The organism is Gordonia sp. NPDC003425, from assembly GCF_053588635.1.
Genome location: NZ_JBSFQI010000008.1, coordinates 1 through 57671, shown reverse-complemented (window position 1 = coordinate 57671; position 57671 = coordinate 1). Strand labels below are relative to the sequence as shown.

General features: G+C 67.1%; 50 protein-coding genes, 3 tRNA genes and 1 pseudogene (1 of these 54 running past the window's edge). 29 read left to right on the top strand and 25 right to left on the bottom strand.

Going from position 1 to position 57671, the window contains the following annotated elements:
* Positions 1-1003: the 5' portion of a UDP-N-acetylmuramoyl-tripeptide--D-alanyl-D-alanine ligase gene (locus ACWDTD_RS11810; protein WP_449747293.1), read on the bottom strand. The gene continues 314 nt to the left of window position 1, outside the view; only the first 1003 of its 1317 coding nucleotides appear in the window; it begins with the start codon at positions 1001-1003; its stop codon lies beyond the left edge, outside the window.
* A 77-nt stretch (positions 1004-1080) separates the two neighbouring features.
* On the opposite strand from ACWDTD_RS11810, the gene ACWDTD_RS11805 reads away from it, so the two are divergent.
* Positions 1081-2157, top strand: coding sequence for a D-alanine--D-alanine ligase family protein (locus ACWDTD_RS11805; protein WP_449747292.1), 1077 nt, complete (start codon positions 1081-1083; stop codon positions 2155-2157).
* A gap of 77 nt (positions 2158-2234) precedes the next feature.
* Here the strand turns inward: ACWDTD_RS11805 and ACWDTD_RS11800 are convergent.
* The 4 genes from ACWDTD_RS11800 to ACWDTD_RS11785 all read right to left on the bottom strand — a co-directional run bounded on the left by ACWDTD_RS11800 (position 2235) and on the right by ACWDTD_RS11785 (position 3661).
* Positions 2235-2322: transfer RNA gene (locus ACWDTD_RS11800), tRNA-Ser, on the bottom strand.
* Positions 2323-2391: 69 nt separating this feature from the next.
* The gene (locus ACWDTD_RS11795) at positions 2392-2601 is read right to left on the bottom strand and encodes a CsbD family protein (RefSeq protein WP_449747291.1); all 210 of its coding nucleotides are present in this window, start codon (positions 2599-2601) and stop codon (positions 2392-2394) included.
* A gap of 120 nt (positions 2602-2721) precedes the next feature.
* The gene (locus ACWDTD_RS11790) at positions 2722-2931 is read right to left on the bottom strand and encodes a hypothetical protein (protein WP_449747290.1); all 210 of its coding nucleotides are present in this window, start codon (positions 2929-2931) and stop codon (positions 2722-2724) included.
* A 103-nt stretch (positions 2932-3034) separates the two neighbouring features.
* Entirely contained in the window at positions 3035-3661 is a 627-nt protein-coding gene (locus ACWDTD_RS11785) for a TetR/AcrR family transcriptional regulator C-terminal domain-containing protein (protein ID WP_449747289.1), read from the bottom strand.
* A 68-nt stretch (positions 3662-3729) separates the two neighbouring features.
* Between ACWDTD_RS11785 and ACWDTD_RS11780 the strand changes: the two genes are divergently transcribed.
* A complete protein-coding gene (locus ACWDTD_RS11780; protein WP_449747288.1) occupies positions 3730-4677 on the top strand; it encodes a zinc-binding dehydrogenase in 948 nt (315 codons plus the stop codon).
* A 23-nt stretch (positions 4678-4700) separates the two neighbouring features.
* On the opposite strand, the gene ACWDTD_RS11775 is transcribed toward ACWDTD_RS11780, so the two are convergent.
* From ACWDTD_RS11775 to ACWDTD_RS11765, 3 genes are all read right to left on the bottom strand, one after another.
* A complete protein-coding gene (locus ACWDTD_RS11775; protein WP_449747287.1) occupies positions 4701-4862 on the bottom strand; it encodes a hypothetical protein in 162 nt (53 codons plus the stop codon).
* Positions 4863-5364: 502 nt separating this feature from the next.
* Positions 5365-5817, bottom strand: a complete 453-nt coding sequence (locus tag ACWDTD_RS11770) for a nucleoside deaminase (RefSeq protein ID WP_449747402.1) — start codon at positions 5815-5817, stop codon at positions 5365-5367.
* Positions 5818-5873: 56 nt separating this feature from the next.
* A complete protein-coding gene (locus ACWDTD_RS11765; protein ID WP_449747286.1) occupies positions 5874-6416 on the bottom strand; it encodes a tRNA adenosine deaminase-associated protein in 543 nt (180 codons plus the stop codon).
* 110 nt (positions 6417-6526) lie between these two features.
* On the opposite strand from ACWDTD_RS11765, the gene ACWDTD_RS11760 reads away from it, so the two are divergent.
* Positions 6527-7498 carry a prephenate dehydrogenase gene (locus ACWDTD_RS11760; protein ID WP_449747285.1) on the top strand — a complete coding sequence of 324 codons (972 nt, stop codon included), beginning with the start codon at positions 6527-6529 and terminating at the stop codon, positions 7496-7498.
* Positions 7499-7510: 12 nt separating this feature from the next.
* On the opposite strand, the gene ACWDTD_RS11755 is transcribed toward ACWDTD_RS11760, so the two are convergent.
* The 4 genes from ACWDTD_RS11755 to aqpZ form a co-directional block, all read right to left on the bottom strand.
* Complete coding sequence (locus ACWDTD_RS11755) at positions 7511-8059, bottom strand: putative glycolipid-binding domain-containing protein (RefSeq protein WP_449747401.1); 549 nt, start codon at positions 8057-8059, stop codon at positions 7511-7513.
* Between the two features lie 183 nt (positions 8060-8242).
* The gene (locus ACWDTD_RS11750; RefSeq protein WP_449747284.1) at positions 8243-8755 is read right to left on the bottom strand and encodes a hypothetical protein; all 513 of its coding nucleotides are present in this window, start codon (positions 8753-8755) and stop codon (positions 8243-8245) included.
* Between the two features lie 444 nt (positions 8756-9199).
* Positions 9200-10900 (bottom strand): cation:proton antiporter, encoded by a 1701-nt coding sequence (locus ACWDTD_RS11745; RefSeq protein WP_449747283.1) that lies wholly within the window; start codon positions 10898-10900, stop codon positions 9200-9202.
* A gap of 107 nt (positions 10901-11007) precedes the next feature.
* Positions 11008-11769, bottom strand: coding sequence for an aquaporin Z (aqpZ, locus tag ACWDTD_RS11740; protein WP_449747282.1), 762 nt, complete (start codon positions 11767-11769; stop codon positions 11008-11010).
* 268 nt (positions 11770-12037) lie between these two features.
* Between aqpZ and ACWDTD_RS11735 the strand changes: the two genes are divergently transcribed.
* From ACWDTD_RS11735 to nuoN, 14 genes and pseudogenes are all read left to right on the top strand, one after another.
* Positions 12038-12451: a hypothetical protein gene (locus ACWDTD_RS11735; protein WP_449747281.1), complete on the top strand. Its 414-nt coding sequence runs from the start codon at positions 12038-12040 to the stop codon at positions 12449-12451.
* A 144-nt stretch (positions 12452-12595) separates the two neighbouring features.
* Positions 12596-13006: an NADH-quinone oxidoreductase subunit A gene (locus ACWDTD_RS11730; protein WP_449747280.1), complete on the top strand. Its 411-nt coding sequence runs from the start codon at positions 12596-12598 to the stop codon at positions 13004-13006.
* A gap of 54 nt (positions 13007-13060) precedes the next feature.
* The gene (locus ACWDTD_RS11725; protein ID WP_449747279.1) at positions 13061-13615 is read left to right on the top strand and encodes a NuoB/complex I 20 kDa subunit family protein; all 555 of its coding nucleotides are present in this window, start codon (positions 13061-13063) and stop codon (positions 13613-13615) included.
* Positions 13612-14301, top strand: a complete 690-nt coding sequence (locus ACWDTD_RS11720) for an NADH-quinone oxidoreductase subunit C (RefSeq protein WP_449747278.1) — start codon at positions 13612-13614, stop codon at positions 14299-14301. Before ACWDTD_RS11725 ends, ACWDTD_RS11720 begins: the two co-directional genes overlap by 4 nt.
* Positions 14301-15665, top strand: a complete 1365-nt coding sequence (gene nuoD / locus ACWDTD_RS11715) for an NADH dehydrogenase (quinone) subunit D (RefSeq protein WP_449747277.1) — start codon at positions 14301-14303, stop codon at positions 15663-15665. Before ACWDTD_RS11720 ends, nuoD begins: the two co-directional genes overlap by 1 nt.
* Positions 15662-17703: pseudogene (gene nuoF / locus ACWDTD_RS11710) on the top strand (NADH-quinone oxidoreductase subunit NuoF). Before nuoD ends, nuoF begins: the two are co-directional and overlap by 4 nt.
* Positions 17700-20123: an NADH-quinone oxidoreductase subunit G gene (locus ACWDTD_RS11705; RefSeq protein ID WP_449747276.1), complete on the top strand. Its 2424-nt coding sequence runs from the start codon at positions 17700-17702 to the stop codon at positions 20121-20123. Before nuoF ends, ACWDTD_RS11705 begins: the two are co-directional and overlap by 4 nt.
* Positions 20120-21451, top strand: a complete 1332-nt coding sequence (gene nuoH / locus ACWDTD_RS11700; protein ID WP_449747275.1) for an NADH-quinone oxidoreductase subunit NuoH — start codon at positions 20120-20122, stop codon at positions 21449-21451. The genes ACWDTD_RS11705 and nuoH overlap by 4 nt, the downstream gene beginning before the upstream one ends.
* Positions 21444-22022, top strand: coding sequence for an NADH-quinone oxidoreductase subunit NuoI (gene nuoI, locus ACWDTD_RS11695; protein WP_449747274.1), 579 nt, complete (start codon positions 21444-21446; stop codon positions 22020-22022). Before nuoH ends, nuoI begins: the two co-directional genes overlap by 8 nt.
* Entirely contained in the window at positions 22019-22771 is a 753-nt protein-coding gene (locus ACWDTD_RS11690) for an NADH-quinone oxidoreductase subunit J (protein ID WP_449747273.1), read from the top strand. Before nuoI ends, ACWDTD_RS11690 begins: the two co-directional genes overlap by 4 nt.
* Positions 22768-23067, top strand: a complete 300-nt coding sequence (gene nuoK, locus ACWDTD_RS11685; RefSeq protein ID WP_449747272.1) for an NADH-quinone oxidoreductase subunit NuoK — start codon at positions 22768-22770, stop codon at positions 23065-23067. The genes ACWDTD_RS11690 and nuoK overlap by 4 nt, the downstream gene beginning before the upstream one ends.
* Before the next feature lie 31 nt (positions 23068-23098).
* Entirely contained in the window at positions 23099-24997 is a 1899-nt protein-coding gene (gene nuoL, locus ACWDTD_RS11680) for an NADH-quinone oxidoreductase subunit L (protein ID WP_449747271.1), read from the top strand.
* Complete coding sequence (locus tag ACWDTD_RS11675; RefSeq protein ID WP_449747270.1) at positions 24994-26634, top strand: NADH-quinone oxidoreductase subunit M; 1641 nt, start codon at positions 24994-24996, stop codon at positions 26632-26634. The genes nuoL and ACWDTD_RS11675 overlap by 4 nt, the downstream gene beginning before the upstream one ends.
* Positions 26631-28310: an NADH-quinone oxidoreductase subunit NuoN gene (nuoN, locus tag ACWDTD_RS11670; protein WP_449747269.1), complete on the top strand. Its 1680-nt coding sequence runs from the start codon at positions 26631-26633 to the stop codon at positions 28308-28310. The genes ACWDTD_RS11675 and nuoN overlap by 4 nt, the downstream gene beginning before the upstream one ends.
* 264 nt (positions 28311-28574) lie before the next feature.
* Here the strand turns inward: nuoN and ACWDTD_RS11665 are convergent.
* Both ACWDTD_RS11665 and ACWDTD_RS11660 read right to left on the bottom strand, forming a co-directional pair.
* A tRNA-Arg gene (locus ACWDTD_RS11665) sits at positions 28575-28650 on the bottom strand.
* A 39-nt stretch (positions 28651-28689) separates the two neighbouring features.
* Positions 28690-28781: transfer RNA gene (locus ACWDTD_RS11660), tRNA-Ser, on the bottom strand.
* 162 nt (positions 28782-28943) lie between these two features.
* Here ACWDTD_RS11660 and hisC point away from each other — a divergent pair.
* Positions 28944-30008: a histidinol-phosphate transaminase gene (hisC, locus tag ACWDTD_RS11655; RefSeq protein WP_449747268.1), complete on the top strand. Its 1065-nt coding sequence runs from the start codon at positions 28944-28946 to the stop codon at positions 30006-30008.
* 494 nt (positions 30009-30502) lie between these two features.
* Here the strand turns inward: hisC and ACWDTD_RS11650 are convergent, their stop codons facing one another.
* Positions 30503-31492: an alpha/beta hydrolase gene (locus ACWDTD_RS11650; RefSeq protein WP_449747267.1), complete on the bottom strand. Its 990-nt coding sequence runs from the start codon at positions 31490-31492 to the stop codon at positions 30503-30505.
* Between the two features lie 165 nt (positions 31493-31657).
* On the opposite strand from ACWDTD_RS11650, the gene ACWDTD_RS11645 reads away from it, so the two are divergent.
* Complete coding sequence (locus ACWDTD_RS11645) at positions 31658-32104, top strand: acyl-CoA thioesterase (RefSeq protein WP_449747400.1); 447 nt, start codon at positions 31658-31660, stop codon at positions 32102-32104.
* A gap of 38 nt (positions 32105-32142) precedes the next feature.
* On the opposite strand, the gene ACWDTD_RS11640 is transcribed toward ACWDTD_RS11645, so the two are convergent.
* Together ACWDTD_RS11640 and ACWDTD_RS11635 are read right to left on the bottom strand one after the other, a co-directional pair.
* The gene (locus ACWDTD_RS11640) at positions 32143-33393 is read right to left on the bottom strand and encodes a hypothetical protein (RefSeq protein ID WP_449747399.1); all 1251 of its coding nucleotides are present in this window, start codon (positions 33391-33393) and stop codon (positions 32143-32145) included.
* 88 nt (positions 33394-33481) lie between these two features.
* Positions 33482-34603, bottom strand: coding sequence for an acyltransferase family protein (locus tag ACWDTD_RS11635; protein ID WP_449747266.1), 1122 nt, complete (start codon positions 34601-34603; stop codon positions 33482-33484).
* Between the two features lie 69 nt (positions 34604-34672).
* On the opposite strand from ACWDTD_RS11635, the gene ACWDTD_RS11630 reads away from it, so the two are divergent.
* The gene (locus ACWDTD_RS11630; protein ID WP_449747265.1) at positions 34673-35740 is read left to right on the top strand and encodes a magnesium transporter CorA family protein; all 1068 of its coding nucleotides are present in this window, start codon (positions 34673-34675) and stop codon (positions 35738-35740) included.
* A gap of 400 nt (positions 35741-36140) precedes the next feature.
* On the opposite strand, the gene ACWDTD_RS11625 is transcribed toward ACWDTD_RS11630, so the two are convergent.
* The 4 genes from ACWDTD_RS11625 to ACWDTD_RS11610 all read right to left on the bottom strand — a co-directional run bounded on the left by ACWDTD_RS11625 (position 36141) and on the right by ACWDTD_RS11610 (position 41413).
* Positions 36141-36806 carry a hypothetical protein gene (locus tag ACWDTD_RS11625; RefSeq protein WP_449747264.1) on the bottom strand — a complete coding sequence of 222 codons (666 nt, stop codon included), beginning with the start codon at positions 36804-36806 and terminating at the stop codon, positions 36141-36143.
* A gap of 110 nt (positions 36807-36916) precedes the next feature.
* Entirely contained in the window at positions 36917-39634 is a 2718-nt protein-coding gene (locus ACWDTD_RS11620; protein ID WP_449747263.1) for a beta-propeller fold lactonase family protein, read from the bottom strand.
* On the bottom strand, positions 39631-40644 hold the full coding sequence (locus tag ACWDTD_RS11615; RefSeq protein WP_449747262.1) for a hypothetical protein: 1014 nt from the start codon (positions 40642-40644) through the stop codon (positions 39631-39633). The genes ACWDTD_RS11620 and ACWDTD_RS11615 overlap by 4 nt, the downstream gene beginning before the upstream one ends.
* Before the next feature lie 121 nt (positions 40645-40765).
* Positions 40766-41413 carry a response regulator gene (locus ACWDTD_RS11610; RefSeq protein ID WP_449747261.1) on the bottom strand — a complete coding sequence of 216 codons (648 nt, stop codon included), beginning with the start codon at positions 41411-41413 and terminating at the stop codon, positions 40766-40768.
* Between the two features lie 170 nt (positions 41414-41583).
* On the opposite strand from ACWDTD_RS11610, the gene ACWDTD_RS11605 reads away from it, so the two are divergent.
* Positions 41584-43833: a sensor histidine kinase gene (locus tag ACWDTD_RS11605; RefSeq protein ID WP_449747260.1), complete on the top strand. Its 2250-nt coding sequence runs from the start codon at positions 41584-41586 to the stop codon at positions 43831-43833.
* A gap of 24 nt (positions 43834-43857) precedes the next feature.
* Here ACWDTD_RS11605 and ACWDTD_RS11600 read toward each other — a convergent pair whose 3' ends face one another.
* Entirely contained in the window at positions 43858-44259 is a 402-nt protein-coding gene (locus tag ACWDTD_RS11600; RefSeq protein ID WP_449747259.1) for a hypothetical protein, read from the bottom strand.
* A 213-nt stretch (positions 44260-44472) separates the two neighbouring features.
* Between ACWDTD_RS11600 and ACWDTD_RS11595 the strand changes: the two genes are divergently transcribed.
* The 4 genes from ACWDTD_RS11595 to ACWDTD_RS11580 all read left to right on the top strand — a co-directional run bounded on the left by ACWDTD_RS11595 (position 44473) and on the right by ACWDTD_RS11580 (position 50489).
* Positions 44473-48978 carry an HAD-IC family P-type ATPase gene (locus ACWDTD_RS11595; protein WP_449747258.1) on the top strand — a complete coding sequence of 1502 codons (4506 nt, stop codon included), beginning with the start codon at positions 44473-44475 and terminating at the stop codon, positions 48976-48978.
* The gene (locus ACWDTD_RS11590) at positions 48956-49612 is read left to right on the top strand and encodes a hypothetical protein (RefSeq protein ID WP_449747257.1); all 657 of its coding nucleotides are present in this window, start codon (positions 48956-48958) and stop codon (positions 49610-49612) included. The genes ACWDTD_RS11595 and ACWDTD_RS11590 overlap by 23 nt, the downstream gene beginning before the upstream one ends.
* Positions 49613-49678: 66 nt before the next feature.
* Positions 49679-49999 (top strand): ArsR/SmtB family transcription factor, encoded by a 321-nt coding sequence (locus ACWDTD_RS11585; RefSeq protein WP_449747398.1) that lies wholly within the window; start codon positions 49679-49681, stop codon positions 49997-49999.
* 4 nt (positions 50000-50003) lie between these two features.
* Entirely contained in the window at positions 50004-50489 is a 486-nt protein-coding gene (locus ACWDTD_RS11580) for an SRPBCC family protein (protein WP_449747256.1), read from the top strand.
* A gap of 59 nt (positions 50490-50548) precedes the next feature.
* Here the strand turns inward: ACWDTD_RS11580 and ACWDTD_RS11575 are convergent, their stop codons facing one another.
* Both ACWDTD_RS11575 and ACWDTD_RS11570 read right to left on the bottom strand, forming a co-directional pair.
* Positions 50549-50893: a hypothetical protein gene (locus ACWDTD_RS11575; protein ID WP_449747255.1), complete on the bottom strand. Its 345-nt coding sequence runs from the start codon at positions 50891-50893 to the stop codon at positions 50549-50551.
* A 71-nt stretch (positions 50894-50964) separates the two neighbouring features.
* A complete protein-coding gene (locus ACWDTD_RS11570) occupies positions 50965-51438 on the bottom strand; it encodes a MarR family winged helix-turn-helix transcriptional regulator (protein ID WP_449747254.1) in 474 nt (157 codons plus the stop codon).
* Positions 51439-51518: 80 nt separating this feature from the next.
* Here ACWDTD_RS11570 and ACWDTD_RS11565 point away from each other — a divergent pair, with 80 nt between their 5' ends.
* Positions 51519-53327 (top strand): ABC transporter ATP-binding protein, encoded by a 1809-nt coding sequence (locus ACWDTD_RS11565; RefSeq protein WP_449747253.1) that lies wholly within the window; start codon positions 51519-51521, stop codon positions 53325-53327.
* A 73-nt stretch (positions 53328-53400) separates the two neighbouring features.
* Here the strand turns inward: ACWDTD_RS11565 and ACWDTD_RS11560 are convergent, their stop codons facing one another.
* On the bottom strand, positions 53401-54165 hold the full coding sequence (locus ACWDTD_RS11560) for a LysR family substrate-binding domain-containing protein (protein ID WP_449747252.1): 765 nt from the start codon (positions 54163-54165) through the stop codon (positions 53401-53403).
* 49 nt (positions 54166-54214) lie between these two features.
* Here ACWDTD_RS11560 and ACWDTD_RS11555 point away from each other — a divergent pair, with 49 nt between their 5' ends.
* From ACWDTD_RS11555 to ACWDTD_RS11545, 3 genes are all read left to right on the top strand, one after another.
* Complete coding sequence (locus tag ACWDTD_RS11555) at positions 54215-54598, top strand: DUF5997 family protein (RefSeq protein ID WP_449747397.1); 384 nt, start codon at positions 54215-54217, stop codon at positions 54596-54598.
* Between the two features lie 357 nt (positions 54599-54955).
* Entirely contained in the window at positions 54956-55606 is a 651-nt protein-coding gene (locus ACWDTD_RS11550; RefSeq protein ID WP_449747396.1) for an Abi family protein, read from the top strand.
* 431 nt (positions 55607-56037) lie between these two features.
* Positions 56038-57516, top strand: a complete 1479-nt coding sequence (locus ACWDTD_RS11545; RefSeq protein WP_449747251.1) for a hypothetical protein — start codon at positions 56038-56040, stop codon at positions 57514-57516.
* The last annotated feature ends 155 nt before the right edge of the window (positions 57517-57671 follow it).

Genomic DNA, 57671 nt, shown 5'->3' with positions numbered 1-57671 from the left:
TGGCGTTGTACGCGTCGTTGAGGACGGTGACCCCGGACGCGGTGGTCGAGAGCTCCATGCGCAGGCCCGAGAGTGCCGCGCCCAGCAGACCCGCGGGCATCGACTCCACCGGCACGCCCAGGGCTCCGGCCGCCGCCGCTGCGGCGAGCGCGTTGGGCACCTGATGTTCGCCGCGGGCGGCGAGGCGGATGTCGGTCGATCCCCACGGGGTGTACAGCCGGAACGACGCGCGTAGTTCGTCGTCGAGCGTGATGTCAGCGGCCGAGACGTCGGCCGCGGGGGTCAGTCCGTAGGTGATCACCTGCGCCGAGGTGCGCTCAGCCATGGCTGCGACGAGCGGATGGTCGGCGTTGAGGACGGCAACGCCGTCGGCGGGCAGTGCCTCCACCAGTTCACCCTTCGCGCGCGCGACGGCGTCGATGCTGCCGAACAGTTCGAGATGAACCCCCTCGACGCGGGTGATGATGCCGACGGTCGGCCGCGCGATCGAGCACAGCAGTGCGATGTGGCCCACACCGCGCGCACCCATCTCCACCACGACGGCCTCGGTGTCGTCGGGAGCGTTGAACAGGGTCAGCGGCAGCCCCAGCTCGTTGTTGAACGATTTCTCGCTGGCCGCGGTGCGGTAGGTGGTGCTCAGCAGCCCTGCCAGCAGATCCTTGGTGGACGTCTTGCCCACCGAACCGGTCACGCCGACCACCCGCTCGGGGAGTCGGCGCCGCGCGAGTCGGCCGAGGTCGGCGAGCGCGACGGCGGTGTCGTCGACCACGACGGCGGCCGCGTCGACACTCTCGATCGGCGCTCGGGAGGTCAGGTATGCCGTGGCCCCGTCGGCGCAGGCCGTCTCGATGAAGTCGTGGCCGTCACGGGCCGCGACGATCGGCACGAACAGTTGCCCGGGCCGGATCGAGCGCGAGTCGATGCTCGCACCGTCGACCATGACATCGGCCCCCACCAGCTGTCCTCCGACCGCCTCGGCGATCTCGCTCACCTGAACACGCACGCCTCAACGCTAAAGGAGTCCCGAACCGTCGTGTGCGGGGGGAGAGCGGTAATCGTGTGGGACGTATCGTGGCACCCATGCCTTCTCCCCTGCTGCGCCTGGTGGTTCTCTACGGCGGAGTCTCCGCCGAGCACGATGTCTCGTGTGTCACCGCGGCGCATGTGCTGGCTGCGGCCGACCGCGCGAAGTACGAGCTGGTGCCGATCGGCATCGCCAAGGACGGCACCTGGTTGCGCAACGACAAGGCGATCGCCTCTCTCGCGGACGGCACGCCACTGCCCGATTCGCTGGAGACCGCGGGCACCGCGATCGATCCGCTGACCGAACTGCGCAACGGGTCGACCACCGCGATCACCGTGGTGCTGCCACTGCTGCATGGCCCGCACGGCGAGGACGGCACGATTCAGGGTCTGCTGGAACTGTTCGGCCTGCCCTATGTCGGCGCCGGCGTGCTGAGTTCGGCGGCGTGCATGGACAAGGGCATGGCCAAGACCATCGCCGCGCAGGCGGGCATCCCGCAGTGCCGCTGGATCGAGTTCCGCGACGGTGTCGACGACGCCCGGACCATCGCGTTCCGCGCCATCGAGGAACTCGGACTGCCGCTGTTCGTCAAACCCGCGAACCTGGGTTCGTCGGTCGGTATCACCAAGGCGCACAACGCTGCCGAACTCGACACCGCGATCAATGTGGCGCTGCGCTACGACGACGTGGTGGTGATCGAGGAGTTCGTCGACGGACGTGAGGTCGAGGTTGCGGTGCTGGGCAACACCCGGCCCGAGACGTCGGTGCCCGGCGAGATCCGGCCCGGCAGTGAGTTCTACGACTACGAGGACAAATACGTGACCGGCGCGGCCGAGCTGGTGATCCCGGCGCCGCTCACCGGCAAGGCCGCCAACGACGTGCGTGAGCTGGCCGCGCGCACCTTTGTCGCGATGCGCTGTGCGGGCATGGCGCGGGTGGACTTCTTCTACGAGGAATCCGGTCGCGGCTGGCTACTGAACGAGGTCAACACGATTCCCGGCTTCACACCCGGCTCGATGTACCCGAAGCTGTGGCAGGCCACCGGGATCTCCTACCCCGAGCTGATCGACCGGCTGGTGACGCTGGCGATCGAGGTGCATCGTCGTCGGACGGGGTTTTCGACCGAGCACTGACCTCGCTCACTGGTCGCAAGGCTCACTGATCGCACGAAAACGGCCCCTCACCTGTAAGGATGAGGGGCCGTTCGCTGCGGTGGCGGAGGGATTTGAACCCTCGGTACGGGGTTACCGCACACAGCATTTCGAGTGCTGCACCTTCGGCCGCTCGGACACGCCACCGCGGAAGACTGTACCGCAGAGCGCGTCCGGAGCTAAATTAGCTGGTCACCGGGGTGCAGCCCGGCGAAATCAGTTGCCGGTCAGCTTGTCCTTGAGGTCGTCGACCTTGCCCTTGACGGTGTCGGCGACCTCGTTGATCTTCTGCTTGCCCTGGGCCTGAGCCTGATCGCCCTTGCCCTCGGACTTCAGATCCTCGTTGTCGGTGATGTCGCCGGCAGCTTCTTTGCCGCGACCCTTGAGCTCTTCGGTCTTGTTCTTGGCGTCGTCGGTGATTCCCATGAGTCACTCCTCGCGTGTTGGTCGAGCGACCGCGGGTTTCTTCGCGGCCGCAATCCACCGTACACAGCGCCGAACGGCAAGGTTGCGGCATGCGCAGACTGCCGACTAGGAGAACCGAGGTCAGTGGCCGGTGAACTTGTCTTTGATCTCGGAGAACTTCTCCTTCGCGGTGCCGACGGCGTCGTGCACCTTCTCGTTGTCGGCGAGCTCGGTGAACTTCTCCTTCGCCGCATCCACGGCGCCGTGGACCTTCTCGCTGTCGGCGAACTCGGCGACCTTGCCCTTCACGGTCTCGAATGCGTCGTTGATCTTGTCGGTTGAATCGGACATCACTTACTCCTCGGTCTACCTGGGCCGGCGGCCCTGCCACGACCAATGTGCCACAGCCGACCGGTGGCGGCCGGATGAAACGGGAGCAGTGTTGGCTACCGCATCACCCGACGCCGGCGATGATTGCCGCGAGGTGTCTCTCGAAGCGTGCGTCGGGGTCGCCGAACAGGATTCGGCCGGCGGCAACGGCCAGCGGATGGTCAGCCCCTGTCCTCGAATCACGTTCTGCAAGTGAGTATCTGGAATCCTCGGACTGGCCGCGTTCTTGTTCTTCGATGACGAACCCCACCACGAAACACGTCACGAGTTCTGCGGCCGTGACGACGCTGTCGAGGCTGACGCCGGTTGATGTCACGGACGCGAGCCATGGCTCCTGCGCTCGGATCACCTCGGGATCGGTGAGCCTGGTGCCGCTGAAGGTGCGCGCACCGTCACGGTGGGCCAGATATTCCCGACGCAGCACCCGGCCGTAGGTGGCCAGCGACTCGGGCCAGGGCGCCGATGGAGCCGAGCCCAGCTCGCGCACAACCCGTCGTTGAATCTCGGTGCCCATCTCATCGAGAAGTGCCTGCTTGTTTTTCACGTGCCAGTACAGGGCGGGCGCCTTGACTCCGAGGCGACTCGCCACCGCACGCACGGTCACCGCGTCGACCCCTTGCTCATCGAGCAGGTCGAGGGCGGCAGCGACGATCTCTTCGACACTCAGCCCCTTGGCACGTCCGGCAGGCACCTTGACAGCTTAACAAAGTTAAGGGAACCTTGCGGCAAGGTTATTTAACTTAGTTAAGGAGAGTCGTCATGAAGGCAGCAGTCATCCAGGGCCCCGATCGGGTCCCGACATACGGCGACTTCGCCGAGCCGCAATGCGTCGACGGGACCGAGGTGTTCGATCTTGTCGGCGCCGGGGTTCATCGCGTAGTCCGGTCGTTGGCGTCGGGCACTCACTACGGCAGCAGCGGGGTCTACCCACATGTGGTGGGTATCGACGCGGTGGCCCGGGGCGCCGACGGGGGTCTGGTGTACACGGGCCGGATCACACCGCCGTGGGGCACGATGGCCGAGCGTATGGCAGCGGCCGGCGGTTTTCCGGTCCCCGACGATGCCGACCCGCTGGCCGTCGCCGCAGGTGTCAACCCGGCGGGCTCGAGCTGGTTACCGCTGCATCGTCACCGCGACCAGCGGGGTGCGGTGGGGTCCGTGCTGGTCCTGGGTGCAACGGGAATGTCGGGACAACTCGCGGTGCAGGCCGCACAGCTTCTGGGGGCGTCGTCGATCGTGGCCGTCGGGCGCAACCGGGCGGTGCTCGACGACCTCGCGAGCCGAGGCGCGACCGCGGTTTCTCTCACCGTGGACGACCCGGTGTCGGCGCTCACCGACGCAATTGCGGACTCCCCGCCCAACCTGGTGCTCGACTACCTCTGGGGCCCCGTTGCCGAGGCCGCGTTCGCCGCGCTTGCCCGACATGGATTAGACGAGGACGACACCGAGATCTCGTATGTGCAGATCGGCGCACTCGCCGGCCTCACGTCATCGGTTCCCGCAGCACTACTGCGTTCGCGCAACATCACCGTGTCCGGCAGCGGGGCCGGATCGGTGTCGGCAGCACAGTCGATGGCGTCGATCCCCGCGGTGATCGAGCAGATTGCCAACGGCGGCTTGCGGGTTCCCTATCGCGCCTACCGCCTCGCCGAGATCGAGAGCGCCTGGACGCACGACGGACCGGCCCGGGCGGTGGTCACGCCCTGACGGCCGGTCCGGTGAAGGGGCAATCAGTGATTGCCGAGGAACTTGTCCTTGAGGTCGCCGATCTTCTCCTTGGCGTCCTCGACGACGTCGTGCACCTTCGCATTGTCGGCGAGATCGCCGAGCTTGTCCTTGACGCTGTCGACCGCGTCGCTGACGGTCTCCGAGATCTTGTCGGCCTCAGACATCTTCCACTCCTTGGGTTTTGATCGTTTGACCTTTCGATTCTCGCCCCCTGGAGACCGACCGGAACCAAGATCCGGACGTGCCGTCGCGAATGGTCGGGATGCTGGCGCGGGGTGCGGTGCTCGGGCTCGCCCCCAGCCCCCGCCCCCGCTGGTTGAGCTTCCCCCGCTGGTTGAGCTTGTCGAAACCACCCCCGCTGGTTGAGCTTCCCCACCGCTGGTTGAGCTTGTCGAAACCACCCCGCTGGTTGAGCTTCCCCCGCTGGTTGAGCTTCCCCCGCTGGTTGAGCTTCCCCCGCTGGTTGAGCTTCCCCCGCTGGTTGAGCTTGTCGAAACCGCCCCGCTGGTTGAGCTTCCCGCCGCTGGTTGAGCTTCCCCGCTGGTTGAGCTTGTCGAAACCACCCCGCGGGCACGCTCGACGCGGATGCGGGCACGCTCGACGCGGATGCGGGCACGCTCGACGCGGATGCGGGCACGCTCGACGCGGATCCGGGCACGCTCGACGTCAGGGGGCGGGGTCGGGGCGGCGGCCGGCGAAGAAGTCGACCATCAGCTCCCGGCAACGCTCCTCGAGCACCCCGCCGCGCACCTGCGGCCGGTGGGCGAGCCGGGTGTCACGGACGACGTCCCACAGCGATCCGACCGCACCGGTCTTGGGTTCCCAGGCACCGAACACCAGACGGTCCACCCGCGACAACGTGATCGCACCCGCACACATCGTGCAGGGCTCGACGGTCACCGCGATGGTGCATCCGGGCAACCGCCACCCGTCACCGAAGGCCGCCGCCGCGGCACGCAGCGCGAGCACCTCGGCGTGTGCGGTGGGATCACCGTCGGCCTCCCGACGGTTGCCCGCGCGGGCGAGTTCGATTCCCGACGGGTCGAAGACCACCGCACCGATCGGCACGTCATCGGGGCCCGAGAATCCCACCGCGGCGTCCAGCGCGGCGTCGACCATCGACTCCCACACCGCAGGTCCCCAGCCGGGCTCTTCGGTCCGCGGCGGGTGGTCGGTCAATGCCCCAGCGAGTCGAGAACCTTCGACAACTCGTCGGCAAAACCGAGTCGCGCCGCGATCATCCCGATCTGCTCGTCGGCGTAGAGGTCCGTATCCCCGACGATCACACCCATCACCGCGTCGGGCAGCCCGAGGTCGGAGAGCACCCCGAGGTCGCCCTCTTCCCAGGGGTCCACGTCGTCGAGGTCGTCGGGGTCGATGTCGGGCACATCGACGTTGATGGCGTCGAGCACGTCGACGGCGATGTCGTAGTCGATCGCCGCGGTCGCATCCGAGATCAGTAACCGCGCCCCGCCGGGAGCGGGCCGGACCACGATGAAGAACTCGTCGTCCACGTCGAGCAGACCGAACACCGCGCCAGCCGCGCGCAGTTCCCGGAGTTGACGTTCGGCGGCGGCCAGATCGATCAGGGCGGCCGGATCGAGCGCCTTGACCTGCCACGCGCCGTCCTCGCGGATCACCGCCACCGCAAATCCCTCGACCTCATCGGTCAGTTGCTGCTTGTTCGAGCCAGATACTCCGGCGCCGGCGCCTGCCATGCAGGTCACGGTAGCCGAGGAACCTCGGCTACCCAAACCCCTGCAGTCCACCCCGCTTTCACCGGCCACCGCCGGGCGGGAAGGGCACCCCGATGTGGGAATCTGGTGTGGTGACCGCTGATGCCGCAGACGCCGCCCGCTCCGCACGTCCGGTGTGCATCCTGGGTCTCGGCCTGATCGGTGGGTCGCTGCTGCGATCCCTGGCCGACGCCCACCGCGAGTGTTTCGGCTACAACCGGTCGCCGGACACGGTGGCCGCGGCCACCGATGCGGGCTACGACGCGTCCACCGACCTCGACGCCACCCTGCGCCGGGCCGCGGCCGCCGACGCGATCATCGTGCTCGCCACCCCGGTCACCACGATCGAACCACTCGTGCGCGCCATCGCCGACACCGCGGCGCGCTGCCTGGTCACCGATGTCATCAGCGTCAAACAGTCTGTGGCAGAGACTATTTCACGAGTGCATCCGGGGGCGCGCTACGTCGGCGGGCATCCGATGGCCGGCACCAGCCGCTCGGGGTGGGCAGCCACCGACCCGTCGCTGTTCACCGACGCGATGTGGATGGTGACCACCGAGGATCACACTGTCGCCGACGACTGGTCGGCGGTGGCCCACCTCGCACTGTCGACCGGTGCGATGGTGGTTCCCGCCGCACCCGACGCCCACGATCGCGCCGTGGCCGCCATCTCGCACGTCCCGCACCTGACCGCGGCCGCCACCGCTGCCGTCGGGGCAGGCGAGAGCGATCTGGCGCTGCGGCTGGCCGCAGGCAGCTTCCGCGACGGCACCCGAGTCGCGGCCTCGGCGCCCGCGCTGCAGCGAGCGATGATCGAAGCCAACGACGTCGCCGTGCTCAACGCGCTCAGCGAGGTGATCGACCGGCTCGTCGCCGCCCGCGACGATCTGCGCGATCACGGCAACGTCGCCGCTCTCATCGACGACGGGCATCGCGCGCGCCTGGCCTACGAGCGGATGGCACAGGCGAACCGCGACCCCATCGTCGGGGTCACCGTCGGCGAAGACGGATGGCAAGCGCAGCTTCGCCGGCAGGCACACCAGGGCAAGGTGTGGCTCGGCTGAGTCGAGCAGCCCTCAGACCCGTTCGGCCAGCCCGGGGTAATTGATCACGAAGCCGTTGGCGTCGACGGTCAGATCAGCGGTCGCCACCGGGGACACCACGGTGGGGCCGTCCGCACCGCTCGAGTAATGCAGTGTCGCCGGCTCCACCGCTCCGCTGGGCAGGTAGACGTAGACCACCGGGACGTCGAACTCGCCGGCCCCGCCGGCCAGACCCAGCCGACGGATGGGCAGCGCGTTGAACATCGGCGACAACGCGAGGTCGACGTCTAGTGCACCGTTGAAGTCGCCGCGGAAGGTCTCACCGTCGGTGTGGATCAACCACTGGTTCTCCTCGTCGCGCGAGATGCCGTACTGATTCTCACCGCTGGCGCGCAGCAGGTGGATCGACAGGCGTTTGGTGATACCCGCGTCGTTGGTGACGAGCTCGTAGGAAGCAGAGAACGCCTCCTGCTGGGCGGTGGCAGCGGCGATGATGCGTCCGTAGGCCTTGATCCGTGCACCGTTCACGTGCAGACGGACTTGCTCGAGCCGATCGGCACCCACTCCGCGCCACGTGATCATGGTCTTGAAATCCGGGGTCGCGGTCTCCGTCGTGCCACCCGACGACGGAGCAGGATCCTGCGCTGGCGAAATACTCACTCTGTACACGTTAGCGATGTCGGGCCACACGCACGCACCTGATAGACAGCGCCGCAATCGGGGTCCCGAAGTGCGTGCGATCACAGCGGACGGGGACGGCCCACCTCACGCGGTGCATGATGCGGTGCGCCGCGTGGTTTCCGCGTCCACGCGGTCACGCGCGACGACCCGCCCGCCGACCGCGATCTCACAGGTCACCGAGCTGCCCGCGCCGGCGATCACCAGCAGCCGCAGCGGGTTGGAGCCGGCAATGAACTGCAGATGCCAGGTGGGCGGGGGCATGAACTCGCTGCGCAGCCCCTGATCGTCGACGTACAGGATGGTGCCGCTGCCGTCGATCGTCGCGTCGTAGGTCACGGTCTGGCCGGCGCGGAGTCCGGGGGCAGGGGTGTCGGGGACAGTGGGCGGCACTCCCGGCGGCATTGCCGGTGGGGCGGTCGGCGAGGCCACGGGAGGCTCGACGAGAGTCAGCCGGGGCTCGTCGAACGGGCTCGACGCGGTGGTCGTCTGCCGGTACTGGGTGACCCCGTAGAGCACCAGGCCCACCACCACGGCGGCGACCACGGCGAACACAATGGCCGTGCGGCCCATTCCGCCACGCCGCGTGCCCGCCGGCACGACATCGCCTCCGTGCGGCGTCGTCGCGGTGTCGGCGGGGTTGTGCGACGTCCCGGGTGCCCCCGCGGGTGCAGCACCGGTAACCGCAGGTCCCGGCGGGGGTGGGCCGGGACGAAAGCGCGCGGTGCCGTCGGGTGCGTGCCCCAGTGGCGGGTAGAGACCGGGCAGCAGCGGCCGGCGATACAGATCGGCGACAGATGGTGCCGGGGACGACGGCGGTAAGGACGGCGGGGCCGGGGGCGACGGGGGTAAGGACGGCGGGGCCGGGGGCGACGGGCGCGGGGACGACGGGCGCGGGGGCACAGCACCCGCCGCAGGCCGCGAGGCGCCACGGGTGGCCTCGTCCGGCTGACCCATCCGCACCTACCTCCTCCGCTGCGCGACGCCGACCCGCTGGCGCGGGAGAGATCGGCTACCGACCTTTCCGACGATACGGACTCGGGATCAGAAGCGGCTCTCGAGTCGCGCCGACAGTCCCGCCTCCTGCAGGTCGAGCCGCTCGAGCATCCCCCGCACCACCTCGTCGTCGACCTCCCCCGCGTCGCGACGATCCACCAGCGCGTCCCGCTGGGCCTGCAGCACGTCGCGGTAGAGACCGGCGAACGCGTCGGTGCGCGCGGTGTGTGCCTCGGGATCGGGCATCTCCTCGGCGTCGCGGGATTGACGGGCCACCGACTCCTTGATGTATCGGATGGTCTCGGCGTCGAGACCATCCGGCGGGTGTCGCACGAACTCGTCGATCACGGCATCGCCGGCGGTCAGCACGATCTGTTCGGCACGGTCGGTCTGCGCGTGGTCGTAGGATTCCTCATCGTCGTTGCGCAGATGCAGCCGCGCGATCAGCCACGGCAGGGTGGGGCCCTGGATGAGGATGGTGCCCACCGCCACGACGAAGGCGATCGCCTGGATCGCGGCGCGCTCGGGGAACGGCGCTCCCGAGGCCACGGTGAGCGGAATACCCGACGCCGCCGCCAGCGTCACCACTCCGCGCATCCCGGTCCACGCGACCACCGTTGTCTCCTGCCAGGTGAGCGGACGGTTGTCGATCTGGGAGCGCCACGCCCGCCATCGGCTCTGCATCCGCCCGTCGCGCCGGGCACGCGCCGAGGTGTGGCGTCGCGGTTGCGCGGCGATCTCGGTGGGCGCGTTCTCCTCGATGTGCCGGCTCACCACGCCACGACCGAACATCGCGAACACGCAGATCGGCCTGATCAGCAGCACCACCGCGAGCACGATGAGCGACGCCACCGCAACCTTGACCAGCGACTCGTGCGCCTCACGCAGGTCCTCGATGATGAATCGCAGCTGCAACCCGATGTAGGCGAAGACGAACGCCTCGAGCAGCACATCCACCGAGTTCCACACGTAGCGTTCCTGCAGTCGGGTCTGATACCCCGCGTGCACCGATCCGGACCCGACGACGAAGCCGGCGACAACCACCGCCAGCACCCCGGACGCGTGGACGTGTTCGGCACTCAGGTAGGCCGCGAAGGGCACCACGAATCCCTGGACGGTCTCCAGCGCCGGGTTGCGCAGATGACGTCGGATCCACAGCGTGAGATAGCCGAGGATCGCACCGACCACGGGCCCGAGCACCGCGTTGTAGCCGAAAAGCAGCAGCGGGTTGTCGATGAAGGCGTGGGTGTCGGCGATCTGCGAGATCGCGATGGCGAACAGCGACAGCGCGGCGGCATCGTTCACGAGGCTCTCACCGGTCAGGATCGTCATCAGCCGTTTGGGCAGGCCCAGTTTGCGGCCGATGGCCACGGCGGTGACCGCGTCGGGCGGTGCCACGATCGCCCCGAGCAGCAAGGCCGTGGCGAAGGTCAGTTCTGGCACCAGCCACGAAGCGACGAATCCGACGGCGACGGCCGTGATCACCACCATCGCGACACCGAGACCGAGGATGGGTTTGAGGTTGCGAATGAACTGCGGGACGGAGAAGTTCAGTGCCGCCGAGTACAGCAGCGGTGGCAGTACCACCGTGAGTAGGACGTCGGAGTCGAGTTCGACGCGCGGCATCCCCGGGATGAACGACGCGGCGAGCGCCACCAGCACGATGATCAACGCGGGTTGCATTCCCCGGCGGTCGGCCAACGCGGTGACGATGATCGCGCCGACCAGCACGAGGATCAGCGATTCCATGAGCAGAGATTCTGGCAGGTCGGCGCCGGTTTTGCCGGATACGGGCGCGGCCGGTCACACGCTGGGTGTGACCGGCCGCAGTGGAATCGATCGAGGGTTGTCGGGGGCTACATGGGGTTGGCCGCGGGAGAGAATTTGAACTTGCCCTCCTCGAAGAGCAGCGGGTAGAGCAGCCCACCGATGATTCCGCCGACCAGCGGGGCCACCCAGAACACCCAGAGCTGTCCCGGTGCACCGTTCCCGTTGAAGAACGCGACGCCGGTCGAGCGTGCCGGATTGACCGACGTGTTGGAGATCGGGATCGAGATCAGGTGGATCAGGGTCAGCGTGAGTCCGATGGCCAGCGGGCCCATACCTTTCGGCGCACGGGTGTCGGTGGCACCGAGCACCACGATCAGGAAGAACGCCGTCAACAGGATTTCGGCGACGATCACCGCCGCCAGGGTGTACTTACCGGGACTGTGCTCACCGAATCCGTTGGCGGCCATGTTGCCGACGCGGTTCCAGCCCGGCTTGCCGCTCGCGATACCCCACAGCGCGAGACCCGCGACCAAACCGCCCGCCACCTGCGCGATCCAGTAGCCGGGCAGGTCTTTCCACGGGGTGCGGCCGCCCACGCAGGCGCCAAGGGTGATGGCGGGGTTGAAGTGGCCGCCGGAGATATGGCCTACCGCGTAGGCCATGGTGACAACGGTGAGGCCGAATGCCAGCGCGACGCCGAGATAGCCCACGCCGACCTGCACCTTGGTTCCGACGTCGTCGCCGACCGCCACTTCCTTGGCCGCGTAGATCGCGGTACCGCAGCCACCGAACACGAGCCAGAAGGTGCCGAAGAATTCGGCGCCGAGTTTTGCGAATGGGGAGGGCATAGTAGGCCTTTCTCTCGGTTGTCTCGCTTGGTCGTCTCGCTTGGTCGTCGTCTCGCTTGGTCGTCGTATCGCTTGGTCGTAGTCGCCAATCACGGAGCAGGCGTGTGCAATCTGGTCACTCCTGAAACTTCCGTACCGCCAGTGAAGCACTCCGGGCAGCATTCTTTCCGCCCTCGAATCGCAATGGTGACCTCGACGAGACCCAATGCTGATCCGTGTCGATGATGTGCGCCACGAATCGCGACAGCGTGACGGTAATGTCGTGCGGGTGACCGACCACCGGGTGCCGCGATCGTCGGCAGTACGCGTGCTGGTCTACTCCGACCACGCCGACACCCGCGCGCAAGTGATCGGGGCCATCGGGCGCCGCCCGGACGCGCAGTTGCCGGACGTGAGCTTTGTCGAGGTGGCCACCGCGGCGATGGTGTTCGGTCAGCTCGACGCCGGCGTCATCGACGCGGTGATTCTCGATGGCGAGGCGTCACCGGTGGGCGGCATGGGTGTGGCCAAGCAGATGCGCGACGAGATCGATCCCTGCCCGCCGATCCTGTTGCTGCTCGGGCGAGCCGACGACCGGTGGCTCGCAGACTGGTCACGAGCCGACGCCACCGCGACACTCCCGGTGGACCCGATCGCACTGTCGGCCACCTTCGTCGATCTCATCCGCGGCATCGGGGACTGATCCTGCGGCGGTGCCGACACGTCGGGGAAAACTTGGCGGGGCGCGCTTCGTCGCTTGTAGGGTGTGTGTCATAGCTCACATCAGCCTGGTGAGTGCGGCGGCCGACAGCCAAGGAGGCCACATCACGATGAATGCGCCCCGCTCATGAATGTCTATGTCCCGATCATGGTTCTCGGGGCTCTCGCCATGGCATTCGCGGTGTTCTCGGTCGCGGTCGCGATGCTCGTCGGACCGAAACGCCACAACCGGGCCAAGCTCGAGCCCTACGAATGCGGCATCGAACCGCTCACCGAAACCCACGCGGTCTCGGCCACACGGGGCACACTCTCGACGGCTGCACGCACCGAACGCGTCATCCAGCGAATCCCGGTGAAGTACTACCTCACCGCGATGCTGTTCATCATCTTCGACATCGAGATCGTCTTCCTCTACCCGTGGGCAGTCGCGTTCGACGCCCTCGGCTGGTTCGGCCTCGCGGCCATGGCCCTGTTCATCGTCAACGTATCGGTGGCCTACGCCTACGAGTGGCGACGTGGAGGACTCAGCTGGGAATAGCCCCGGCGCTCGGGGTATGCCCCGAAACCGGAAGTACACGAAGGAGGTTCGAGTATGGGACTCGAAGAGTCACTGCCTTCCGGCTTCCTTCTGAGCACCGTCGAGCAGCTGGCCGGCTTCATGCGCAAGGGTTCCCTCTGGCCGGCAACCTTCGGACTGGCGTGCTGCGCGATCGAGATGATGGCCACCACGTCGGGGCGCTACGACCTCGCCCGTTTCGGCATGGAAGCGTTCCGCGCGTCGCCCCGCCAAGCCGATCTGATGATCGTCGCCGGGCGGGTCAGCCAGAAGATGGCCCCGGTGTTGCGCCAGATCTACGACCAGATGACCGAGCCCAAATGGGTTCTGGCGATGGGGGTTTGCGCGTCGTCAGGCGGCATGTTCAACAACTACGCGATCGTGCAGGGCGTCGATCACGTGGTACCCGTCGACATCTATCTCCCCGGCTGCCCACCCCGCCCGGAGATGCTGTTGCACGCGATTCTCGAACTGCACGAACAGATCGGCAAGATGCCCCTCGGGGTGAATCGTGAGGAGGCCATCTGGGCCGCCGAGCGAGCCGCCCTCGACGCGCGGCCGACGATCGAGATGAAGGGACTCCTGCGGTGAGTCCGCGCGGCGACGCGGAACGGATCGGCGAACGGCGTGGACTGTTCGGCGCGCACGGCAGCGGCGACACCTCCGGTTACGGCGGTCTCGTGCAGGCCATCACTTTGCCGGGCAGTTCATCTCGGCCCTACGGCGGCTATTTCGACGAGGTGGCCGACAATCTCGCCGCGGGTCTGCTCGAACACAATGCGTCCGCGCGTGATCCCTACGGCGACGCGATCGAGAAGGTGGTGATCTTCCGCGACGAGATGACACTGCATGTGCGACGCGACCATCTGCGTGAGGTCGCCTCGGCACTGCGCGATCTGCCGTCGCTGCGTTTCGAATTGTGCTTGGGAGTCAACGGTGTTCACTATCCCGATGACGCCGACCGGCAGTTGCACGCGGTCTATCCGCTGATGTCGATCACGCACAATCGGCGGATTCGCCTCGAAGTGTCCTGTCCCGACCACGATCCGCACATCCCGAGCCTGTGCGACATCTACCCCACCAACGACTGGCACGAACGCGAGACCTACGACTTCTTCGGCATCGTCTTCGACGGACATCGCTCGCTCACCCGCATCCAGATGCCCGACGACTGGCAGGGACACCCGCAGCGCAAGGACTATCCACTCGGCGGTGTTCCGGTGGAGTACAAGGGCGCTCGCGTCGCGCCACCCGACCGCCGGAGGTCCTACACCTGATGACCGCCACCGAGAACCCCGAGCGCCGGGAGCGCAGCGAGCAGGCCCCGTCTCGCTATCCGCCGCCGACCACCTTCACCGTGTCGGGGCAGGACTGGGACGAGATCGTCACCGCCGTGGCCGAGCGGGCCGCGGCACAACCCGGTGACGAGCGCATCGTCGTCAACATGGGACCCCAGCATCCCTCCACCCACGGTGTGCTGCGGCTCATCCTGGAGATCGAGGGCGAGACGGTCACCTCGGCACGGTGCGGAATCGGCTACCTGCACACCGGGATCGAGAAGAACCTGGAGTACCGGAACTGGACACAGGGCGTCACCTTCGTCACCCGCATGGACTACCTGTCGCCGTTCTTCAACGAGACCGCCTACTGCCTCGGGGTGGAGAGGTTGCTCGGCATCACCGACGACGTCCCCGAACGTGCTTCGGTGATCCGGGTGATGATGATGGAACTCAACCGCATCTCCTCGCATCTGGTGGCCCTGGCCACCGGCGGCATGGAACTCGGCGCCGTCACCGCGATGTTCCTCGGCTTCGCCGAACGGGAGATGATCCTCGACCTTTTCGAATACGTCACCGGCCTGCGGATGAACCACGCCTACATCAGGCCCGGGGGTGTGTCACAGGATCTTCCGCCCGACGGCGCCGACCGGGTGGCCGCGGTGCTCGACGCGCTGCCCGAACGCCTCGATCAACTCGAGGACCTGTTGAACGACAACTACATCTGGAAGGCACGCACCCAGGGTGTCGGATTCCTCGACCTCACCGGGTGTATGGCGCTGGGGATCACCGGCCCGGTGCTCCGTTCCACCGGCCTCCCCCACGACCTGCGCAGGTCCCAGCCCTACTGCGGTTACGAGACCTACGAGTTCGACGTGATCACCGACGACGCCTGCGACTCGTACGGTCGGTATCTCATCCGCGTCAAGGAGATGCGCGAGTCGGCGCGTATCGTCGCGCAGTGCCTCGATCGGCTCCGACCCGGGCCGGTGATGGTGTCCGATCGCAAGCTCGCCTGGCCGGCCGACCTGGCGTTGGGACCCGACGGGCTCGGCAACTCGCCCGAGCACATCGCCGCGATCATGGGCACCTCGATGGAGGCGCTCATCCATCATTTCAAGCTGGTGACCGAGGGGATGCGGGTGCCGGCCGGGCAATGCCATGTAGCCGTGGAGTCGCCGCGCGGCGAACTCGGGGTCCACATGGTGAGCGACGGCGGTACCCGGCCCTATCGCGTGCACTACCGCGATCCGTCCTTCACCAATCTGCAGGCCGTGGCCGCGATGTGCGAGGGCGGCATGGTTGCCGACGTGATCACCGCCGTCGCCAGCATCGATCCGGTGATGGGAGGAGTCGACCGATGACCGATCCGGTGTTCGTGAAACTCGGTGCGCCGCCCAGCGACGGCGCGCCGGCAATCCCGCAGGCCCCGCACCCGGAGATCACGTTCGACGGGCCGGCGACCTATCCACGCGACGTCACCGACACCCTGGCGAGGGAGGCCGCGACGATCATCGCCCGCTACCCGCAGGCCCGCTCGGCGCTGCTGCCGCTGCTGCACCTCGTCCAATCCCACGACGGCTACATCACCCGCGCCGGGGTGGGTTTCTGTGCCGCACAACTAAATCTGAGTGCCGCCGAGGTGGCCGCGGTGGCCACCTTCTACTCGATGTACCGCCGCAGCCCCACCGGCGAGTACCTGGTGGGCGTGTGCACCAACACGCTGTGTGCGGTGCTCGGCGGTGACGAGATCCTCGCCGCGCTGCGCGAGCACCTCGGTATCGCACCGGGCGAGACCACCGCCGACGGCCGGATCACACTGGAGCACGTCGAATGCAACGCCGCATGCGACCACGCGCCCGTGGTGATGGTCAACTGGGAGTTCTTCGACGCGCAGACTCCCTCGGGCACAATCGAACTCGTCGAGGATCTGCGCGCCGGGGTCGCCGCGACACCCGACCGAGGGACCGGCCGGGTGTGCTCGTTCCGGCAGACCGCACGCCTGCTGGCCGGGCTGCCCGAACAGGGCCCGCGACCGTGACCGCAATGCTGCCCGGCGACGTGGAGCCGGCCGAGACCCCGGTACTGAGCCGCTACTGGGATGAGCCCGAGTCATGGCGAATCCAGAATTACGAGTCGCACCACGGGTACACCGCGCTGCGCACGGCGCTGCAGCGAGAGCCCGACGACGTGATCGATACCATCAAGGCGTCGGGCCTGCGAGGTCGCGGTGGGGCCGGATTCCCGGTCGGCCTGAAGTGGTCGTTCATCCCGCAACCCGACCGGACCGCTGAGGGCACCGATTCCTCTGTGCCCCCGCACTATCTGGTGGTCAACGCCGACGAGTCCGAACCCGGCACCTGCAAGGACATGCCGCTGATGCTGGCCACCCCGCACGCCCTGATCGAAGGCGCGATCATCGCCGCATACGCCATCCGCGCGCGGCACGCGTTCATCTACGTGCGCGGCGAGGTGGCGTCGGTGATCCGGCGGCTGCGCTCCGCAGTCGACGAGGCTTATGCCGCAGGCTATCTGGGGCGTGACATCCTCGGCTCGGGTGTCGACGTGGAGTTGGTGGTCCACGCCGGTGCAGGCGCCTACATCTGCGGCGAGGAGACCGCGCTCCTCGATTCGCTGGAGGGACGACGCGGACAGCCCCGCCTGCGTCCGCCGTTCCCCGCGGTCGCCGGCCTGTACGCGAGTCCCACGGTGGTCAACAACGTCGAATCCATCGCGAGTGTGCCACCTATCATCCGCAACGGGGTCGACTGGTTCCGGGCGATGGGCACCGAGAAGTCACCCGGTTTCACGCTGTACTCGCTGTCGGGTCACGTGACGCGTCCCGGTCAGTACGAGGCCCCGCTCGGCACCACGCTGGCCGAACTGCTCGACCGCGCCGGCGGCGTGCGGGCCGGGCATCGGCTCAAGTTCTGGACCCCGGGCGGGTCGTCGACACCGATGTTCACCGCCGACCACCTCGATGTGCCACTGGATTACGAGGGCGTCGGCGAGGCGGGATCGATGCTCGGCACCAAGGCGCTGCAGATCTTCGACGACACCACCTGCGTGGTGCGCGCGGTGCTGCGGTGGACCGAGTTCTACGCACACGAGTCGTGCGGCAAGTGCACGCCCTGCCGCGAGGGCACCTACTGGCTGGTCCAGTTGTTGCGCGGCTTCGAGTCCGGCGCCGCCGACGCCGCCGACCTCGACACGCTGGCCGACGTCACCAACAGCATCGTCGGCAAATCGTTCTGCGCCCTCGGTGACGGTGCGGGCAGCCCGATCGTGTCCTCGCTCAAATACTTCCGTGACGAATACCTCGCCCACCTGAACGGCGGATGCCCCTTCGATCCGCACGCCTCGACCGTGTACGCGGCCTTTGCTCCGCGGGAGGGGCGATGACCGCCGTCGACGACGCCGACACGGCGGCACCGGAGATGGTGTCGGCGACGATCGACGGGCTCGAGGTGTCGGTGCCGCTGGGCACCTTGCTGATCCGCGCCGCGGAATCCCTCGGCATCTCCATCCCGCGGTTCTGCGACCACCCGCTGCTCGATCCGGTGGGTGCGTGCCGGCAGTGCCTCGTAGAGGTGGAGGGCCAACGTAAACCGCTCGCGTCGTGTACCACGGTGGTGACCGACGGCATGGTGGCCCACACCCAGCGCAGTTCGGAGATCGCCGAGAAGGCACAGCGCGGTGTGATGGAACTGCTGTTGATCAATCACCCGCTCGACTGCCCGGTGTGCGACAAGGGCGGTGAGTGTCCGCTACAGAATCAGGCCATGTCGGCCGGCCGCGGCGAGTCGCGGTTCACCGGGGTCAAGCGGACCTTCACCAAGCCGGTGCCGCTGTCGTCGGAGGTGTTGCTCGACCGCGAGCGCTGCGTGCTGTGCGCCCGGTGCACCCGATTCGCCGACCAGGTAGCCGGCGATCCGCTGATCAGCCTGCAGGATCGCGGTGCGCTGCAACAGGTGTCGATCTACGCCGACGAGCCGTTCGAATCGTACTTCTCCGGCAACACGGTGCAGATCTGCCCGGTGGGCGCGCTGACCGGCACCGCCTACCGGTTCCGCGCCCGCCCGTTCGACCTCGTGTCGACACCGAGCGTGTGCGAGCACTGCGCCGGCGGCTGCGCGCAGCGCACCGATCATCGTCGGGGCACAGTTCTCCGCCGATTGGCCGGCGACGACCCTGAGGTCAACGCGGAGTGGAACTGTGACAAGGGCCGTTGGGCTTTCGCATACACCGCCGCACCCGACCGGCTGACCGCGCCGATGGTGCGCGGCGCCGACGGGCAGCTGACGGAGGTGTCGTGGGCGCACGCCCTGCGGGCTGCGGCAAGCGGCTTGGCTGCCCACCGCGGGCGCACCGGCGTGCTGACCGGGGGCCGACTCCCCGCGGAGGACGCCTACGCGTATTCGCGGTTCGCTCGAACAGTACTGGGAACCAACGACATCGACTTCCGCAGTCGAGCCCACAGCGCCGAAGAGGCCGCCTTCCTGGCACGGCATGTGGCGGCGCGCGACGACGACGTCACCTACCGCGAACTGGTGGCGGCACCCGCAGTGTTGTTGGTGGCCTTCGAACCCGAGGAGGAGTCGCCGATGGTGTTCCTCCGGATGCGCCGCGCGGTGCGCACCGCACGGCAGCGGGTCACCAGCATCGCACCGTGGCGCAGTCCTGGTGTCGCCAAACTCGACGGCAGGCTGCTGCCAACCGTGCCGGGTGATGAAGCGGCAGTGCTGGATTCGGCCGAGGCGGCGGCTGCTGTCGACCCGCCGGGGTCGGTCATCATCGTCGGCGAACGCCTGGCCACCGTGCCCGGCGGGCTCGATGCCGCCGTCGGGCTCGCGGCGCGTACGGGTGCGCGCTTGGCCTGGATTCCGCGGCGCGCCGGGGAACGCGGCGCGCTCGAGGTCGGAGCGGCGCCGGATCTGCTTCCGGGTGGGCGCCCGGTGAGCGACGACCGCGCCCGCGCACAGCTGGCAGCCGCGTGGGATGCGGCGCACCTGCCCACCGACCCGGGTCGCGACACCGCAGCCATTCTCGACGCCGCCCGTTCCGGAGAGCTCGGTGCGCTGCTGGTGGCCGGGGTGGAGCCCGCCGACCTGCCCGACCCTGCCGCCGCACTCGAATCCCTGTGCGCCACGGGGTTCCTGGTGAGCCTGGAGATCCGGCGCAGCGAGGTCACCGACCACGCCGACGTGGTACTGCCGGTGGCAGCGGTGGCCGAACGTGCGGGTACCTTCGTCGACTGGGAGGGCCGGGCGCGGCCATTCGCGGCCGCGCTGACCGAGCACGGCACGGTGCCCGAACACCGGGTGCTCCACGCACTGGCACACCAGCTCGGGGTGGATCTGCGATGCGACGACGTGGCCACGATCCGCGCCGACATCGACCGCATCGGCGTATGGGACGGCGCACGTGGCACCTCGGGCGAGCACCGTCGTCCGGCCGCGACGCCGGAGTCACGCTCGCCGGGACTCGCGAGGTTGGCGGGGTGGCGGATGCTGCTCGACGCCGGCCGCCTGCAGGACGGCGAACCCCACCTTGCGGGCACCGCCCGGACACCGGTGCTGCGGTTGTCGGCCGCCACCGCCACGTCGATCGGTGCGATCGACGGGTCGACGGTCCGGGTGAGTACCGACCGCGGACATCTCGACCTACCGCTGACGATCACCGAGATGCCCGACGACGTGGTGTGGGTGCCGATGAATTCACCTGGCGCATCGGTCAACACACGGCTGGCCGCCGGTCCGGGTGACGTGGTGGCGATCGCTCTTGCGGAGACGGCACGGCGAGCGCCGGAGGCGACCCGATGAGCGCGGTATCACTGGCCGCCGGGGCGGCCCCCGACAACTACCCGACACTCGCCGACTTCGGTCACGATCCGTTCTGGCTGGTGCTCGTCAAGGCGGTCGCCGTCTTCGGCTTCCTGGTGGCCAATCCGTTGGTGGCCATTCTGGCCGAACGAAAGATCATGGCCCGCATGCAAACCCGCATCGGACCGAACCGGGTGGGTCCACACGGGATGCTGCAGAGCCTGGCCGATGGCGTGAAACTGGCACTCAAGGAAGGCATCGTCCCGGTCAGCGTCGACAAGCTGATCTATCTGGCCGCTCCCGTCATCGCGGTGGTGCCCGCGATCATGGCGTTCGCGGTGATCCCTTTCGGTCCGATGGTGTCGGTCTTCGGACATCGAACTCCGCTGCAGCTCACCGACCTTCCCGTCGGCGTGCTCTACGTGCTGGCGGTCACCTCGGTCGGTGTGTACGGCATCGTGCTCGCCGGCTGGTCGTCGGGTTCGACGTACCCACTGCTGGGCGGTCTGCGGTCGACCGCACAGGTGATCTCCTACGAGATCGCGATGGGCCTGACCTTCGCAGCGGTGTTCCTCAACGCCGCGACGATGTCGACGTCGGAGATCGTCGCCGCCCAGCACCGCCATTGGTATGTGCTGCTGTTGCTGCCGTCGTTCGTCATCTACGCGGTGTCGATGGTCGGCGAGACCAACCGCGCGCCTTTCGATCTGCCGGAGGCCGAGGGCGAACTGGTCGGCGGCTTCCACACCGAGTACTCGTCGTTGAAGTTCGCGATGTTCATGCTCGCCGAGTACATCAACATGGTCACGGTGTCGGCGCTGGCCACCACCTTGTTCCTCGGCGGGTGGCAGGCCCCCTGGCCGGTGACGTTGTGGTCGGGTGCGAACTCCGGGTGGTGGCCCGTGCTGTGGTTCACGCTCAAGGTGTGGGTGTTCCTGTTCGTGTTCATCTGGTTGCGCACCAGCCTGCCCCGGCTGCGTTACGACCAGTTCATGAATCTCGGCTGGAAAGTGCTCATCCCGATCTCCCTGGCGTGGGTGATGGTGGTCGCGCTGATCCGGATGGTGATGGATGCCGACGACCTCGCGCGGTCGCTGGTGTCGGCGGCGGCGGGACTCGTCTTCACCGCACTCATCGCCTTCACCGTGTGGCGGCTGATGCGTCCGCCTCCGGTGCCCGCGCCGCCGTCGGTGCCCGTTGCCTTCGACCCGATGGCAGGTGGCTTCCCGGTCCCTCCCCTGCCCGGTCAGCAGTTGCCCGGACGCCCGACCGGCAACTCGTCCGTTCCGCCCGCCTCCGATACGGCAAAGGAGACCACCGATGCCTGAACTCCGAAAGAATCTCGGCGCCAAGCCGCTGCGCGGCCTCAAGGTGACGTTCGCGGGCATGTTCGCGCCGACGATCACCGAGTCGTATCCCGAGCAGAAGGTGCCCACCGCGCCGCGCTATCACGGTCGGCACCAACTCAACCGCCATCCCGACGGGTTGGAGAAGTGCATCGGTTGCGAGCTGTGCGCCTGGGCGTGCCCGGCGGACGCCATCTACGTCGAGGGCGCCGACAACACCGACGAGCAGCGGTACTCCCCGGGGGAACGGTACGGTCGCGTGTACCAGATCAACTACCTGCGATGCATCGGGTGCGGACTGTGCATCGAGGCCTGTCCCACCCGGGCGTTGACGATGACCAACGAGTACGAACTCGCCGGCGAGCGCCGCGCCGACCTGATCTACGAGAAGGACCAGCTTCTCGCACCGCTCGACGACGGGGTCACCCCGGCGCCGCACGAGATGGCTCCCGGCTCCACCGAGGAGAACTACTACCGCGGGGAGATCACCTCCGACGGCCACGTCACCGCCCGCGCGAACACCAGCGGGTCCGCGGTGGAGCCGGACTCATGAGCACCGTCCTTACCGCGGCGGAACTCACCCGCACCTCCACCGGTGAGGCAGTGCAGTTCTGGGTGCTCGGTGCGGTGGCCGTGCTCGGCGCCCTCGGTGTCGTCTTCGCCACCAAGGCCGTCTACTCGGCGATCTTCCTGGCCACCACCATGATCGTGCTGGCCGTCTTCTATGTCGCGCAGGGCGCCCTGTTCCTCGGTGTGGTGCAGGTGGTGGTGTACACGGGGGCGGTGATGATGCTGTTCCTGTTCGTGCTGATGTTCATCGGCGTCGACTCGTCGGATTCACTGGTGGAAACACTACGGGGACAGCGTATTGCGGCCGCGGTGCTCGGCCTCGGGTTCGGTGTGCTGCTCATCGCCGCGATCGCCAATGCGTCGCTCGCGGTGTTCGCCGGTGCCCCGAGTGCCGGTGGTGGCAACGCCGACATCGCCGCGCTCGCCGAACTGATCTTCGTGCGCTACCTGTGGGCGTTCGAACTCACCGGCGCACTACTCATCGCCGCCACCCTCGGCGCCATGGTGCTCACCCACCGGGAACGGTTCGGGCCACGGCGAACTCAGCGTGAGCTGTCGCAGGAGCGTTTCCGCACCGGCGTCGATATGACCCCGCTGCCCAACCCGGGTGTGTTCGCCCGGCACAACGCCGTCGACGTTCCGGCCCTGCTGCCCGACGGCACGCCGTCGGACGCGTCGGTGAGCCCGATACTGCGGACCCGGGCGTCGTCGGGACCGGAGGGATCGCGATGAACCCGGAGAACTACCTGTATCTGTCGGCCCTGCTGTTCGCGATCGGCGCGTCGGGAGTGCTGTTGCGGCGCAACGCCATCGTCGTGTTCATGTGTGTGGAGCTGATGCTCAACGCCGCGAACCTCTCATTCGTGACCTTTGCCCGCATGCACGGTTCGTTCGACGGGCAGGTGATCGCCTTCTTCACCATGGTGGTCGCCGCGGCCGAGGTCGTCGTGGGCCTCGCGATCATCATGACCATCTTCCGGGCGCGGCGTTCGGCCTCGGTCGACGACGCGGATCTGCTGCGACGCTGAGGTCGCCGGGCATACGAGGTGAGGAGGGCCGATGGGCACCGATTGGTCGGCGGATCTGTTGTGGCTGTTGCCGTTCCTGCCGTTGGCGGGAGCGGCGATCCTCCTGATCCTCGCGCGCCGCACCGACCGGTGGGGTCATGTGCTCGCCTGCGCGATGGCACTGGGAGCCTTCGCTCTCGGACTCGCCATGTTCGTCGGAATGCTCGGCCGCGACGTCGGCGACCGAGCGGTACACCAGTCGCTGTTCTCCTGGGTGCCCGTCGGATCGCTGCAGGTGGACTTCGGACTTCGGCTCGACCAGTTGTCGATGGTGTTCGTGTTGCTGATCACCGGGGTCGGATCACTGATCCACATCTATTCGGTGGCGTACATGGCCGACGACCCGGATCGTCGGCGATTCTTCGCCTATCTGAATCTCTTTCTGGCCGCGATGCTGGTGCTGGTGCTCGCCGACAACTATCTGGTGCTCTATCTGGGCTGGGAGGGCGTGGGTCTCGCGTCGTATCTGCTGATCGGTTTCTGGCAGTACAAGCCCGCGGCCGCGACCGCCGCGAAGAAGGCCTTCGTGATCAACCGTGTCGGCGACATCGGGTTGGCCATCGCACTGATGATCATGCTCGCGACCTTCGGGGCCGTCTCCTTCGAGGCGGTGTTCGGCGCCGCCGGCCGCGCCGGTGAAAGCGTGCTCACCGCACTGGGATTCATGCTGCTGCTGGCGGCATGCGGCAAATCGGCGCAGGTCCCGCTGCAAGCCTGGCTCGGCGACGCCATGGAGGGCCCGACGCCGGTGTCGGCGCTGATTCACGCCGCCACGATGGTCACCGCGGGCGTCTACCTGATCGCCCGGTCGGGGCCGATCTTCGACCTCGCACCCCACGCCAGGGCCGCGGTGACCGTGGTGGGTGCGGTCACCCTGCTGTTCGGTGCGATCATCGGCTGCGCCAAGGACGACATCAAGAAGGCGCTGGCCGCGTCCACCATGAGCCAGATCGGGTACATGGTGCTCGCCACCGGACTAGGCCCCGCCGGCTACGCGCTGGCGATCATGCACCTGCTCACGCACGGCTTCTTCAAGGCCGGACTCTTCCTGGGCGCCGGGTCGGTGATGCACGGCATGAACGACGAGACCGACATGCGCCGCTTCGGCGGACTGCGGAGCGTCATGCCGATCACGTTCGTCACCTTCGGATTCGGGTATCTGGCGATCATCGGAGTCCCCCCGTTCTCCGGGTTCTTCTCCAAGGACCCGATCATCGAGGCCGCCTTCGCCTCCGGCGGTGTGGGTGCGTGGTTCCTCGGCGGTGCCGCACTACTCGGTGCTGGCATCACCGCGTTCTACATGACGCGGGTGATGCTGCTGACGTTCTTCGGTGACCGTCGATGGCGGTCCGACGCCCATCCGCACGAGTCGCCCGGGTTGATGGTGTGGCCGATGATCATCCTGGCGATCGGCTCACTGGCCGCGGGCGCCGCGTTCGCGTGGGGTGACAGTCTGGTCGACTGGCTCGAACCCGTTGTGGGACACACCCATCACGAACTGGCGGTACCCACCTGGGTGGTCACCGTGACGATCCTCGCGGTGGTCGCGATCGGGGTGGCCGTCGCGTGGCGGCAGTACGGGGCGGCACCGGTGCCCGCGCAGGCACCCGATGACGTGACGGCGCTGACCGTGGCAGCACGCCGCGACCTGTACGGGGACGCGTTCAACGAGGACGTGCTGATGCGGCCCGGCCGGCGGGCGACCCGCGCGCTCGTCGCCGTGGAGAACGACGGCGTCGACGGTGTGACCACCGGTGTCGGCGCGGCGATCACCGCACTGTCGCAACGATTACGTAACTGGCAGAACGGCGTTGTCCGTTCCTACGCGTTGTCGGTGTTCGCCGGGGCCACGGTGATCCTCGCGACCCTGATGGTGGTGGCGGTGCGATGAGCGTCCCGTGGCTGACCATTCTGTGGGTGTTGCCCACCGCCGGCGCCGTCGCGGTGCTCGCCGTTCCCAACACCCGGCCCGACGTCGCGAAGTGGCTGGGACTGAGCGTCTCGGTGGCCGCGCTGGTGCTGTCGCTCGGCCTGGCCGCGGGGTTCGACACGGGCGGTGCGCGGTATCAGTTCGTCGAGGACCACCCCTGGATTCCGTCGCTGGGCACGGGCTACACGCTGGGACTCGACGGCATCGGCCTGGTGTTGGTGGTCCTGACCACGGTACTGCTGCCACTGCTGATCGTCGCGGGGTGGCGCGACGCCGATCATTCGGGCTCACTGGATCATTCGGCCGGTCGGCGTCAGAAGGGCCCGCATACCTACATCGCGTTGATGCTCGCGGTGGAGGCGATGGTGCTGATGAGTTTCGTCGCCCTCGACATCCTGCTGTTCTACATCTTCTTCGAGGCGATGCTGATCCCCATGTACTTCCTGATCGGGGGATTCGGTACCGGCGCCACCGGTGTCACGCGGTCGCGGGCGGCGGTGAAGTTCCTGCTGTACAACTTGTTCGGCGGTCTGATCATGCTGGCCGCGGTGATCGGGTTGTACGTCGTGACGGCGCGGTCGGATCTCGGCGGCGGAACCTTCGATCTGCGGGTGGTGGTCGACGCGGCCGCCTCGGGGCGGTTGAACGCGAGTTCCGGCCTGCTCGCGATCCTGTTCCTCGGCTTCATGTTCGCGTTTGCGGTGAAAGCCCCACTGTGGCCGTTCCATTCGTGGCTGCCCGACGCGGCCGTGGTCGCCACCCCCGCCGGTGCGGTGCTGATGATGGCGGTGGTCGACAAGGTGGGCACCTTCGCGATGCTGCGGTACTGCCTACAGATCTTTCCCGATGCGTCGCGCTATTTCGCACCCCTCATCGCGGCGCTCGCGGTGATCGGCATCGTGTACGGAGCCGTACTCGCGATCGGCCAGTCCGATGTGATGCGGCTGATCGCCTACACGTCGATATCCCACTTCGGGTTCATCATTCTCGGCATCTTCGCGCTCACCACACAGGGCCAGTCCGGGTCGACGCTGTACATGGTGAACCACGGATTGTCGACGGCGGCACTGTTTCTCATCGCCGGATTCCTGGTGTCGCGGCGTGGTAGCCGGCTCATCGCCGATTACGGCGGGGTGCAGCAGGTGGCGCCGGTACTGTCGGGCACCTTCTTGATCGCCGGCCTGGCCACCCTCTCGCTGCCCGGTCTGGCTCCCTTCATCAGCGAGTTCCTCGTCCTCGTCGGCACATTCACGCGGTATCCGGTGGCCGCCGTCGTGGCGTCGAGTGCTCTGGTGCTGTCGGCGATCTACATTCTGTGGACCTACCAACGAATAATGGGCGGACCAGTCCGCGGAATGATGGGCGGACCGGTGCGCGCCGTCGAGGGGCCCGGGGCAGCCACCCGGAAAGTCCGCGACCTGCACGGCCGCGAGGTTGTGGTGGTGGCGCCGCTGCTCGCTCTGCTGCTGGTGTTCGGCATCTACCCCAAGCCTCTGCTCGACCGCATCGATCCCGCGGTCGAACACACGATGACGACCATTCATCAGACCGATCCGGCGCCTGCTGTACCGGCGGCCGGGCAGGGAGGGCACAAGTGAGAACCGAGGTCCTGGCGGCGATCTCATCACCCAGCATTGCCTACGGTGTGCTCTCGCCGATGCTGATCGTCTTCGGGTGCGCGGTGCTCGGCGTGCTGGTGGAGGCGTTTGTGCCGCGCGGTCGGCGCTACGTGAGTCAGCTCGTGCTGTCGCTGGGCGGCCTGGTGGCCGCGTTCGCGGCGCTGGTGGTGGTGACGGTGGCCCACACACGCGATGGCGGGCTGGGTGAGACGGTGATGTCGGGGGCGGTGGTGATGGACCGGCCCGCGCTGTTCCTGCAGGGACTGATCCTGCTGATCGCGGTTCCCTCGGTGGCGTTCATGGGTGAGAGACGGCTCGAACGGGTGGTGCCCCCCACGTCGGCTTCGCCGCGGCGGTTCAGCGACGGGCCGGGCGCCGCCGCCGCGACCGCCCTCGGCTCGGTGCGCGCGGACATGTTCACGCCGTCCGGGGCGGCGGTACCCAACACCGACGCCGAGTTCGAGGTCACCCGGGCGGGTGCGGTGACCACGGCGGTGTTCCCGCTGACGCTGCTGGCGGTCGGCGGCATGATGCTGTTCGGTGCGTGCGGTGATCTGTTGACGATGTTCGTCGCCCTCGAAGTGTTCTCGCTGCCGCTGTATCTGCTGTGCGGGCTGGCGCGGCGGCGTCGGCTGATCTCGCAGGAGGCCTCCCTCAAGTACTTCCTGCTGGGAGCGTTCTCCTCGGGCTTCTTCCTGTTCGGGGCGTCCTTTGCGTACGGGGCCACCGGATCGCTGCGGCTGTCGGAGATCGGGCGCGCCCTCGCCGCTCCCTGCGCCGACACCACCCTGGGAGTGGTGTCGCTCGGGTTGCTGGCGGTGGGGCTGCTGTTCAAGGTCGGGGCGGTGCCGTTTCACTCGTGGATTCCCGACGTGTACCAGGGGGCACCCACCCCGGTGACCGCGTTCATGGCGGCCGCCACCAAGGTCGCCGCGTTCGGCGCGCTGTTGCGCGTGTTCTACGTCGGCTTCGGCGCGCTGCAGTCGGACTGGGAGCCGGTGCTGTGGGTGGTGGCGAGCCTGACGATGGTGGTCGGCGCGTTGCTGGCGGTCACCCAGAGCGACATCAAACGGATGCTCGCCTACTCGTCGATCACGCACGCTGGATTCATCCTGCTCGGCGTGATCGCCTTCGACACCGCCGGCCTGGCCGCGACCCTCTTCTACCTCGCGGCGTACGCCTTCTCGACCTTCGGTGCCTTCGCGACGGTGGCCGTGGTGCGTGAACCAGATCGGCCGTCGGGTCCGCATCTGTCGGGCCGGGAGGCCACCGACATCACGCAGTGGGCCGGGCTGGGCAAACGGTATCCGCTCGTGGGTGCGATGTTCTCGATGTTCTTGCTCGCCTTCGCCGGTATCCCGCTGACCAGCGGGTTCATCGCCAAGTTCGATGTCTTCGCCGCGGCAGCCGGTGGCGGCGCCGGGGTGTTGGTGGTGATCGGCGTGCTGAGCAGCGCGATCGCCGCCTACTTCTACGTGCGGATCATCGTCGCGATGTTCTTCGCCGACGTACCCGTCGACGCGCCGCACGTGGTGACCCCGAGCGCGCTGACCACCTCGTCGATCGCGGTGTGCACCCTGGTGACCATCGTGCTCGGCATCTTCCCGCAGCCGCTGCTGGACCTGACCGAACACGCCGCCCGCTTCCTCGGTTGAGCGTGCCCACAATCCCGTCGAGCGTGCCCACAATCCCGTCGACCGTGCCCACAATCCCGTCGACCGTGCCCAGATCTCTGTCGACCGTGCCCAGATCTCTGTCGACCGTGCCCACAATCCCGTCGAGCGTGCCCAACCGCCAGTCGACCGTGCCCATAGCCCTCGGTCGCGACGCTGCGCGACTCCTGCGTGATCACCACCGACGACCAGCGGTACGGGACTGGCCGAAATAAAGAACCCGAACACTGTGTGTCCGGGTTCTCATGGTGCGCCCGTAGGGATTCGAACCCCAAACCTTCTGATCCGTAGTCAGATGCTCTATCCGTTGAGCTACGGGCGCGTAGCGTTGTTCAGTTGTCCGCGCTCAGCGTGACCGCGGTGGCGGAGGCGAGAGGATTTGAACCTCCGGTCCCGTTTTAGCGAGACAACTCATTAGCAGTGAGTCCCATTCGGCCGCTCTGGCACGCCTCCTTGGCGGAGTCCTTTCGAACTGCCGAAGCGTTAGGTTACACACCGTCGGCGGCCCGAAGCAAACCGCCTTGTCGCGCGCTCCCGATGCCCGGCCGACCCGGTGAGCCGCCCCCTCACCGGATCACTTTTGAGCCTCTGCGCGCGCACGCCTACATTTGACGGGTGAGCCTGCGCATCCGTCCCGACCTCGACGACCTGCCCGCCTACGTGCCCGGCAAGACGTTTCCCGGTGCGATCAAGCTGGCCAGTAACGAAGTCACCTTCGGCCCGCTGCCCAGCGTGCGTGCCGCGATCGCCGACGCGGCAGCCGACGTCAACCGCTACCCCGACAACGGGATGGTCGAGCTCACCGCCGCGCTGGCCAAGCACCTCGGGGTCACCGAAGCCGAAGTGCAGGTGGGATGCGGTTCGGTGAGCTTGTGTCAGAACCTGATCATGATCACCAGCGGCCCCGGCGACGAAGTGCTGTTCGGGTGGCGCTCCTTCGAAACCTATCCGTTGGCAACGCGGTTGGTGGGTGCCACACCCGTCCAGGTTCCGCTCACCGGCGACCTCACCTACGACCTCGCCGCGATGGCCGACGCGATCACCGAGCACACCCGACTGATCTTCGTCTGCAACCCCAACAACCCCACCGGCACCGTCGTGGACGCCGACGATTTGCGCGCTTTCCTGCAACGCGTGCCCGACGACATCGTCGTCGCCCTCGATGAGGCGTATTACGAGTACATGCGGCCCACGTCGTCGCAACGCTATGACGCGATTCAGCTGCGTGTGGAGTTTCCGAATCTCGTTGTCCTGCGCACCTTTTCCAAGGCGTATGGACTGGCCGGGCTCCGCGTGGGATATGCGGTCGCCGATCCCGCGGTCATCGTCGCGCTCGGCAAAGCGCATGTGCCGTTCTCGGTGAACTCGGTGGCTCAGGCCGCCGCGGTGGCCTGCCTGCGGGCCGGCGACGAACTGCTGACCCGTACCGAGGACGTGGTTTCCGAGCGCACCCGGGTCACCGAGCGACTGCGCGCCGCGGGCTACCGGGTGCCCGACTCGCAGGCCAACTTCGTGTGGATCGACCTTGGCGAGAAGACACTCGATTTCGCGGCCGCGTCGATCGAAGCGGGTGTGGTCATCCGCCCCTTCGCCGGCGACGGTGTGCGCGTGACCGTGACCGACATCGGCGAGAACGACGTGTTCCTGGCCTTCGCCGAGGACTGGGCCTCGCGGCACTAAGCAAGCATGCCCAACCCCACCGCCCGCTGGTTGAGCTTGTCGAAACCACCGCCCGCAGGTTGAGCCTGACGAAACCACCGACCGCTGGTTGAGCTCGTCGAAACCACCGCCCGCCGGTTGAGCCTGTCGAAACCACCACCCGCCGGTTGAGCCTGTCGAAACCACCGCCCGCCGGTTGAGCTTGTCGAAACCATCGACCCGGGCACACCGCCCGCTGGTTGAGCCTGTCGAAACCACCGATCCGGGCACGCTCAACGCGGATCCGGGCACGCTCGACTCCTCCGCCCGCTGGTTGAGCTTGTCGAAACCACCGACCCGGGCACGCTCGACTCCTCCGCCCGCTGGTTGAGCTTGTCGAAACCACCGATCCGGGCACGCTCGACAGAGATCCGGGCACGCTCGACGCGGATGTGGGCACGCTCAACGCGGATGTGGGCACGCTCGACGCGGATGTGGGCACGCTCGACAGAGATCCGGGCACGCTCGACGGGAAGTCAGTAGTACAGACTCCGGGAGACCGTGCGCCACGCGGCGGGTAGGTCCTGCTCCCAGTACGCCCAGGTGTGCGTTCCGATCAGGCGGAAGCCATCGGTGTAGCGAATGTTGTTGGAACGCAAGGTCACCGCGAACTCCAGCGAGCAGCGGTAGGCGCCGAGTTCGAGCGCCGAGGACGAGGCGGTGACCGCTTCCGGCGGACCCTCATCGGGGCCGATCTTGCGTTGCAGGTCCAGCGGGCCGATGGCACCCGAGCCCGCGGACATGAAGATGTCTTTGCCGCGGAGCGCATCGAGATGCTGCGCCGGATCGTGCGCGTTCCAGCCGGCCGAACCGAATGGTCCCCACATGTTGGTGGCGTTGCCACCGTCGCGGCCGACGGTGGTCCGCACATACGCCTCATTGGCCGGACCCGACACCGGCGGGCAACCCGACAGCGACGCCAGACCGCGATAGAGGGACGGATGACGCACGGTGAGCGCAAACGCCGCCTGCCCACCCATCGACAGACCGATCACCGCGTTACGGCCGGTGCCGTGGAACTGCTTGTCGATGACCGGCGGTAGCTCCTTGGCGAGAAAGGTGTCCCACATCGGCTTGCCGACCTTGGGGTCGACCTTCTGCCAGTCGGTGTAGAAACTGCCTTTTCCGCCGGTGGGCAGCACCACGTTCACGTTCTGGCCGGCGAAGAACCGGCCCGCATGGCCCTTGGTGATCCAGTCGCTGACATCCCCGTCGGCACCGGCCCCGTCGAGCATGTAGACGGTGGGGCGCGGCCCGGACGCATACGCCGGGGTGAGCACCGACAGCTTGATACGGGTCTTCATCGACGGCGAATACACCCAGATGTCGGTGCGCAGGGGGCTCAGCGTCTGCATCTTGGCGATCTTGGCAACCGGCTGCGGCTTCGGCGCGGCCTGCGCGAGGCCGGGCGCAGCGGCGAGCGCGGCACAGGTCAACGCGACCGCCGCCAACACGCGCCTCACCATGGGAACCTCTTCCGATAGTCACACCAGCCCCACACGTAACAGGGTTGGGTACGCCGCCCAGCGTACTGACCGTGAACGACGCGTCAAACCCGCGAGTTCCGTCCGCACCGGATCGACATAGAGTTGAGATCCGTGACGACGTCGAATGATTCTGGTGGGTCTGCGATACCCGCAGGTGGCGGCGGCCTCGGCGCCGGTGAGTTCGCCTTTACCGCGCAGATTCCGGTGCGCTGGTCGGACATGGATGCGTTTGGTCACATCAACCACGCGCGGATGGTCACCCTCATGGAGGAAGCCCGCATCCAGTGGCTGCTCACCGCGGGTGACGAGTACGTTCCGCTGATCAAGAGCGCGATGATCGTGCACGTCGACATCCGGTACCAGAGCCAGCTACGCCACGACGACTCCCCACTGCGAATCGGCATGTGGATCAAGGGTTTTCGGTCGGTTGATTTCACCATCGGCTACGAGATCCGGGGCCGTGAGGCACCCGATGCGCAGCGGGCGGCGTGCGTGGCGAGCACGCAGATGGCCGTGGTCGACATCGAGGCCCACAGTCTGCGTCGTCTCACCCCGACCGAGAAGGACTACTTGAGGTCATGGTCGCGCTGACAGGTAACGCCGATCCGGCACGCGACCGCTGACGCCCCTCAGGACGGTTCGTACCGCGCGGGCAGTTCGCGTGGGACCGCCGGCGAGATGCGTGCGATGTTTCCCTGCAGCACATCGCGGTAGATCCGCAGTTGCTCCTCGCCGCTGCGCACTTGTTCGGTGAGCCGCTTGGCGTTGTCCACCGAGATCTCCCGGTCGCCCGAACGCGCGATGAGCGCATCGATACGGTCGTCGATGGTGGCGGCCTTGTTGTACTCGGCCAGGATCTGCAGTTCCACCGCAGCGGATTCGACGACGTGGGCAACCTCGGCGAGCGCTTGGACCCGGTCGATCAGTTCGGTCCACACCGGGCGCAGCACGGTTTCCCGCTGGTCGATCTGTTCGGCGAACGCCCGGTCGAATCCGCCGTTGCGTTTGGCACGGTCCAGGTCGATCCGGACCGCGCGCAGTGCGATCACGTCCGCGGCGATCTCGGCGAGTTCGGCGTGCAGATTCACCTGGGTGCGCTGCACCTCGAAGTGATCCGAACGCCAGGCCGGGTTGATCACGATGCGGTCGTAGTAGTGGGCCGCCACGAACAGCAGCGTCTCGTAGCCGTCCACGAAGTACGACGAGCCGGGGCTGCCCACGGGTCCGTCGGCCGCGGAGTTGTTGGCGAATTGCGCGGCCCACTGTTCCGCCTGCGGATAGCCGGATCTGCTCGCGACCTGGCCCACCACGCCCGCGATCCGTTCGACGGCGACGTTGCCGGCACGTCGCACCGGGTGTGCCGTGTTGACGTTGGGTGTGGGCGTGCACAGCAGTCCGGCGAACAGTCGCTCACGCTCGTTGATCTCGAGGTAGACGTTCTCGCGGCGTTCCCGGCGGATCGCCCGGGTGCTGCCGGCGAACACACCCTTGGCGGTCACGACCGCCTTGCGTGCCTCCTCGCGGCGTCGCACCAGTCCGTTGAGCCGGTTTCGCATCACGGCCGCCACCACGCCGGGCACCATCGAACCGTCGAGTTGGTGTTCGAGTTGCATGATCGTCCGCTGCAGGCGACGCAGCTCGGAGAATCCGCCAGGCAGGTCGGGGACGGGAAGGCCGGTGGAGATGCGCCGCACCAGGATCGCCCGGCCGCCCGGAGTCAGGTAGCCCGACGCCACCAGCAACGCGCTCATATCCGACAGCTCGCCGCGATCGCCGGGCACACACGAGCGGTCGCACCACGCGCGGATGTCGGCGGCCGTCACATTCCGATGTGGCACGGGCCGACCGGCACCGGGGTCCGGGATACTGCTCTGGGCCATCACGTTGCTCTCGACTCGACCGGCTTCGGTTGCGCCGGTGGGTATGGAAAGAGTGGGTGAACTGCGATCACTCACCCGTATATCCACTCTACCTGCGCTGTTCGAGCAGTTTCGGGGTTCGGGCCGCCCACAACGGCCTGGTGGCACGGTGCAACGCCCAGGCGATCGGCACGCTGACCAGGGTGGTGAGCACGAACGCGACCACGATGTTGCCGGTGAAGACCCGCCACCCCAATAGATCCATCACCACTTCGAGCACGATCACATGTACGAGAAAGAACTCGTAGGAGATCTCGCCGAGCCACTCGACGGTGCGGCTGCCGCAGAGGCGGGCCCAGCCGCTGGATTGGTCGGCGGCGGTGAGCGGCCCCACCAGTCCGATGGCCACCACCAGATAGAGCACGTGCTTGACGATCGTCGCCGACGCGGTGGTCGGCGTGATGGTGGGTTCCCCCGCGATCGCCGACCCGGACACCAGAAACGCGATCCCCGCCGCGGCGAGCCACGTCCACGTGCGCCAGGCCCTGACCAGCGGAGCGATCACCGCGAGCGCCATCCCAACGACGAACCAGCTCAGAAACGCCGGCGCCCACAGTCGTGCCGTGGGATTGACCCCCTCGCTGCCGGCCACCACCACTGCCCACACCGGGCTGATCATCGCCACCGCCACCAGCCCCCCGATCAGCAGGTCGGGGCGCCAGCGGCGGCGGCAGATCACGACGATCAGCAGCCAGCCGAGAATCGGTAGCAGCAGGTAGAACACCACTTCGGCGGCCAGGCTCCACATCTGGGTCAGCCCCGAATGCAGGTGTCCGAGCCCGTAGACCTGGGTGAGCGTCATGTTGCGCCAGAATCCCGACCAGCCGGTACCGGTCTGCGGCGCCTCACCGCCCGGCAGGTAGACCGCGTAGAGCAGGTAGACCGCGATCACGGTGACCCAGTACGCCGGCAGGATGCGGCGGGCGCGATGCCACAGGTAGCGACCCGTGTCGGGTGTGGGCGTGTGGGCGCGCACCGCGCGCACCCATGGCGTGAACAGCAGGTAGCCGGAAAGCACGAAGAAGACGGTGACGCCCACCTCGAACCTGGCGGAGAGGCGTCCGAGGTAGTCGTCGGTGTAATGCCCGGTCCAGAACGCGGCGTGGGTGAAGCAGACGGCGAGTGCGGCAATCGCCCGGACACCGGTGAGTGAGGCGATGCGCTGGGCCATGCGCCGATCATGGCAGGTCGCCCGATCCGGTCACGCCCGAGGCCTGCGCGTGCGTGGCACGATGGCGCCATGGGAGCCGAGCACGTGCGAGGTCAGATCTGGCGTCACGGAGAGAAGGTCGACGGATTCGATCTGGCATCGATCTCCGACCTCATCGACGAACCGGACACACTGGTCTGGGCCGATCTCGACTGCCCCTCGCACCCGACCCTCAACGATCTGGCCGACGAACTCGACCTCGACCCGTTTGCCATCGAAGACACGATTGCGGCAGCAGAGCGCGTGAAGGCGGTCACCTACGCGCACCATGTGTTCGTCATGGTCTATGCCGTGGACCGCGTCGGCGACGTCGACCACCCGCTCACCGAGCAGCAGGGCGACCACGATGACGCACCACCGCCGGTGGTCGCCGGCCCGATCGCGCGCGACCGAAAATCGAAATCCTTCTCACTACACAGGATCTCGATTTTCATGAAGGGCAACGCGTTCATCACCGTGCGACTGCGGCCGGGATTCGACATGGATGCGGTGGTCGATCGCTGGGAGGAGATCGATGCGGCGAGACTCGGCCCCAGCGCGCTGCTGTACGGGTTGCTCGACGTGGTGGTCGACGGTCATTTCGACGCCGTGCAGCGTCTCGACGATCAGATCGAGGGCCTCGAGGAGATGCTGTTCGACGAGAGGATCCCCAACCGCGCACTACAGATGAGGACCTACGATCTGCGTAAGGACCTCGTCGTGCTGCGGCGCGTCATCCTGCCGATGCGGGAGGTGCTGGCCACCATCGAACGGCATCGCGCACGAGAACATGCGAACTCGGAACTCGATCCGCACTATGCCGACCTCTACGACCACACGTTGCGGGCGGCCGAGTGGACGGAATCGTTGCGCGACATGGTGTCGACGGTGTTCGAGACGAACCTCTCGCTGGCCGACGCACGGCTGAACACGGTGATGAAGAAGCTCACCGCATGGGCGGCGATCATCGCCGTGCCCACTGCGATCACCGGCTTCTACGGGCAGAACGTGCCCTACCCCGGCTTCTCGCAGTGGTCGGGGTTCGTGGTGAGCTCGGTGCTCATCGTCGTGATCGTGACTGCGCTCTACGTGAACTTCCGGCATCGCGACTGGCTGTAGGCGGATCGAGCGGGTTCAGCCCGCAATCCTGGTCATGACGAACGTGTCCGACATCCGCGGCACGCTGCTGAAACACGTTCCGCGATAACCGAAGTACGTCCGACGGACGACGCACCTGACCCCCGGCCAATCCGAATAACCACCGGTGGGCGTCGACGTGATCCGGCTGGACATGTCGCGGGTGAGGTACACGCGACCGTTGCGAACGGTGACGACGTGGCACATTCGCACCGGCATTCTGACGTGGTTCTCCGTGATGTTGCACCACCGGTAGGTTCCGGCAGCCACCTTCGCGTCCGCCTGCCCAGGGCCGGTAACGATTCCGGCCAGGACGGCGACGCTTACGCACGCAGCGGCCAGAGCCTTACCCATGCACCCGAGTATCCGCCTCCCGCGCTTCTCATGCACCACATTCCGGTGTGCCCGCCGATGCTTCGCTGCACCAGGTGAGCGGCCCGCCGGTATCGCCGAGGCCGTTGGTCACCAGGGTGGCGCCGTCGTGGGCGCCGGTCGACAGATGGGCGGTCACCGTCTGACCCGAAGTGATGTCGCCTACGCCCGCACCGGTTTTCGAGATCTGATTCCCCATCGTCAGCACGATCCCGCGCCCCAGCGGCACCCAGGTGAGCGACCACGTCTCCACGTCCACGGCGCCGGAACCGATCGCCAGTTCGCCGGTGCGGTCGCCGTTGATATCGAGGTGGCTGGCGTGTCGTAGCCACTCGCCGACGAACGCCGATGCGTTCACATCCTTTCCGGGCGTAACAGGGGGAGCGGTGGTCTGTCCGCCGGTGTGGACCGTGGTTCCGCCGCCCTGCCCTCCCGACCCGCCGGCATCGGAACCGGTTGTGGGCGAACCGGTGTCACCTTCCCCTACCCCGGGTGCGGGTGCGGCGACGGTGGTGGTCACGGTGACCACCGAGGTGGTCTGGGTGGTCGTACTCGGTGCCGCCGACGTGGTGTCGGCGTTGCATGCGGTCAGACCGAGCGTGCAGGCTGCGGCGGCCAGAGCGAACGCGGCGACGCGATGTTGCGTCGTGCGCGGTTGGGTGACGAGTCGCCGCATGGTGTCTCCCGGTTTTCGCGGGGCGGCCGTGTGCCGCACCCTCACACCGGACTATTCGAGCCGCAGTCGCCGCCGGTTACGTTCGTCGGGCAGTCGAATGACGGCGGGGATCAGGTGTTCACCGCACCCGTCGACGGGATGGTCACCGTTGTCGAGGTGGACAGTCCATGATCGTCCGACGCCGTCACCACAAAGCTGTCGGCGGCGAAAGTGCCCGGAGTGTCGCTGGTGTACAGCCACTTTCCGGTGGCCGGGTCGAGAGTGACGATGCCCGAGGTCGGCTCGGTGGTCACGGCGTAGGTGACTGGGTCGGCGTCGGCGTCGGTCGCGGTGACGGTGCCGGTCACGCCGATCGGGACGACGGTGGCGGTGTTATCGCCGGAGTTGGCGACGTACAGGGTGGTGCCGTCGGGGCTCAGCGCAATCCCCATAGGGTTGGTACCGACGCTGATCTGCCCGAGGTTCTCATGAGTTTCGGTGTCGATGACCGCCACTGTGTTACCCGCCGTCGTGTAGAGCCTCTTCCCATCTGGGCTTACCGCGAGTTGTAGCGGCGAACCGCTGACCGGGATCGTCGCGGTCACAGTGCGATACGTAGCCGGATCATCCGGATCGAGCGAAACAACCGACACCGACTGGGACTGGGAATTGGCGACGTAGAGGACATTCCCGTCCGGCGAGACCGCCACACCCTGCGGAAACCCGCCGACCGAGATGGTCTGTTCGACGGTGTTGGTCGCGGCATCGATCACAGTGACCGTACCCGCAGATGGGCTCGATATATAGACGCGTGAACCGTCCGGCGCGACGGCAACACCGTAGGGACTTGCCACCGGGACCGACGCGATGACGTGCGCCGACGCGGCATCGATCACCGACACCGTGTTGGAATTCTCCCCGGCAACATAGACGTACTTCCCATCGGGACTCACCTCGACGCCCCAGAGGTTGCTCCCCGCCGGAATCTTGGCACCGATGGCGGTGCCGGTGGCCGTGTCGATCACCGACACGGTGCTGGCGTTGGTGACATAGGCCTGGGCACCGTCGGGGCTGACCGCGATGAACGCCGGAGCCGTTCCCACCGGGACTGAGGACGACGACCCTGTCCGCACGTCGATGATCCTCACCTGGTTGCTGTTGAAGTCGACTACCGCGATCGTGGCGCCATTCGGGCTGAGAGCCTCAACACCGAAGGGGTACTTCCCGGCCGCCACGGTGGTCGACGCACTCACCACGCTGCTCGTCGAGGTCGACGAGCCGATCGTCGGCGCCTGGTTGACGGGATTGATCGTCGGGGTGACCGTTGTCGACGTGGTGCCCCCACGGTTGTCGGCCGCGGTGAAGGTCACACTGTCAGAGCCCGGTGTGGTGAGTTGGTGCGCGTAGACGGAATCCGTTGTGTACGTCCAGATTCCGTCGTGGTTGTCGACGACGGTGCCGTGGGCCGGAGTGCTTGCGACCACCGTTACCGTGTCCGCGTCGGCGTCGGAGGTGTGCACCGTGTACACCGTGGCGGCGCCCTGTTGCGTGGGTGTGGCAGTGATCGTGGGCGCCGCGTTGGTGGTGACCGTCTGTGAGGTGACGCCGCCATGCCCGTCGTCGACGGAGACGACGAAGCTGTCGCCGACCACCGATCCCACCGTGTCGGGAGTGTACGTCCACGCGCCGGTGGCCGGGTCGATGGTCGCGGTGCCGTGCGTCGGCCCACCGGTGATCGCATACGTCAGGGGGTCTCCGTCGGCGTCGGAGCCGGCGGCGGTTCCGGCCAGCACGCCCGTCGGGGTGACCGTCACGGTGTCGCCGGAATTGACGGTGTAGAAGCGGGTGCCGTCGGGCGTGAGCGCGACGTCGTAGGGTTTCGCGTCGAGCGGGTAGGTGGCGATCACCTGGTTGTACGTAGGACTCTGCGGATCGACGTCGATCGCGACGACGGTCTTGGCGTTCTGTTCGCTGACATAGAGGATCGTGCCGTCGGAGCTGACCGCCGCCCCGGTGGCCGCCGGTGCGGGGATCGTGGCGATCACCTGTTGGTAGGTGCTGCTGTCCGGGTCGATGTCGATCACCGACACCTCGCTTCCACCGGTGAGGTAGAGCCTGGTGTTGTCCGGACTCACTGCCGCCCCCGCGAATCTGCGATCCGGCAGGTAGTTCGCGATGACCGTCCCCTGGGTGGAGCCGTCGGTGACGTCGATGGCCCGGACGCCGGTGTCGGTGGTGACGTACAGAGTGGTGCCGTCGGGACTGATCGCCAGGTCTTGCGGTTCGTCGTCGATCGGGATGGCCGCGACGACGGTGCCCGCGGTGGGGCTCGCGGGATCGAGGTCGATCACACTCACCGTGTTGGCCGCGCTCCAACTCGCCGCGTAGAGGGTCTTGCCGTCGGGGGTGGCCACCGCCCCGGTCGCGGCCTGGACCGGTACCTCCGCGACAACCTGGTTGTAGGTCGGGCTGGTGGGATCGGCGTCGATGATGACCACCTTGTCCCCGCTGGTCTCACCCACGAAGGCGTACTTGCCGTCCGCACTGATCGTGACGCCGTTGGGGGAGCTGCCCGGGGTGAGCTGGACGGTGGTGGTGGGAAGTGTGGTCGAGGTGACGGTGAGTGTTGGTGACTGATTCTCCGGGGTGATCGGCACGGTGAGCGAGGCACTCTGTCCCGACGCGCACGTGGCCGAGAGCAGATGCCAGTGCGGGGCGTTGGAGGGCGAATCGTCGGACACGGTGACGGTGAACGAGTCGGTCGTGGCCGCCGTGCTCGCGGGGTCGGTGAGCGAGTGCGCGTACGCGGGGTCGGGCGTATAGATGTAGGTGCCGTCCGGGTTGATCACCACAGTGCCGTGTCGGGCTGGGTCACCACGGTGTAGGTCAGCACATCGCCATCGGGGTCGGTGGCGCCGAGCGAACCGGCCACCACACCGGTGGAGGTGTCGACCACCTGGGTCGACGGCGAGAGCTCAGGATAGGAATTGAAGAAGCGCCGATTGACCTGTTGCCATGCCGCCCAAGCGAACACCAGCGCGGGAGCCGGAGCCGGCGCACTCGGATCCTGCGAGGCGAACGGATTGAATCCCAAGACACTCAGCACCGTCGCAACGAACTTCGTCGGCGCATTCACCACCGGTACGCCATGGTGGGTGGTCGTCGGTGCCGGCGATGAGCCCACCACGATCCCCTGCTGAGCGATCTCGGTGGTGGCATACCCGATGGCGGAGACCTGCTGAGGCTCGTTCTGCACCGTTGGCTTCTGCACCGTTGGCGCGTCGAGCCCGGTCGACGTCTCGGTGTCGGGGTGAGTCGCGGCAACGTGGGCCGTGGTGGGCGCGGGAGTGGGTACCTCCACCGGCGCGGGCGAGGCGCTCGGGGACGAATTGCCGAGCACCGGAGGCAGATTCGGCAAACCTGCTTCGGGCTGCCGGGGCGCGGTGACCGGAGACGGTTCGGCTGGTGGCATGGAAGCCACCGGCGGCGAGGAGTCCGCGGGTGTCGTGTCGACTTGCGTGGCATCCGGGGATTCCGGCTGTGGAGATGCCTCGGGTGCGGTGTCGGGCGCAACCCCGTCGCCGGAAGTGTGGGACTGTTCGGATGTGCCGGACTGTTCGCCTCCGACGGCCGGAGCCGGGTCGGTGTCACTACCGGACCCGCTTTCGGAGGCAGATCCGTCCGCACCCACCGCCGAGCCCGACGAACCTGCTGAGCCCGATGATCCCGCGGGCTCGGCCCATGCCGCCGCCGGGGCCAGCGCGGCCTGGCCACCCCAGAACAGCACCGCCCCGATCCCCACACCGGCCGCGGCCGCCCGCACCCTCTGCGCAGACCCGTTCCCTCTTGCCCTGGTCATCGCCCATCCTTCTCGTCGAGGAGAGCCCGAAGGCCCGAGACGCCAAGCGCCACAACCCGAACGATCCCAGTGAGCGACACTTCCGGAAAGCCCCAGATTTTGGGGACACCGTCGCTGTTCGCTAGTCGCCCGAGTCCCGCCGCGGCATGGGCAGCCAGCCGTCTTCGACAGCCCGCTTGTACAGGTCGGTCTTGGTGGGGGCGTCTCGATGCACCTCGCGGTACTTGGCGCGGATGCGTTCGATGTACTCGTTGACCGTATCGGGCGCGAGGCCGGTGACCCGGGCGACGTGCGCACCCGAACCGCCGGAGGCGTAGAGCTCCAACACTTCTCGGAGCCGCGGCGAGAGATCCACGAAGTGCGGGTCGGAGTCGAGTGCGGCCGCCCAATCCATCGATGCCACAGTAGAACCCGATGCCGCGGCCCGGATGGCCGCGCACACCTCCGCTTTGGTGGCGTTCTTCCGCACCACGCCGAGCGTGCCCGCGGCCGCAGCCTCGCGTACCAGGTAGGGCTCGTCGCCCGACGTGTAGATCAACGTGGACATACCTGCGCCCGCCAGGACATCGATGTTGTCGGCGGGAGACGACCCGTCACCGAGTCGCAGATCGAGGACGACGAGATCAAGCCGATCCGAACCGAGCTGCGCGAGCAGGTCCGACACCGAGTGTGCGCCCCTCTCCAACCGCATATCCGCTGAATCCGCGAGAAAGGCCCGCAAGCCTTCGATCACCGAATCGTGATCGTCGATAGCCCCAATTCGCCACATCACGTTCCCCTTTCGGATTCAGCGAAATCCGTCATTGTCAGTGACCTTTCCTTTCGCAAAGTACCGGGACAATGCACACGACGGGGGGCATAATCCTTGCCGTGAACGCGTGGCGGCCTCGGCGAGGAGATCGGTCCACACACGCCGGGTTCGCTCGTTCCCGTCGAGACATGTTGTCCACGTCGGTGTTCCGACTCGCCGACTCGACCTCGGCGGTCGCACGCACCCGGCGCTACTACGGCCTCTTCGCGGGCGTCGCCTACTCGGTATTCCTCCCGTTCCTGTTGCCTGCGGTGGCCCAGGCACGTGCGATCTCCGCACCGTGGTGGACGCCGGCGGCATTGATCTGCGCGGCGTTACCCGGTTTCGTCGTAGGGATACACAGCCTGTTCTCATCGAAGGCGGCCCTGCTTCGTGTGTGGGCTCGTCTGGCGGCCCTGGGCGTCTTGGTGGCGGCGGCGCTGTGGTGGCCCGCCTGGGACGGCAGGCCGCTGGACAACGCCACGGTGTTCTGGCTGGGTCCGTTCGTCGTGCTCGGCAGCATCTGCGCGATGATCGCCTGGGCACCGAACGCTGCCGCTCTCTACCTGATCACCGCAGCCGTCACCATCAAGGTGACCGGTGACGTGGCGCAGGGGGTGTCTTCGCCCGTGACGATGATCACCGATGCGGCCTGCAGCGCGGCCTTCGCGGTGGTGCCGTTCGCGCTGGGGGTGTCGGGTTTGCGCACCGCCGCCGCACTCGACCGGACCTCCGCCACGGAGATCACACTCGCCGAGCACTCCGCGGCCGCTCGCGCGCGCAGCGCCGAGCGCGCATTCGCCCGCGCCCTGACCCACGACGAGATCATGTCCAACCTGCTGGAGGCGGCACGCAATCCGGGGTCGGCCGGCCTGCCCGACCGCGCCGCCGCGACGGTGGCCGCCATGGATTCGACGTTGCGCGAGGCCACTGTGGACATGGACCCCGACGCCGCCGGTGTCGGGGCTGCCATCGCTGACGCCGTTCGGCACAACGACCCCACCATGGTGTTCAGCAGCGCCGCCGGCGACCGGCATGGACAGACCTTTCCCTCGTCGGCGGTCACCGCTCTCGCCAGCGCCACCGGGGAGGCGGCACGAAACTGCTTTCGTCACGTGCCTCGCGACTGCCGGCGGAGTTGCCATGTCGTCGTGGATGATCATCGGATCGAGGTCACCGTCGCCGACGAGGGCCCCGGATTCGATCGTTCGGCCACACCCCGTGAGCGTCTCGGACTCTCCATGTCCATCGAGGAACGGATGCGCCAGGTGCCCGGTGGCGACGCCTCCATCGCCTCCGTGCCCGGGTCCGGAACCACCCTCACGCTGACGTGGCACAAACCCGATGAGTCGGTTCCCGTGGACGCGACCGATCCCCTCGGCCTGCGGTCCCCCACCGCCCGGCTACTTGCCGCGCTGATCGTCGCCACGATGGGATTCGCCGCAGCGCTCGGTCCGGCGCAAAAGCCGTGGTGGGTTCCGGTCGTGGTCATCGGTGTGCTGGCAGTGTCGGCGGCGATACTGGTGACCGGCCGGACCGATCGGCCGGGGCGCGTCGGCAGTCTCATCGTCGCGGCCACGCCGGCCTGCATGTGCGCGGTGTATCTGTTCGCGCCGGGCCACGTCGAGATTGTTCCGCTGTGGGTGACGGGGCCGCCCGCGCTGGTAGTGTCCATCCTCGCGATGCGCAGGCGACCGGTTCTCGCGGTGGCCGGCTTCGCCGCGACCTTGGTCGTGGTGGGCACGTGGTCGTCCGTCGAGGTCGGCGACGTGGTTCCCGGCATCCTGCTCATCGGACCGTCGGGAGGAATCGTCGCGATCTCGATCGTGTTCGCGAACGTGAACCGGACGCTGGCACGCAACCTCGTCGAGTCCCGGCGGCGCGCCACCGAAGCCGCGGGCATGGCCGCCGCCGCACGAGCGGCGACACAAGAACGTGCCCGTGAACTCGAACCCGTCACCGCATTGGCCCGCCCGCTGCTGCTCCACCTCGCCAGCGGCGCACCGGTTGATCCCGCCACCCGAACGGAGTGCGCACTCACCGAATCACGGCTGCGAGATCTGTTGCGGTCCAGAGCATTATGTACGCCCGACGTCGACTCGGCGGTGGAGAGGGCGCGCCGTCGCGGCGTCACGGTGAGCCTGCTCGACGACCGACTCCTCGACCGGCCGGGCATCGATGCGGCCGGCCCGCTCGACGAAGACGCCCGCACCGTGATCGTCGACGCCCTCGAGCGCACCCCCAGCGGAGCGGTGCGCGTGCGCGCGATGCCGTCGGGGCGACCGGTCGCGGTGACTGTCGTGGCCGAAACCGGCCGGCGGTGCGAGTGGACCGGCATCGACAGCACGGGTCGCGTGCGCACGACGGTCACCGAGATGACCGAAGCCCCTCTTCGCTGACCGCCGTGCTCGCGCGCCATGGTGTCAGATGGCCATGCACAGACTGCCCAGGTTGAGGCCGTTCACCACGTCGACGTCCTCGGTGGCCGACGTGCTCCCCTGCACCAGCTTCAACGTGTAGTGGCCCGCCGCCGCGGGGGTCCAGGAGAACCCCACCTGGCCGTTCACCGGAATGGCACCGGCCCCGACGGGCGTGAACTCGCCTGCACCCGGAACCCGTTGCTGCAGGCTGACCGGTGAGTTGCCGGTGGCGGTTCCGGTGACGCGGTACGTGCAGCTGCTCGCGTAGGACCCGCCGGACGGGGGAGCCACCGTGATGGACCCGACGTCGGCGTGCGCGGGGGCACCCACCAGCAGTGCGGCTCCCGCGCATGCGAGCGCCGCGGCCAGGGTGACCGATGGCTTGGTCACCGATAGCTTCTTCATGAGTTCTCCGATCGCGTTGGTGAGCACCCGACCGTGTGCAGGTGCCGGTGTGCGGGGTGCCGGTGATCCCGGTCAACCAAAACCCTAGAGAGAGCGGCCAATCGGCACATGCCCCAACTTTCGGGGACACCGCGCGACCTCGCGCGACGGACCTCACGGTGACCTGGGCGGTCACGGGCCGTAAAGTCGAAAGAGGAGGGTGTTATGTCAGTGATGTCGGTTTCTGCGAGAGCGACCCGGATAGCGGTCGGCGCCACGCTGCTCGGCGCGGGTGCCGCGGTCAGGGCGGGACGGTCGGCCGGGGATGCCGTCGCCGACGCGATCACCTCGTCGTCCGACGAGATCCGTTCAGCCCTTGGGACTTCGGCGGCGATGGTCGCCGAGGCGATAGGGGCGACACCGGCCCGGCGAGTCACCGAAACCCCGGACACGCGATGGATCGAGGTCCGCGGGCTCGACAGCGATTTCGACGCGGTGTCGGCCGCGGTGCACGAGTCACTCACCGACCTGCCCGGGGTGACCGACGTCCACGTCAATGGTCCGCTCTCGCGGGTGATCGTGTCCGTGGCCGCCGGCGGACCGTCGGTCACCGAACTCGCCACGGTTGTCGCCGAGGCGGAGCGTCGTGCGCTTCCCGGTGCACAGCCGCGCCCCACGGCGCTGCCGTCGCTGCCCGGTGATGCCACCGTGCTCGCCGCGGATCTCGTCGGCACCGGGGTGTCGGGGATGTTCCTCGCCGCGTCCGTCGTCAACACCGTGTTCCCGGTGGTCCGGCTCTCTCAGGTGGTCGCAGCCCCGATCACCGTCGCCAACTTCCACCCGCGCGTGCGCGGCGCGCTGGAGCACCGGCTGGGTGACGAGGGCGCCGAACTGCTGTTGTCGACGCTGCAGGCGGCCGCTGCGGCCGCCACTGCCTCGCCGACCAGTGCCCTGGTGACCACGTGCGCACAGGCGATCCGCACCGTCGAGACCCTCAATGGGCTGCGCGCCTGGCAACGCGTCGAGCCGCGACTTGCCGCCCACGCCCGCAAGTTCGACCAGGTCCCGACGCCGTCGGTTGGTCCCTCCCGACCGACCGAGAACAGCGGTCGCCCGCGCGAGGAGATCGCGATGGACGCCGGGCTGGCCGGGGCCGCCATACTCGCGGTGGCCGCCGATTTGATGACCGCCGCCAAGGCGGCCGTCGTGGCCGCGCCGCGCCCGGCGCGCAGTGTGCGTGAGACCTTCGGCGCGTCGGTCGGCCGTGGCCTGCACCAGCGCGAGGGAGCGTTGGTGATGAATCCGCGCGCACTGCGCCGCCTGGACGAGGTGGACACGCTGCTGGTGGATCCGCGTGTGCTCTTCACCAATGAGTTAGCTGTCACTCGCGTTGTCGGCGTGGATGATTCGGCGCGGTCCGCGGCTTGGCAGCGGGCCACCGCGGCGCTCGCCGACGGTCGCCTGTCGCCGGGCTGGAACCGGCTTGCCGACATCACCGGCGACGCCGGATATGACCCGGACGCCGACCCGGCAGCACGGGTGCTGGTCAGCCATCTGCGCCGGCCGTTGGCCACCGCCTTACTCGCCGAGGCCCGGCAAGCGGGTGTGCGCGTGGTCGGAATCCACGACGAGGGCTTGCACTCGTTGCTCCAGGGATTCGACGAGATCATGCCCGTCGCAGACGATCTCGAGGAATCGCTGGCATCCTGCGCACAGCAACTGCACGACGACGGCGCCACCCTGGCGCTGCTGACCGTGTCCGGTGACAACGCGATCGAGATCGCCGATCTCAGTATCGGCATGGTGGGCGACGATGCGGCACTGCCGTGGCACGCCGACATCCTGATCCCCGATCTCATCGCCGCCTGGCGGATCGTCCACGCGCTGCCCGCCGCACGAGATGCGTCATTCCGCGGAACCGCGCTGGCCACCGGAGCCTCCCTGCTCGGTGCCCTCATGCTCATCCCGGGTGTTCCGGGCGACGGTCCGACGTCTGTGGCCGCGTCGGCGCTGTACGGTTTCTGGGCCGGGTTCGGTTCGGGCTATCGCGTGTTCACCGACCCCGTCCCGCTCCCCGAGTCGGGGCACGACTGGTACTCGATGCCACTCGACGAGGTGCGTCGGCTATTGCCCCGGCCGGTGCGTGTGCCCGAGCCCAGCGGTCCGATCGAGGTTGCGGCCTCGTCGCCCGCCATTCGCTTCGCCCGCCAAACAGCCTTGCGCGCATGGGGTTTGGGGTCCGATTTCTTACACACGATGAGCGAGGAGCTCGACGATCCGATCACGCCGATCCTGGCCACCGGAGCGGCGGCGAGTGCGCTGCTCGGCTCCCCGCTCGACGCTGCGATGGTCGGCGGGGTACTGGTGTTGAACACGGCGATCTCCGCGCAGCAGTCGCTGCACGCCGAGCGTCTGCTCGACCGCATGCTCGCCCGTCAGGAACCGTTGGCGCGCAGGATGATCGATATCACCGATCCCGACGACTCAGACGGCTACGACGAGGTGGAATCGAGCCTGCTGCGTCCCGGCGACGTGATCGAGGTGCGATCGGGCGAAGTGGTGCCGGCCGATGGACGCATCCTCGACGCCGACACGGTGGAGGTCGACGAGTCGGCGCTGACCGGCGAATCGCTTCCCGTCGGCAAGAACACTGCCGACACCCCGGGAGCGCCGCTGGCCGAGCGGACCGGAATGATCTTCGCCGGCACCACGGTGGTCGCGGGCAAGGTGCGGGCAATCGTCACTGCGGCCGGACCTGCCACGCAGGTGAGTCGCGCCCTGGCACTCTCGCCGCGCGAGGTACGCACTGTGGGACTGGCCGCGCAACTCGGCGAGATCACCAAACGGGCGTTGCCGTGGAGCCTCACCGGCGGCGCTCTCGTCGGCGTGTTGAGTCTGTTGCGCGGCACTCCCATCCGCAAGACGGCATCGGAAACGGTGGGCATCTCGGTGGCCGCGGTGCCCGAGGGTCTGCCGCTGGTGGTGACGCTCGCACAGTCGGCGTCGGCGCGCGACCTCACCGGATCGTCGGTCCTGGTGCGCAACGCACGGGCGATCGAGGCGTTCGCCCGTCTGGACACGGTCTGTTTCGACAAGACGGGAACGCTGAGCGAGAACCGCCTGCGGGTGCGTGCGATCTCACCGGCGACCGGCGCCGAAGACGACGCCGTGCTCACCGCCGCCGGAGCCACCATGCTGGTGACGAGGTCGGGGACGGTGGAGCACGCCACCGACGCCGCCATCCACCGCGCGGCGGTCGCGGCCGGCCTGGGATACCCCGAACTCGACGCGTTCCTTCCCTTCCAGTCCAACCGGCCGTTCGCGGCGGCGTTGTCCGGGCGTCGTCTGATGGTCAAGGGAGCGCCCGAAACACTGATGTCCGCCGTCGAACCCGGGCAGCGTGCCGAGCTCACCGAGACGTTGCATCGCATGGCGGTCGACGGGCTGCGTGTGCTGACCGTTGCCGAACGCGTGCTGACCGCCGAGCAGGCCGCCGCGGCGAGTGCCGACCCGGATCTGATGGCCGAACTGTGCGCGTCGTCGTTGCACCTGCTGGGCGCCATCGGAATGTCGGATACGTTGCGTCCGGGTGCGGCGCCGTTGCTGGCCGAGTTGGCGAGCCGAGGTATCGAGGTGCGGCTGATCACCGGCGATCATCCGGTGACCGCCGCGGTGGTGGCCCGCGACCTCGGCCTGGCGGTGGGCGCCGATCAGGTGATGACCGGAACCGCCTGGGACGAACTCGACGGCGACGGGCGCATTGCGGCCGTGCGTACGCACCAGGTGTTCGCCAGGATGTCGCCCGAGCACAAGGTGCAGGTGGTGCAGGCGCTGGAGTCGGCCGGTCTGGTGACCGCGATGGTGGGCGACGGCGCCAACGACGCCGCCGCGATCCGCGCGGCAGCGGTGGGCGTCGGGGTGGTGTCCGAGGGTAGTGATCCCGCGCGGATGGCCGCTGACGTGATGCTGCTCGACGGCGACATCGCCGCGATGATCCCGGCGCTCGACGAGGGTGAACAGCTGTGGCGGCGGGTGCAGTCGGCGGTGTCGGTGTTGTTGGGGCACAACGTCGGTGAGGTCAGCTTCGCCCTGATCACCACCTTGTTCTCCGGATCGCCCGCGCTCAACGCGCGTCAGATGCTGCTGGTGAACATGCTCACCGACGCGCTGCCCGCCGCAGCGCTGGCGGTGAGCCCACAACGCGATCCGGACGTGGACGGTCGGCATGACGAGTCGACGATCTGGCGTGCGGTGGCGGTGCGCGGGGTGTTCACCACCCTCGGCGCCACGCTGGCGTGGACCTTCGGCCGGCTCAGCGGCCGGGCGGCGCGCGCGTCGACGATCGGCCTGGTGGGTCTCGTGGTGACGCAGATGATGGAAACCCTGATGGATTCGCACGGGCCGCTGGTGGTGGCCACCAACGTTGGCACTTTCGTCGTGATGGCGGGAATCATCAGCATTCCCGGCGTCAGCCAGGTGTTCGGATGTACCCCGATCGGACCGGTGGGGTGGGCGCAGGCCTTCGCCGCCGCGTTCATCGCGGCGGGCGTCGCCACGACGATGCCCGGAGTGATCGACCGGCTGGCCGGTGGCCTGCCGGGATCAGTCCTCGATGGTGAGGATCCCGACGCGGACGAGCACGGTGTAGAGATGCTCGAGCGCGGGAGTGACGAGTCGGACGCCCGAGTCGACGAGAGCCTCGGGTCCGAGAGAGCGGGTGATCTCCGTCATGGTCGGTAAGGGTATCCCAACTTCGGCGACCTCCGGAAGTACCGGGGACGACGAATCGGCGAAGAACGAGAAAATAGGGACTTCGGTCCCGGGTGCTGGAGTCCTCGGCGCCGGGGCCACTGCCCTCGGTGATGTCCGCGGCTTTCTCGCCGGACACCACGATGTGTCCAAGCTCGTCCGCGAGGCGCAGCGGTTCTCCATCAACCTGCCGCTGGTCGGAAAGGTGGCGGTACCGCCGCCCCGACAGCTCGCCTTCTACGGGGTGCTGGCCGCCCTGGCCGCCGGAGGCGCCATCGAATGGCCGGTGGCGATCACGCTGGGGCTCGGCGTCGCAGTGGCAAAGCGCGCCGCAGTGGAGCAGGCGGCGCCGGTGGCGGCCATCGCACCACCCACCGACGATGGCGAAACACAGAGCGGGACAGTCGAATCCACGCCGGATAGCCCGGCGACGACAGTGAAGAAGCCTGCCGCGAAGAAGGCGGCTTCACCGAAGGCTCCGGCAAAGAAGGCTGCTCCGGCGAAAAAGCGCACCGCCGCCAAGAAGACGGCGGCAAAGAAGACGGCGGCGAAGAAGACGCCCGCCAAGAAGACCACAACCGCCAAGAAGACCGCAGGAGCCAAGAAGACGGACGAGCAGCAGTAGACACATACAACCAATCGGTTGTATGTTGTGTGGGTGCGCGACACCACCGAGGAACAGGCCGACGCCATGTTCCACGCGCTCGCCGACCGCACCCGCCGCGACATCATGCGTCGGGTTCTGGCCGGTGAGTACTCCGTGTCGACACTGGCAGCTCACTACGACATGAGCTTTGCCGCCGTCCAGAAGCACGTCGCCGTGCTCGAACGTGCCGGTCTACTGACCAAGCACCGTCGAGGTCGAGAACAGATCACCTCCGGTGAGGTGACGGCCGTCCGCGCCGTGTCGGAGATGCTCACCGAACTCGAGCAGATCTGGCGCGGCCGCGTCGAGCGCATCGACGATCTGATCGCCGCGGACCCGCCGCGTGCGACCCCGAATGAGGAGTAGCCCCATGCCCGTCATCGACGTCACCCAGAATCCCGACCAGCGATCCCTCACGATGACTGCCGAGTTCGCGGCCCCCGTGGAACGTATCTGGCAGATCTACGCCGACCCCCGTCAGCTCGAAAAGATCTGGGGGCCACCGCAATACCCCGCCACATTCGTCGAACACAGCCTCACACCCGGCGCCCGCGTCACGTACTACATGACCGGACCCGACGGCGAGAAGTTTGCGGGGTACTGGCTCATCGACACCGTCGACGAGCCCAACGGATTCACCTTCCGCGACGGCTTCGCCAACGAGGACTTCACTCCCGTCGATTCACTGCCCATGTCCCACAACGAGTTCTCGTTCGTGGAGAAGGACGGACGTACCGTGGCGACCTACGTCAGCACCTACGAAACCGCCGAGGGCCTGCAGAAGGTGCTCGACATGGGGATGGTCGAGGGAGCAACACAGGCCACCAACCAGATCGACGAACTGCTGCAAGCCTGATCGGCGCAGCTCGGTGGCCCGCTCGTTCCGCGCGACGTTCAATCAGCGTGGGCGTTCAATCAGCGCAGTCGCGTCATCACGAACTTGGCGATCACGCGATTGCCGACGTATTGCGCTCCCGCATATCCGTGCGCGGTGGTGTGCATCTTCAGCCCGTCGCCTCGGCCGAGTTCGACATAGCCGCCGTCGCGCGTCGGGATGATGGGATAGCCCCGCACGCCGGGTCCGGGGCTGAATCGTCCACCGCTGACAGTGGCGGTTGTGCACCACGGCACCGGCACCCGGTTGCCCTGATATTCGGTGTTGCAGTACCGGTAGGTACCCCGGTCGATCTGCGCGTCGGCGTGCCCTGCGCCGAGCAGAATTCCCATCGCGGCCACGCAGCCGACCGTCACGATTGCCATCAGTCTGCTCATAAGACCGGGATTCTGCCAGCGGTCGGGGGTGTCGGCACCGACCTCATCCACAGGTGGCATCAGTGGTGCGGGTGCCGCCCGGTTCGACGGCCTTCTCCGGCATGGGCGGCGTTGAGTTTGCGGAGCAGTTGCGCGAGGTGCTCACGCTCGTCGGCGTTCAGGACGCCGAAATAGTCGTCGGCCCCGACACCTTGGGCTTGCCGAATTTCTGCGAGCAGGTCGCGGCCGACGTCGGTGGTACGCACACAGCGGGCGCGGCGGTCCTGCTCGTCGGGAACCCGTTCGACGAGGCCGCGCTCCTCGAGACGGTCGATCACTTCGGTGGCCGAGCGCGGCGCGATGCGAAGCTCCTGGGCCACCTCACCGAGCCTGGGGCGCTCGCTGCGCGCAACCACCGTCAGCGCACGCACCTCGTGCGGGGACAGTTCCCACGGGCCGAGCGCGTCGAACCACCGGTGCCGCAGAGCGCGGGCGGTGGTCATGACGAGGTCGCGCAGTGATTCGCGATCGCCGTCGTTGAGGCTTCCGGACATGGTATTGAGCCTACCTCAGCAATCCGCTACACTGTGCTGAGGAAACCTCAGTAATATTGCGAAGGGAGGGCACTCCACGAATGAGCCCCCGCAACTCGTCACCCGCGACGCGGCGTGATCCCGCCGATCGCGCTCAACTGGCCGACAACCCGGTGAGCCTGCGACGCATCGCCGCACTCTTCAGCCGCTACCGGTTACGCCTCGCCGTCGTGATGGTCCTCATCGTCGCGGCGTCGACCATCACACTCGCCAATCCATTCCTCGTCCGTGCCGTCATCGACACCGCGATCCCCGACAAGAACGTGACGCTGCTGGCCTGGGCGGTGGCCGCGATGATCGGTATCACCGTGGTCAGCTCGGTACTCGGCGTACTGCAGACCTGGATCTCCACCACCGTCGGACAGCAGGTGATGCACGACCTGCGCACCCGCGTCTTCGCCCATCTGCAACGACAGTCGCTGGGCTTCTTCACCCGTACCCGCGGCGGTGAGGTGCAGTCGCGGCTGACCAACGACATCGGCGGCATGCAGACCGTCGTCACCACCACCGCAACCTCGGTGGCCGCCAACGTCACGACCGTGGTGGGCACCGTTGTCGCGATGGTCGCCCTCAGCTGGCAACTCTCGCTGCTCTCGCTCATCGTGCTGCCGCCGGCCATCTGGCTCACCCGCACCGTTGCCCGGATGCGTCGCGAGATCACCACGAAGCGTCAGAGCGCACTCGCCGACATGCAGACCCAGATCGAGGAATCGCTGTCGATCGGCGGCATCCAGCTCAGCAAGACGCTCGGTGCGGGCCCGGCATTGGCGTCACGATTCACCGACACGTCGCATCATTTGGTCGATCTGGAAGTTCGTTCGCAGCTCTCCGGACGCTGGCGGATGGCGACGATGAACATCATCTTCGCCACCATTCCGGCGTTGCTGTACCTGGTGGCCGGGCTCCCGGCGACCTCCGGCGGCATGACCATCGGCACGCTCGTCGCGTTCACCGGCTTGCAGGCCGCGCTGTTCCGGCCGCTCATGAGCCTGCTCGACGTCGGCGTCACGATCACCAGTTCCCTCGCGCTGTTCAGCCGCATCTTCGAGTATCTCGACCTCCCGATGTCCATCGCCGACCCGGAACAGCCTGTGGCGCTGGCCCATCCGCGTGGCGCCGTGAAGTTCGACGACGTGTCGTTCCGATACGAGGGCGCCGAGCGCGACGCGGTACATGGGATCGACATCGATGTTCACGCAGGTGATTCGTTGGCACTGGTCGGCGAAACCGGTTCGGGCAAGACAACTCTCGCATCATTGGTGTCGCGGCTGCACGACGTCGACACCGGTTCGGTGCGCATCGACGGTGTCGACGTGCGCGACATCGCGCTCGCCGACCTCGCACGGATCGTCGGCGTCGTATCGCAGGAGACCTATCTGCTGCACGCGAGCATTCGCGACAATCTCCGCCATGCCCGTCCCGACGCCACCGACGCGCAGATCGAGGCCGCTGCGCGTGCCGCGCAGGTGCACGATCTCATCGCCGGGCTACCCGATGGATACGACACCGTCGTCGGAGCCCGCGGACACCGCTTCTCCGGCGGAGAGAAACAACGAATCGCGCTGGCGCGCACACTGTTGCGCGATCCGCGGATTCTGGTGCTCGACGAGGCGACCAGCGCCCTGGACAACGAGACCGAGCGCGCCGTGCAGGCAGCCGTCGACGCCGCGAGCGCGGGCCGCACCACCATCACCGTCGCGCACCGGCTCTCCACCATCCGCGACGCGGATCAGATCGTGGTGCTCGACCACGGCCGGATCGCCGAACGCGGCACCCACGACGAACTGCTCGCCCGTGGCGGGCGCTATGCACACCTTCTCGCGAGCGGCGAGGCACCGGTGGCCGCGTAGGCCGAGACCCGTGCGCGCACAATTGCCGAGACTTCCGCACGCCTGGGTGCGGGGCTTGATCGATGCGCAGCGGTCAACGAGAGCGATTCGGCTTGCGGCCCTTACCCTTCGGTGTCCGCGGCACCCTTCCCGACGCTTCCCTGGCGGCACGTTTTGCAGCCGCCTTCTCCTTCGCCGACCGCTTCGCCGGGGGGCCGCCCGTTCCACGCGACGAGTTGGGCTTGCGTCCACGAACGATGCCGATGAACTCATCCGCCAACTCCGATGTCGGCTGCGGCCACAAGAGCCCGACGGTACTGGTCGGGAGGCCTGCAACCGGCCGATAATCCAGATCGCGGCGATGATGCAGCCGCGCGAGCGACTGCGGAACCACCAGCAACCCCACCCCCGCCGCCACGAGTTCGATTGCGTCGGAGGTTGTCGCCGGACAATGGTCGACGGCGCGGCCGGGACGATCGTCGATCGCGAGCGGCTCGTCGAGTGGCCAGAGCAGGTTCTCGTCCCCCAGGTCGGACGGCGTCAGGGTGTCCCCGGCGGTGAGTAGGTGATCCTTGGGGATGACCACCACCGTCGTCTCCTCGTACAGCGTGATGGTGTGGTGCGGACCGGGATCGCCGTGCGCGAGCGCGTCGGGGAGTCGGGTGATGGCCATATCGGCGATGCCTGCCCGGATCGCTGCAGCGGTGTCGGCGACGGCGAGCACGGACATCTCCAGCTCGACCGTCGGATGGCGCTCGGACCAGATGCGCACCCACTTCCCCGGCGTGGTGCCGGGTACGTACGCCAGCCGGAAGACCGTCGAGCCGGGCTCGTCGGCGGCATCTGCGGGCGGGCTCATCGGGTTGAGGCTACCCCGGAGATACGCTGCGACCATGAGCTCGCAGTCGATGAAGCCCGCTACCGCCGCCAAGAAGCTCGACATCTACCTGCCGGCGACGCCCGAGGAGTTCCGTTCCGGGACCATCACCCGCGCGGAGCTGGCGGCCATGCAAGCCGATCCGCCCCAGTGGTTACGCGACCTCCGCGCCCACGGCCCGCATCCCAAGAATCTCGTCGCCGCCAAGCTCGGGATCTCCCGGTCCGGCCTGGCCCGCGGTGAGGTCACCGAGGCGCTCACCACCGACGAGATCAATGCGCTCCTTGCGGAGATGCCTGAATGGCTCGAGGCAGAGCGCACCAAACATGTCGAGGTGCTCCGCGAAGAGCGTCGGGTGCGGTCACTGCATGCCGATCAGAAGCGCGAGCGCGAGGAGCACTCGGACGACGCCTGAGGAATCGGCGGACTGCGGAAGCGGAGGCATCGAGACAACCGCCGTGGCCACCCGTGATAACAACGACGACCAGCGCCGGAGGGCCAGGATCCGCCCTCGACGAACTCGAGCTGACTAGGCCCCGTCAGGTAGGCGACCCACCGCGGCGGTAACGGCTCACCGAGCGCCTCCTCGGCAGCGCGCACCTCCTCGAGCGAACCAGCATTGCCCACGCTGTGCCGGCGTGTCCCACACCCGTGCTAGCCTTTAGGTAATCGTTCGGCCCGCACCAGGACTTGTCCTGGGAGCGGGCCGGATTTCTCTCTGTAGGGACATTCAGCGTGACGCGCCCACTCAAGCCCTGGCTGTCGATCGACGATCAGACCCAGCGCTTGGCCGACCGGGGCATGGTCATCGACAGCCACGCACAGGCCGAGCACGCACTGGTGGAACACCGCGAAGGGGCGCATCGGCCGGGCGCGGGGCCGCGACGAGACCGTCGACCATCACGACCAGCACTACGGCGGCGAGATACCGATCTGGGTGCTGACCGACCTGTTGGATTTCTCGGACCTGTCGAAGCTCTACGCCGGCATGGTCGCGGGCGACCAGCGGGCGCTCGCCGAGTGGTTCAGGGTGACGGTGAAACCCGGTGCGTCGAAGTCGGCACGCCAGGCATGGGCGCGAAAGCCTCCGCTGACCAACTGGCTCGAACACATGGCGATCGTGCGCAACATCTGCGCCCACCACGGACGCCTGTGGAACCGCCAGCTCACCCCGCTCGGCGTCCCGGTGCGAATCCAGCACCTGCCGGTATTCGCCGAGCTCGTCCCGACCCTCGACCCCGAACGTCCCGACTTGCACCAGATCGAGCGCGTCTTCGGCACCATCTGCGTCATCGCCTACCTGCTTGAGGCCGTCGAGCCCGGCAGTGGCTGGCGAGCGAGTGTCGATGCGCTCATCGCCGACTCGTTCCCGGCCGGTGCGCACCGCGACCCAACTGAGATGGGTTTCCCCGAGACGACGTAGCCGCTCTCACTCATTCGCCCGACCGACCAACGCGTCGCTGATGCCTACACCCCCGACGATCGGACATACTGTGTCCCTTTGACGCTAGCGACGCCACCCACCACATCGACCGAACCCGCGACTACCAACCACCCCAACGACCACAACCCGCTGAGCCCCCACAAACGCAACAAGTCGCGACACTGCTTGTAAACAATGTCGCGACTCATCACAGTGCGGAAGGAACGTCGTGGCTATCGAACCTCAGTAGTCCGACTGGAAGACTGCTTGACGGGAAGGCTCCAACCGAGCGATCGAGGGCATCGCGATGGACATAATCATGCCGGAAGCCTCTGATGGCCACAGAGACCTATGCACCAGCATGGTGATAGGCAAAAAATGCGTTGTTAGGTTGCTCATGGTGTCGGACTTGAGAGCTAAAGTCCATCATTGTGAAGCAGTCAACGAACTCCATCAAGATTGACCTGCCCCCAGCTGTATACGGCGGCAATCCCGGGGGTTTGCTATCGTATCTTGGGCTCGAAGCTACACACGCGCCACCGAACGGCTCGACTATATGGCAAGTCTCATCGAAGCCGACACAGGAAGTTCTGAAATCGTCGCTGTTGCATGGTCCTCCTCTGAAGAAGAGCCGGTTCGATATCTGCACTATTCCAACTCCAGAGGTGCCGGGCGGCGTTGACGAGAACCTAGGCAGGGAGCTTCGAGAAGATTTCCTTCGGCGATCCGCCGAGAAGACGCTTGGCCTCCAATTTGAAGGAATCTTTCGCGAAGTCATAGCAGCTCCTGACGAAGACGTGCCCGATACAATTCGTATGGGAAGCAATTCACTTGGTTCGTTGATTTTACTTGACAAAAGCGGGTCTGAAACGCTCTTATTTCCTAACCACTCGGTACACGACATTCGCTTGAATCCGATCCTTTATCGATGGGTTAAGATGCCCCAGATATTCTTGCGACTGCGGCACCAATCGGTTGATGAGGCCATCGCCGAACAACAGAGCAACCCTGAAAAAGTCCTCTTCGAGTCATCGGGTGGGCTGCTTGAAGGTGCGGTATTCGGAGGAAGTTACTTCGTGCCGTTGCTCAGCAATCTATTGCCTACAATGTGGGGATTTGGAGTACCCAGAATCGGCCAGGTAATTGTGTATGCGTTCGGCCGTCAAATCTCAGGACATGATCCGGGTTCGGGTCCCGATCGGCTAGATGTGCTAGACCACTTATCCCATCAATCCAACTTATATCCACACAACCAGGAATTCATCGACGAGACTTCGCTACACAAGGCTACATTTTCTGATGCTGTCGAGTGGTGGGCAATGCGAATGAACTACGCTATCCGACAACTTTATGATCCGGTGACGTACGCGGATGCAAATGGGCACTACTCCCCAGGGATGCATCAGAGGTGGATGCTGGATTTCGAACAACTCCTTAGTCGAGTAAGTGCAATATTAAGGTATCCATCCGACCCCACGACTCAACTAATGCTTACATTTACTGCAATGGATATCCTTGGCGATAGCTTCTACGGAGGCAAAGGTGTTGGTGAGCTAATGACACCGCGCGCAGTTGGAAAATGCATATCACGGATCGAGCCACGTTTACCAGAGCGAATAAAGACGTTGGTTATGCTACCTCTAAATAGAGCACACACCGCCACTGAACAAATGTATGAGGGTTTTCTTATGCCCGACTCCGCTACTACGCGCGACGCTCGCCTGAAGAGCTTATGGACTGCGCGGAGAAACGCCACCCACAACTATCGCGAGAATATCAACATACTCTCAGAGCACAATGGCCGAGCACCTGCTGATATCGCTCTCGTTCCACTCGTCTACTTAGTCGATATTCTCGCTAACATCGACAACTTAATGCATCAGGTACGTGCCACAGCTAGCAATCCTTAGTTTTCACTCTGTGACTAACCCTCCCCGTTAATGACCGCATCAACTTCGAGGATGAATAGGGGCTCTTCGAAGTTGAGCGGGCAATTCCGTTCAGCAGTGGAATTGCTGGATGCTGGCCCGCTGGGCGCGGGTGCAGTGGAATCGTATCCGGCGCC

Excerpts from the sequence above, each read along its gene's own strand:
- ACWDTD_RS11805 (WP_449747292.1), top strand. The coding sequence starts at position 1,081 with ATGCCTTCTCCCCTGCTGCGCCTGGTGGTTCTCTACGGCGGAGTCTCC.
- ACWDTD_RS11795 (WP_449747291.1), bottom strand. The coding sequence starts at position 2,601 with ATGGGAATCACCGACGACGCCAAGAACAAGACCGAAGAGCTCAAGGGT.
- ACWDTD_RS11790 (WP_449747290.1), bottom strand. The coding sequence starts at position 2,931 with ATGTCCGATTCAACCGACAAGATCAACGACGCATTCGAGACCGTGAAG.
- ACWDTD_RS11780 (WP_449747288.1), top strand. The coding sequence starts at position 3,730 with ATGAAGGCAGCAGTCATCCAGGGCCCCGATCGGGTCCCGACATACGGC.
- ACWDTD_RS11775 (WP_449747287.1), bottom strand. The coding sequence starts at position 4,862 with ATGTCTGAGGCCGACAAGATCTCGGAGACCGTCAGCGACGCGGTCGAC.
- ACWDTD_RS11770 (WP_449747402.1), bottom strand. The coding sequence starts at position 5,817 with ATGGTCGACGCCGCGCTGGACGCCGCGGTGGGATTCTCGGGCCCCGAT.
- ACWDTD_RS11765 (WP_449747286.1), bottom strand. The coding sequence starts at position 6,416 with ATGGCAGGCGCCGGCGCCGGAGTATCTGGCTCGAACAAGCAGCAACTG.
- ACWDTD_RS11755 (WP_449747401.1), bottom strand. The coding sequence starts at position 8,059 with ATGATCACGTGGCGCGGAGTGGGTGCCGATCGGCTCGAGCAAGTCCGT.
- ACWDTD_RS11745 (WP_449747283.1), bottom strand. The coding sequence starts at position 10,900 with ATGGAATCGCTGATCCTCGTGCTGGTCGGCGCGATCATCGTCACCGCG.
- aqpZ (WP_449747282.1), bottom strand. The coding sequence starts at position 11,769 with ATGCCCTCCCCATTCGCAAAACTCGGCGCCGAATTCTTCGGCACCTTC.
- ACWDTD_RS11730 (WP_449747280.1), top strand. The coding sequence starts at position 12,596 with ATGAATGTCTATGTCCCGATCATGGTTCTCGGGGCTCTCGCCATGGCA.
- ACWDTD_RS11725 (WP_449747279.1), top strand. The coding sequence starts at position 13,061 with ATGGGACTCGAAGAGTCACTGCCTTCCGGCTTCCTTCTGAGCACCGTC.
- nuoD (WP_449747277.1), top strand. The coding sequence starts at position 14,301 with ATGACCGCCACCGAGAACCCCGAGCGCCGGGAGCGCAGCGAGCAGGCC.
- ACWDTD_RS11705 (WP_449747276.1), top strand. The coding sequence starts at position 17,700 with ATGACCGCCGTCGACGACGCCGACACGGCGGCACCGGAGATGGTGTCG.
- nuoH (WP_449747275.1), top strand. The coding sequence starts at position 20,120 with ATGAGCGCGGTATCACTGGCCGCCGGGGCGGCCCCCGACAACTACCCG.
- nuoI (WP_449747274.1), top strand. The coding sequence starts at position 21,444 with ATGCCTGAACTCCGAAAGAATCTCGGCGCCAAGCCGCTGCGCGGCCTC.
- ACWDTD_RS11690 (WP_449747273.1), top strand. The coding sequence starts at position 22,019 with ATGAGCACCGTCCTTACCGCGGCGGAACTCACCCGCACCTCCACCGGT.
- nuoK (WP_449747272.1), top strand. The coding sequence starts at position 22,768 with ATGAACCCGGAGAACTACCTGTATCTGTCGGCCCTGCTGTTCGCGATC.
- nuoL (WP_449747271.1), top strand. The coding sequence starts at position 23,099 with ATGGGCACCGATTGGTCGGCGGATCTGTTGTGGCTGTTGCCGTTCCTG.
- ACWDTD_RS11675 (WP_449747270.1), top strand. The coding sequence starts at position 24,994 with ATGAGCGTCCCGTGGCTGACCATTCTGTGGGTGTTGCCCACCGCCGGC.
- ACWDTD_RS11650 (WP_449747267.1), bottom strand. The coding sequence starts at position 31,492 with ATGGTGAGGCGCGTGTTGGCGGCGGTCGCGTTGACCTGTGCCGCGCTC.
- ACWDTD_RS11640 (WP_449747399.1), bottom strand. The coding sequence starts at position 33,393 with ATGGCCCAGAGCAGTATCCCGGACCCCGGTGCCGGTCGGCCCGTGCCA.
- ACWDTD_RS11635 (WP_449747266.1), bottom strand. The coding sequence starts at position 34,603 with ATGGCCCAGCGCATCGCCTCACTCACCGGTGTCCGGGCGATTGCCGCA.
- ACWDTD_RS11630 (WP_449747265.1), top strand. The coding sequence starts at position 34,673 with ATGGGAGCCGAGCACGTGCGAGGTCAGATCTGGCGTCACGGAGAGAAG.
- ACWDTD_RS11625 (WP_449747264.1), bottom strand. The coding sequence starts at position 36,806 with ATGCGGCGACTCGTCACCCAACCGCGCACGACGCAACATCGCGTCGCC.
- ACWDTD_RS11615 (WP_449747262.1), bottom strand. The coding sequence starts at position 40,644 with ATGACCAGGGCAAGAGGGAACGGGTCTGCGCAGAGGGTGCGGGCGGCC.
- ACWDTD_RS11610 (WP_449747261.1), bottom strand. The coding sequence starts at position 41,413 with ATGTGGCGAATTGGGGCTATCGACGATCACGATTCGGTGATCGAAGGC.
- ACWDTD_RS11605 (WP_449747260.1), top strand. The coding sequence starts at position 41,584 with ATGTTGTCCACGTCGGTGTTCCGACTCGCCGACTCGACCTCGGCGGTC.
- ACWDTD_RS11600 (WP_449747259.1), bottom strand. The coding sequence starts at position 44,259 with ATGAAGAAGCTATCGGTGACCAAGCCATCGGTCACCCTGGCCGCGGCG.
- ACWDTD_RS11595 (WP_449747258.1), top strand. The coding sequence starts at position 44,473 with ATGTCGGTTTCTGCGAGAGCGACCCGGATAGCGGTCGGCGCCACGCTG.
- ACWDTD_RS11585 (WP_449747398.1), top strand. The coding sequence starts at position 49,679 with ATGTTCCACGCGCTCGCCGACCGCACCCGCCGCGACATCATGCGTCGG.
- ACWDTD_RS11580 (WP_449747256.1), top strand. The coding sequence starts at position 50,004 with ATGCCCGTCATCGACGTCACCCAGAATCCCGACCAGCGATCCCTCACG.
- ACWDTD_RS11575 (WP_449747255.1), bottom strand. The coding sequence starts at position 50,893 with ATGGCAATCGTGACGGTCGGCTGCGTGGCCGCGATGGGAATTCTGCTC.
- ACWDTD_RS11570 (WP_449747254.1), bottom strand. The coding sequence starts at position 51,438 with ATGTCCGGAAGCCTCAACGACGGCGATCGCGAATCACTGCGCGACCTC.
- ACWDTD_RS11565 (WP_449747253.1), top strand. The coding sequence starts at position 51,519 with ATGAGCCCCCGCAACTCGTCACCCGCGACGCGGCGTGATCCCGCCGAT.
- ACWDTD_RS11560 (WP_449747252.1), bottom strand. The coding sequence starts at position 54,165 with ATGAGCCCGCCCGCAGATGCCGCCGACGAGCCCGGCTCGACGGTCTTC.
- ACWDTD_RS11555 (WP_449747397.1), top strand. The coding sequence starts at position 54,215 with ATGAAGCCCGCTACCGCCGCCAAGAAGCTCGACATCTACCTGCCGGCG.